General features: G+C 64.3%; 55 protein-coding genes, 1 tRNA gene and 1 pseudogene (1 of these 57 only partly in view). 25 read left to right on the top strand and 32 right to left on the bottom strand.

Annotated elements, in window-relative coordinates:
* A protein-coding gene (locus AC1VNY_RS09325) for a histidine kinase (RefSeq protein ID WP_482404929.1) crosses the window boundary here: on the bottom strand, positions 1-930 show its 5' portion. The gene continues 435 nt to the left of window position 1, outside the view; 930 of the gene's 1,365 nt are visible here — the first part of the coding sequence; it begins with the start codon at positions 928-930; the stop codon falls past the left edge of the window.
* Between the two features lie 181 nt (positions 931-1,111).
* Here AC1VNY_RS09325 and AC1VNY_RS09320 point away from each other — a divergent pair, with 181 nt between their 5' ends.
* Together AC1VNY_RS09320 and fghA are read left to right on the top strand one after the other, a co-directional pair.
* Positions 1,112-1,732: a response regulator gene (locus AC1VNY_RS09320; RefSeq protein ID WP_482404928.1), complete on the top strand. Its 621-nt coding sequence runs from the start codon at positions 1,112-1,114 to the stop codon at positions 1,730-1,732.
* 27 nt (positions 1,733-1,759) lie between these two features.
* A complete protein-coding gene (gene fghA / locus AC1VNY_RS09315; protein WP_482404927.1) occupies positions 1,760-2,599 on the top strand; it encodes an S-formylglutathione hydrolase in 840 nt (279 codons plus the stop codon).
* Between the two features lie 194 nt (positions 2,600-2,793).
* Here the strand turns inward: fghA and AC1VNY_RS09310 are convergent, their stop codons facing one another.
* Positions 2,794-3,309, bottom strand: a complete 516-nt coding sequence (locus tag AC1VNY_RS09310) for a DUF3280 domain-containing protein (RefSeq protein ID WP_482404926.1) — start codon at positions 3,307-3,309, stop codon at positions 2,794-2,796.
* A 146-nt stretch (positions 3,310-3,455) separates the two neighbouring features.
* Here AC1VNY_RS09310 and AC1VNY_RS09305 point away from each other — a divergent pair, with 146 nt between their 5' ends.
* From AC1VNY_RS09305 to AC1VNY_RS09280, 6 genes are all read left to right on the top strand, one after another.
* Complete coding sequence (locus AC1VNY_RS09305; RefSeq protein WP_482404925.1) at positions 3,456-4,637, top strand: ABC transporter substrate-binding protein; 1,182 nt, start codon at positions 3,456-3,458, stop codon at positions 4,635-4,637.
* Between the two features lie 5 nt (positions 4,638-4,642).
* On the top strand, positions 4,643-5,620 hold the full coding sequence (locus AC1VNY_RS09300) for a YVTN family beta-propeller repeat protein (protein ID WP_482404924.1): 978 nt from the start codon (positions 4,643-4,645) through the stop codon (positions 5,618-5,620).
* Entirely contained in the window at positions 5,617-6,438 is an 822-nt protein-coding gene (locus AC1VNY_RS09295) for an ABC transporter ATP-binding protein (RefSeq protein ID WP_482404923.1), read from the top strand. Before AC1VNY_RS09300 ends, AC1VNY_RS09295 begins: the two co-directional genes overlap by 4 nt.
* Positions 6,435-7,283, top strand: coding sequence for an ABC transporter permease (locus tag AC1VNY_RS09290; protein ID WP_028336929.1), 849 nt, complete (start codon positions 6,435-6,437; stop codon positions 7,281-7,283). Before AC1VNY_RS09295 ends, AC1VNY_RS09290 begins: the two co-directional genes overlap by 4 nt.
* A complete protein-coding gene (locus AC1VNY_RS09285) occupies positions 7,280-7,897 on the top strand; it encodes a hypothetical protein (protein ID WP_482404922.1) in 618 nt (205 codons plus the stop codon). The genes AC1VNY_RS09290 and AC1VNY_RS09285 overlap by 4 nt, the downstream gene beginning before the upstream one ends.
* A 142-nt stretch (positions 7,898-8,039) precedes the next feature.
* Positions 8,040-8,336 carry a copper-binding protein gene (locus AC1VNY_RS09280; protein WP_038383451.1) on the top strand — a complete coding sequence of 99 codons (297 nt, stop codon included), beginning with the start codon at positions 8,040-8,042 and terminating at the stop codon, positions 8,334-8,336.
* A 27-nt stretch (positions 8,337-8,363) separates the two neighbouring features.
* Here AC1VNY_RS09280 and AC1VNY_RS09275 read toward each other — a convergent pair whose 3' ends face one another.
* Together AC1VNY_RS09275 and AC1VNY_RS09270 are read right to left on the bottom strand one after the other, a co-directional pair.
* Entirely contained in the window at positions 8,364-8,918 is a 555-nt protein-coding gene (locus AC1VNY_RS09275; protein WP_482404921.1) for a PQQ-dependent catabolism-associated CXXCW motif protein, read from the bottom strand.
* Positions 8,915-9,796, bottom strand: coding sequence for a substrate-binding domain-containing protein (locus AC1VNY_RS09270; RefSeq protein WP_482404920.1), 882 nt, complete (start codon positions 9,794-9,796; stop codon positions 8,915-8,917). Before AC1VNY_RS09270 ends, AC1VNY_RS09275 begins: the two co-directional genes overlap by 4 nt.
* Before the next feature lie 167 nt (positions 9,797-9,963).
* Between AC1VNY_RS09270 and AC1VNY_RS09265 the strand changes: the two genes are divergently transcribed.
* Both AC1VNY_RS09265 and AC1VNY_RS09260 read left to right on the top strand, forming a co-directional pair.
* Complete coding sequence (locus AC1VNY_RS09265; protein ID WP_482404919.1) at positions 9,964-10,890, top strand: quinoprotein relay system zinc metallohydrolase 2; 927 nt, start codon at positions 9,964-9,966, stop codon at positions 10,888-10,890.
* Between the two features lie 43 nt (positions 10,891-10,933).
* Positions 10,934-11,758: a quinoprotein dehydrogenase-associated SoxYZ-like carrier gene (locus AC1VNY_RS09260; RefSeq protein WP_482404918.1), complete on the top strand. Its 825-nt coding sequence runs from the start codon at positions 10,934-10,936 to the stop codon at positions 11,756-11,758.
* Positions 11,759-11,882: 124 nt separating this feature from the next.
* On the opposite strand, the gene AC1VNY_RS09255 is transcribed toward AC1VNY_RS09260, so the two are convergent.
* A complete protein-coding gene (locus tag AC1VNY_RS09255) occupies positions 11,883-12,224 on the bottom strand; it encodes a hypothetical protein (protein ID WP_371852187.1) in 342 nt (113 codons plus the stop codon).
* A gap of 149 nt (positions 12,225-12,373) precedes the next feature.
* On the opposite strand from AC1VNY_RS09255, the gene AC1VNY_RS09250 reads away from it, so the two are divergent.
* From AC1VNY_RS09250 to AC1VNY_RS09235, 4 genes are read left to right on the top strand one after another with little or no spacing between them, the layout of a single operon-like run.
* Entirely contained in the window at positions 12,374-13,306 is a 933-nt protein-coding gene (locus tag AC1VNY_RS09250) for an ABC transporter substrate-binding protein (protein WP_482404977.1), read from the top strand.
* A gap of 2 nt (positions 13,307-13,308) precedes the next feature.
* Positions 13,309-14,046 carry an ABC transporter permease gene (locus tag AC1VNY_RS09245; RefSeq protein WP_482404917.1) on the top strand — a complete coding sequence of 246 codons (738 nt, stop codon included), beginning with the start codon at positions 13,309-13,311 and terminating at the stop codon, positions 14,044-14,046.
* A complete protein-coding gene (locus tag AC1VNY_RS09240; RefSeq protein WP_482404916.1) occupies positions 14,036-14,746 on the top strand; it encodes an ABC transporter ATP-binding protein in 711 nt (236 codons plus the stop codon). The genes AC1VNY_RS09245 and AC1VNY_RS09240 overlap by 11 nt, the downstream gene beginning before the upstream one ends.
* Before the next feature lie 40 nt (positions 14,747-14,786).
* A complete protein-coding gene (locus tag AC1VNY_RS09235; RefSeq protein ID WP_482404915.1) occupies positions 14,787-15,140 on the top strand; it encodes a hypothetical protein in 354 nt (117 codons plus the stop codon).
* 5 nt (positions 15,141-15,145) lie between these two features.
* Here AC1VNY_RS09235 and AC1VNY_RS09230 read toward each other — a convergent pair whose 3' ends face one another.
* Positions 15,146-15,382 carry a hypothetical protein gene (locus tag AC1VNY_RS09230; protein ID WP_482404914.1) on the bottom strand — a complete coding sequence of 79 codons (237 nt, stop codon included), beginning with the start codon at positions 15,380-15,382 and terminating at the stop codon, positions 15,146-15,148.
* Between the two features lie 211 nt (positions 15,383-15,593).
* On the opposite strand from AC1VNY_RS09230, the gene AC1VNY_RS09225 reads away from it, so the two are divergent.
* Positions 15,594-16,661, top strand: coding sequence for an efflux RND transporter periplasmic adaptor subunit (locus AC1VNY_RS09225; RefSeq protein ID WP_482404913.1), 1,068 nt, complete (start codon positions 15,594-15,596; stop codon positions 16,659-16,661).
* Positions 16,654-19,782 (top strand): efflux RND transporter permease subunit, encoded by a 3,129-nt coding sequence (locus AC1VNY_RS09220; protein ID WP_482404912.1) that lies wholly within the window; start codon positions 16,654-16,656, stop codon positions 19,780-19,782. Before AC1VNY_RS09225 ends, AC1VNY_RS09220 begins: the two co-directional genes overlap by 8 nt.
* A 257-nt stretch (positions 19,783-20,039) precedes the next feature.
* Here the strand turns inward: AC1VNY_RS09220 and pqqA are convergent, their stop codons facing one another.
* On the bottom strand, positions 20,040-20,120 hold the full coding sequence (gene pqqA, locus AC1VNY_RS09215) for a pyrroloquinoline quinone precursor peptide PqqA (RefSeq protein ID WP_009031067.1): 81 nt from the start codon (positions 20,118-20,120) through the stop codon (positions 20,040-20,042).
* Between the two features lie 334 nt (positions 20,121-20,454).
* Positions 20,455-20,853 carry a lanmodulin LanM gene (lanM, locus tag AC1VNY_RS09210; protein WP_304496324.1) on the bottom strand — a complete coding sequence of 133 codons (399 nt, stop codon included), beginning with the start codon at positions 20,851-20,853 and terminating at the stop codon, positions 20,455-20,457.
* A gap of 193 nt (positions 20,854-21,046) precedes the next feature.
* Between lanM and AC1VNY_RS09205 the strand changes: the two genes are divergently transcribed.
* The 4 genes from AC1VNY_RS09205 to AC1VNY_RS09190 all read left to right on the top strand — a co-directional run bounded on the left by AC1VNY_RS09205 (position 21,047) and on the right by AC1VNY_RS09190 (position 24,479).
* The gene (locus AC1VNY_RS09205; RefSeq protein WP_482404911.1) at positions 21,047-21,292 is read left to right on the top strand and encodes a hypothetical protein; all 246 of its coding nucleotides are present in this window, start codon (positions 21,047-21,049) and stop codon (positions 21,290-21,292) included.
* 223 nt (positions 21,293-21,515) lie between these two features.
* Complete coding sequence (locus tag AC1VNY_RS09200; RefSeq protein ID WP_038379118.1) at positions 21,516-23,180, top strand: methanol/ethanol family PQQ-dependent dehydrogenase; 1,665 nt, start codon at positions 21,516-21,518, stop codon at positions 23,178-23,180.
* Between the two features lie 76 nt (positions 23,181-23,256).
* On the top strand, positions 23,257-23,544 hold the full coding sequence (locus tag AC1VNY_RS09195) for a c-type cytochrome (RefSeq protein WP_050999374.1): 288 nt from the start codon (positions 23,257-23,259) through the stop codon (positions 23,542-23,544).
* A complete protein-coding gene (locus tag AC1VNY_RS09190) occupies positions 23,541-24,479 on the top strand; it encodes a substrate-binding periplasmic protein (protein ID WP_482404910.1) in 939 nt (312 codons plus the stop codon). Before AC1VNY_RS09195 ends, AC1VNY_RS09190 begins: the two co-directional genes overlap by 4 nt.
* Positions 24,480-24,491: 12 nt before the next feature.
* On the opposite strand, the gene AC1VNY_RS09185 is transcribed toward AC1VNY_RS09190, so the two are convergent.
* The 11 genes from AC1VNY_RS09185 to AC1VNY_RS09135 form a co-directional block, all read right to left on the bottom strand.
* Positions 24,492-25,400 (bottom strand): flagellin, encoded by a 909-nt coding sequence (locus AC1VNY_RS09185; protein WP_482404909.1) that lies wholly within the window; start codon positions 25,398-25,400, stop codon positions 24,492-24,494.
* 16 nt (positions 25,401-25,416) lie between these two features.
* Entirely contained in the window at positions 25,417-27,192 is a 1,776-nt protein-coding gene (gene flgK / locus AC1VNY_RS09180) for a flagellar hook-associated protein FlgK (RefSeq protein ID WP_482404908.1), read from the bottom strand.
* A 27-nt stretch (positions 27,193-27,219) separates the two neighbouring features.
* On the bottom strand, positions 27,220-27,675 hold the full coding sequence (locus AC1VNY_RS09175) for a hypothetical protein (RefSeq protein ID WP_028340079.1): 456 nt from the start codon (positions 27,673-27,675) through the stop codon (positions 27,220-27,222).
* Positions 27,676-27,694: 19 nt separating this feature from the next.
* Positions 27,695-27,949, bottom strand: coding sequence for a hypothetical protein (locus AC1VNY_RS09170; RefSeq protein ID WP_482404907.1), 255 nt, complete (start codon positions 27,947-27,949; stop codon positions 27,695-27,697).
* Positions 27,946-29,229, bottom strand: a complete 1,284-nt coding sequence (flgE, locus tag AC1VNY_RS09165) for a flagellar hook protein FlgE (RefSeq protein WP_482404906.1) — start codon at positions 29,227-29,229, stop codon at positions 27,946-27,948. The genes AC1VNY_RS09170 and flgE overlap by 4 nt, the downstream gene beginning before the upstream one ends.
* Before the next feature lie 19 nt (positions 29,230-29,248).
* Complete coding sequence (locus AC1VNY_RS09160; RefSeq protein WP_482404905.1) at positions 29,249-29,908, bottom strand: flagellar hook assembly protein FlgD; 660 nt, start codon at positions 29,906-29,908, stop codon at positions 29,249-29,251.
* A gap of 237 nt (positions 29,909-30,145) precedes the next feature.
* Positions 30,146-30,652, bottom strand: coding sequence for a hypothetical protein (locus AC1VNY_RS09155; protein WP_482404904.1), 507 nt, complete (start codon positions 30,650-30,652; stop codon positions 30,146-30,148).
* Positions 30,653-30,754: 102 nt separating this feature from the next.
* On the bottom strand, positions 30,755-31,198 hold the full coding sequence (locus AC1VNY_RS09150; protein ID WP_482404903.1) for a flagellar export chaperone FliS: 444 nt from the start codon (positions 31,196-31,198) through the stop codon (positions 30,755-30,757).
* Positions 31,198-32,895, bottom strand: coding sequence for a flagellar filament capping protein FliD (gene fliD, locus AC1VNY_RS09145; protein WP_482404902.1), 1,698 nt, complete (start codon positions 32,893-32,895; stop codon positions 31,198-31,200). Before fliD ends, AC1VNY_RS09150 begins: the two co-directional genes overlap by 1 nt.
* A gap of 63 nt (positions 32,896-32,958) precedes the next feature.
* Positions 32,959-33,783 carry a flagellin gene (locus AC1VNY_RS09140; protein ID WP_028336954.1) on the bottom strand — a complete coding sequence of 275 codons (825 nt, stop codon included), beginning with the start codon at positions 33,781-33,783 and terminating at the stop codon, positions 32,959-32,961.
* Between the two features lie 140 nt (positions 33,784-33,923).
* Positions 33,924-34,625, bottom strand: a complete 702-nt coding sequence (locus AC1VNY_RS09135) for an RNA polymerase sigma factor (protein WP_482404901.1) — start codon at positions 34,623-34,625, stop codon at positions 33,924-33,926.
* Between the two features lie 508 nt (positions 34,626-35,133).
* On the opposite strand from AC1VNY_RS09135, the gene AC1VNY_RS09130 reads away from it, so the two are divergent.
* The 3 genes from AC1VNY_RS09130 to AC1VNY_RS09120 are packed head-to-tail and all read left to right on the top strand — an operon-like array spanning position 35,134 to position 39,822.
* Entirely contained in the window at positions 35,134-37,641 is a 2,508-nt protein-coding gene (locus tag AC1VNY_RS09130; RefSeq protein WP_482404900.1) for an HAD family hydrolase, read from the top strand.
* 58 nt (positions 37,642-37,699) lie between these two features.
* Positions 37,700-39,058 carry a hypothetical protein gene (locus tag AC1VNY_RS09125; RefSeq protein WP_482404899.1) on the top strand — a complete coding sequence of 453 codons (1,359 nt, stop codon included), beginning with the start codon at positions 37,700-37,702 and terminating at the stop codon, positions 39,056-39,058.
* Between the two features lie 38 nt (positions 39,059-39,096).
* On the top strand, positions 39,097-39,822 hold the full coding sequence (locus AC1VNY_RS09120) for a formyltransferase family protein (protein ID WP_482404976.1): 726 nt from the start codon (positions 39,097-39,099) through the stop codon (positions 39,820-39,822).
* 9 nt (positions 39,823-39,831) lie between these two features.
* On the opposite strand, the gene AC1VNY_RS09115 is transcribed toward AC1VNY_RS09120, so the two are convergent.
* Positions 39,832-40,053: a hypothetical protein gene (locus AC1VNY_RS09115; protein ID WP_482404898.1), complete on the bottom strand. Its 222-nt coding sequence runs from the start codon at positions 40,051-40,053 to the stop codon at positions 39,832-39,834.
* Positions 40,054-40,070: 17 nt separating this feature from the next.
* Between AC1VNY_RS09115 and AC1VNY_RS09110 the strand changes: the two genes are divergently transcribed.
* The gene (locus AC1VNY_RS09110; protein WP_482404897.1) at positions 40,071-40,280 is read left to right on the top strand and encodes a hypothetical protein; all 210 of its coding nucleotides are present in this window, start codon (positions 40,071-40,073) and stop codon (positions 40,278-40,280) included.
* A gap of 128 nt (positions 40,281-40,408) precedes the next feature.
* On the opposite strand, the gene AC1VNY_RS09105 is transcribed toward AC1VNY_RS09110, so the two are convergent.
* Both AC1VNY_RS09105 and AC1VNY_RS09100 read right to left on the bottom strand, forming a co-directional pair.
* Positions 40,409-41,863: a short-chain fatty acid transporter gene (locus AC1VNY_RS09105; protein WP_482404896.1), complete on the bottom strand. Its 1,455-nt coding sequence runs from the start codon at positions 41,861-41,863 to the stop codon at positions 40,409-40,411.
* 53 nt (positions 41,864-41,916) lie between these two features.
* Positions 41,917-45,318, bottom strand: a complete 3,402-nt coding sequence (locus AC1VNY_RS09100) for a molybdopterin-dependent oxidoreductase (RefSeq protein ID WP_482404895.1) — start codon at positions 45,316-45,318, stop codon at positions 41,917-41,919.
* A gap of 142 nt (positions 45,319-45,460) precedes the next feature.
* Between AC1VNY_RS09100 and AC1VNY_RS09095 the strand changes: the two genes are divergently transcribed.
* On the top strand, positions 45,461-46,138 hold the full coding sequence (locus AC1VNY_RS09095) for a GntR family transcriptional regulator (RefSeq protein ID WP_482404894.1): 678 nt from the start codon (positions 45,461-45,463) through the stop codon (positions 46,136-46,138).
* 35 nt (positions 46,139-46,173) lie between these two features.
* On the opposite strand, the gene AC1VNY_RS09090 is transcribed toward AC1VNY_RS09095, so the two are convergent.
* The 10 genes and pseudogenes from AC1VNY_RS09090 to AC1VNY_RS09045 form a co-directional block, all read right to left on the bottom strand.
* Complete coding sequence (locus AC1VNY_RS09090) at positions 46,174-47,334, bottom strand: acyl-CoA dehydrogenase family protein (RefSeq protein ID WP_038379081.1); 1,161 nt, start codon at positions 47,332-47,334, stop codon at positions 46,174-46,176.
* 122 nt (positions 47,335-47,456) lie between these two features.
* Positions 47,457-48,224 carry a crotonase/enoyl-CoA hydratase family protein gene (locus AC1VNY_RS09085; protein WP_482404893.1) on the bottom strand — a complete coding sequence of 256 codons (768 nt, stop codon included), beginning with the start codon at positions 48,222-48,224 and terminating at the stop codon, positions 47,457-47,459.
* Between the two features lie 20 nt (positions 48,225-48,244).
* A complete protein-coding gene (locus AC1VNY_RS09080; RefSeq protein ID WP_482404892.1) occupies positions 48,245-49,027 on the bottom strand; it encodes an SDR family NAD(P)-dependent oxidoreductase in 783 nt (260 codons plus the stop codon).
* Between the two features lie 18 nt (positions 49,028-49,045).
* Entirely contained in the window at positions 49,046-50,296 is a 1,251-nt protein-coding gene (locus AC1VNY_RS09075) for an acetyl-CoA C-acetyltransferase (RefSeq protein ID WP_018272923.1), read from the bottom strand.
* A gap of 264 nt (positions 50,297-50,560) precedes the next feature.
* Positions 50,561-50,818 (bottom strand): annotated as a pseudogene (locus tag AC1VNY_RS09070) (helix-turn-helix domain-containing protein); the annotation flags it as partial.
* Positions 50,819-50,821: 3 nt separating this feature from the next.
* Entirely contained in the window at positions 50,822-51,235 is a 414-nt protein-coding gene (locus AC1VNY_RS09065; RefSeq protein ID WP_482404891.1) for a hypothetical protein, read from the bottom strand.
* Between the two features lie 400 nt (positions 51,236-51,635).
* A tRNA-Lys gene (locus tag AC1VNY_RS09060) sits at positions 51,636-51,711 on the bottom strand.
* 164 nt (positions 51,712-51,875) lie between these two features.
* Positions 51,876-52,466 (bottom strand): Spy/CpxP family protein refolding chaperone, encoded by a 591-nt coding sequence (locus AC1VNY_RS09055; RefSeq protein WP_482404890.1) that lies wholly within the window; start codon positions 52,464-52,466, stop codon positions 51,876-51,878.
* Between the two features lie 162 nt (positions 52,467-52,628).
* A complete protein-coding gene (locus AC1VNY_RS09050; protein ID WP_028342403.1) occupies positions 52,629-53,912 on the bottom strand; it encodes a TRAP transporter large permease in 1,284 nt (427 codons plus the stop codon).
* On the bottom strand, positions 53,912-54,484 hold the full coding sequence (locus tag AC1VNY_RS09045; protein ID WP_482404889.1) for a TRAP transporter small permease: 573 nt from the start codon (positions 54,482-54,484) through the stop codon (positions 53,912-53,914). Before AC1VNY_RS09045 ends, AC1VNY_RS09050 begins: the two co-directional genes overlap by 1 nt.
* Between the last annotated feature and the right edge of the window lie 293 nt (positions 54,485-54,777).

Here is a 54,777-nt window from a genome sequence, read left to right as displayed (position 1 = left end):
CCGCAAGCGCTCCAGAATCCGGCGCGTGAACTGCTGGAGCGCGTTGACCTGCTCGAGGATGGCGTTGCCGTGCTTGCGCAATGCCGCAGGGTCCGGCCGTTCGACTTCCGACAGCCGGGTCAGCGCGCCGGCATGCGCGCGCAGCGCAAACAGATAGGGCCCGAACTCATCGTGCAATTCGCGCGCGATCTCCTTGCGCTCGGAATCCTGCACCGAGACCGCACGCTCGGCGAGCTGCCGCTTGCCCTCCACGGCGTCGCCAAGGGTCGCCGCCAAATGGTTCAGTTTGGCACAGATCGCGGCCAATTCCGGCGATCCGCCAGGCTCGACGCGTGCATCGTAGTCCCCGGCCTCGATGCCGGTCATGGCCTGCGACAGTGCCTCCAGCGGCGCCAGCGCGCGGCCGACCACCAGCATGGTGACCAGAAGCAGCGCGACCGCGATCGCGGAGCCGACCTCCAGCTGGGTGACGATGCCGTCCCAGATCTCGGCGATTTCGTCGTCGGGATGCGAGGTGATGACCAACGATTGCGGCTTGCCATGCACCGAGATCGGCACCCGCACCGAGGTCTGCTCGGGATGGACCAGCGCGACGAACCACTGCGGCGGAGCGCGCGGATCGCCGGCGCCCTCGGGGCGGTCAGGAGATTTTGCGGCCGCGCCATCCTGCCGCGTGATGCTGACATGACGCAGCCGGCTCAGGTCCTGGACGATCTGGTCGAGCCGCGCATCGGGGTCCGGCGCTTCGTCGAGACCCGCCACGATCGTCGCAACGAATTCGCGCGCCAGGCGGATCACGCTCTGGTCCTCGGCCTGGACACGCGGTCCCGCTTCCAGCACGAGCCGCGCAATATTGATGCCGAGGCCAAGCGCCAGGATCAGCGCCAGCAGCAGGTTGATCCGCGCGCGCAAGGATAGCTTTTGCCACATGACGTTGCCCCCGACCGCGATCCCTCCTCCGAGAGGATCGTTGACAGCCAAATTTGCCCGGCTATCTAATCGCACCCTATCGCAATCCCGCACGAGGTGCACAACCGGTCGGAACCGACCTGTCCTTCGCGCAAAACGATGTGATGACGAGTGAATCGAAGCAGGTCGCCGGAACAACGCCATGCGCATTCTGATCGTTGACGATCATCCCATCGTTGCCTCCGGCTGCCGCACGGTGTTTGCCGACGATCCCGAGATCACGTTGCTGGAAGCGGCCGATGCCGAAAGCGGCGAACGGGCGTTCGTCGCGGAGAAGCCCGATCTCTGCGTGATCGACATCAACCTGCCGACGGTCTCCGGCTTCGAGCTGGCGCGCCGCATCCTGACGCATGATGCAGCTGCGCGCCTCATCATGTTCAGCATGAACGACGACCCGGTGTTCGCCGCCCGCGCCATCGACATCGGCGCCAAGGGTTACGTTTCGAAGACCGGCGATCCCAACGATCTGGTGGAAGCGGTGCGCGAGGTCGGCAATGGCGGCGTCTATCTGCCGCCGGCGATCGCGCGCAACGTGGCGTTCGCGCGGCCGGGCTTTGCGCAAAATCCACTCTCCAAGCTCACTTCGCGCGAGATGGAGATCCTGCGCCTGCTCAGTTCAGGCAAGAGCCTGTCGGAGATCGCCTGGCTGGTGCATTCGTCATACAAGACGGTCGCAAACACGTCATCGATCATGCGCCAGAAGCTTGGCGTGCGCACTTCGGCAGAGCTGGTGCGGCTGGCGATCGAGAGCGGCGTCGCCTGACGCGCTCCAACCAAGAGGAATACGACAATGCAGACGGTTTCCCAGAACAAGTCGCATGGCGGCACGCAAGGCGTCTATCGGCATCCAAGCCGCGAGACCAAGACCGACATGACCTTCTCGGTGTTCGTCCCTGAGCATGCGGCCGGCACCAAGCTGCCCGTCGTCACCTACCTGTCGGGCCTGACCTGCACCCACGCCAACGTCACCGAGAAGGGCGAATTCCGCCAGGCATGCGCCGAGCTCGGCCTGATCTTCGTCGCACCCGACACCAGTCCGCGCGGCGAAGGCGTCCCCGGCGATCCCGCCAATTCATACGATTTCGGACTAGGCGCGGGCTTCTATGTCGATGCGACGGAGCCGCCGTTCGCGACCAATTACCGGATGTGGAGCTACGTCACCGAGGAATTGCCCAAGCTGATCGCCGAGCAGTTCCCGGTCGACACGACGCGGCAGTCAATCCTCGGTCATTCCATGGGCGGCCATGGTGCGCTGACGGTGGCGCTGCGCCATCCCGATCGTTATCGCGCGGCAAGCGCGTTTGCGCCGATCGTGGCGCCGTCGCAGGTGCCATGGGGCAACAAGGCGCTCGGCGGCTATCTCGGCAGCAACAAGCAGGCGTGGCGCAAGCACGACGCGGTGGCGCTGATCGAGGACGGCGCCCGCGTCTCCGATCTGCTGGTCGATTACGGCGATGCCGACGGATTTCTCACCGAGCAGCTGCGGCCCGAACTCCTGAAAGCGGCATGCGAGAAGGCCAACATCCCCCTCACCTTGCGGCGACAGCCGGGCTATGACCACAGCTACTACTTCATCTCGACCTTCATGGCCGATCATCTGCGCTGGCACGCCGCACGGCTGAAGGCTTGATCCTCGCTTCGCCCCGAGAAGGCCGGCCTGCGAATGTATCCCCGTCATCCTGAGGAGCCGCGCAGCGGCGTCTCGAAGGATGAACGGCCTGGCTGGTGGCCGTCGACCCTTCGAGACGCGCGCAAGAGCGCGCTCCTCAGGGATGGGCTGGCATCGTCGCATCAGCGCTAATGCGAACAAAACGAAGGACCGAACTACCGCGCCTGCGGCACGCCGTAGTTCGGCGCGAGCAGGCGGTTGCGCACGAGGTAGTCGGTGGCGCGCGACCAGGATTCGTCGGTATTGCCGCGCATGTCTGCGCTCGCCGCTGCCAGCAATTGCCCGCTATGCACGTCGCGCAGATAGAGATTGATGTTGAGGATGAGGTTGGAGACCTTCTGCACCACGCCCGTCATCACGAGATCAGCGCCCAGTTCGCCGGCCAGCTTCACATCGCAGCCGCCGCAGGCTTGAAGATTGCTGCCATGCGCGGCAGCATTGACGGGGGCGATGTCGAGCACGCGGAACTTGCCGGAGTCCGCGAGCTCCTTGCGCACCTGGTCGCCGGCCCGGAGCAGCCGCGCCTGCTCATCAGCGCGCGGCCCGCTCACTTCGCCCTGCAGGCTGGTGTCGATCATCTCGAGGTCGAACACCGCGAGCTTGGGCGGTTCGGCACGTGCCGCCGCAGACATCACCAGCAAAGATATGACGAAGCCAAGCGCCGATCTCATGATTGTGAACCGATCGTAATTTGTAACGTCGCAACGACAAAAAGCGGGGTTGCAAGCTAGGCCAATTCCGGCATCTTGCAAGTCAACAGCATGGAAGCCGGATTTCCGAAGGCCATGCCGAGTGAAAAAAGACTGCGGGAGGAGTTATGTTGCGATGGCTGATTGGCACGATCGCGCTCAGCATGGTGGCGACCGGCGCGCTGGCGGCTGATCCCGTCGAGGTTCATATCGGCTATCTCGGCCATGCCGGCGTCAAATCGACGCTCTCGCTGATCGAACAACCTGCCGACAATGACGGCATCGCCGGCGCGCGCCTTGCGATCGAGGACAACAATACAACCGGGAAATTCCTCAATCAGCGCTTCGTGCTCGACGAGGTCAAGGTCAAGGACAGCGACGATGTCACCAAGATCGCGACCGATCTTGCCGGTCGCAACGACTATATCATCACCGACCTGCCGGCCGATGCCCTGCTCAAGGTTGCCGACGCGCTGCGCGACCGCGGCACCGTGCTGCTGAACGCCGGCGCGATCGACGATCGGCTGCGCGAGCAGGACTGCCGCGCCAACGTCATCCATATCGCGCCGACCCGCTCGATGCTGGCGGACGCGCTTGGCCAATATCTGGTGTGGAAGCAGTGGAAGCGCTGGCTGCTGGTGGTCGGCTCGCATGATCAGGACAAGCTTTACGCCGACGCGCTGCGCCGCGCCGCCGCCCGCTTCGGCGCCAAGATCGTTCAGGAACGGACCTTCGAGGACACCGGCGGCGCGCGCCGCACCGACAGCGGCGTGACCTTGATCCAGCGCCAGATGCCGGTGTTCACGCAGCAGGCGCCAGCTTACGACGTGCTGGTCGCAGCCGACGAGAGCGAGGTGTTCGCGAACTATCTGCCGTACCGCACCTGGGACCCGCGCCCGGTGGCCGGCTCCGCGGGCCTCGTGCCGACCAGCTGGGACGCGGCGCATGACCAGTGGGGCGCCGTCCAGATCCAGAACCGCTTCGTCAAGCTGAACATGCGCCGCATGACGGCGCTCGACATGCAGGCCTGGACCGCCGCGCGCATGATCGGCGAAGCCACATCGCGCACCAATTCGGGGGACCCCAAGAAGGTCATCGCCTTCCTCAAGGGCAAGGATTTCTCGATTGCCGCTTTCAAGGGCACGCGATTGACCCTGCGAGACTGGAATCTGCAGCTCCGCCAACCGATCCTGCTGGCCGATGGTCGTATGGTCGTTTCGGTCTCGCCGCAGGAAGGTTTCCTGCATCAGGTCTCCGAACTCGACACGCTCGGAGTTGACCGGCCTGAAACGAAGTGCAAGCTGCAGTGAGGGAGATGAAACGCATGTGGCGCCGCTGTCTGTTGACCGGGATGCTCGTTTGGCTTGCCGCGACACCGGCGTCCGCCTTCGTTGCCTACGTCTCCAACGAGAAAGGCAACACCGTCACGGTGATCGACACCACCAGCTGGACCGTGACCAAAACCATCAAGGTCGGCCAGCGGCCGCGCGGCATCGAGTTCTCGCGCGACGGCAAATTCGTGATGGTCGCGGTCGGCGACGACGACACGATCCAGGTGATCGATACCAAGACGCAGGAGATCGTCGACACCCTGCCCTCCGGTCCCGACCCTGAATTGTTCACCCAGGATGCCGCAGGCAAGACCATGTATGTCGCCAACGAGAACGACAACACGGTGACCGTGATCGATCTCGAAAAGCGCGCCCGGATCGGCGACATCCAGGTCGGCGTCGAGCCCGAGGGGATGACGATCAGCCCGGACGGCAAGATCCTGATCAACACGTCCGAGACCACCAACATGGCGCATTTCATCGACACGTCGACGCGCCAGATCGTCGCCAATGTGCTGGTCGATTCGCGGCCGCGCTTTGCCCAGTTCAAGCGCGACGGCTCCGAATTGTGGGTCTCCTCCGAGATCGGCGGCACGGTGTCGATCATCGATCCGGCCAAGCGCGAGGTGACCGGCAAGATCACCTTCGAAATTCCGGGCCTGCGCAACGAAGCGATCCAGCCGGTCGGCATCGGCATGACCAAGGACGGCAAGACCGCATTCGTTGCACTCGGCCCCGCCAACCGCGTTGCGGTGGTCGACGGGGTGACCCACAAGGTCCTCAAATATCTGCTGGTCGGCCAGCGGGTCTGGCACATGGATTTCACCCCGGACGAAAAATATCTGCTGGTCACCAACGGCGTCTCGAACGACGTCTCGGTGATCGACGTTGCATCCCAGAAGGTGATCAAGACCATTCAGGTCGGCGAACTGCCCTGGGGGATCACGATCGCGCAGCCATGACCGCAACCGACGCCCATATCGCGAGCCAGCCCTCGCCGGATGCAGGCCCTGCAAGGGCCGCGGCCGTGCAGCCGGCCCTGTCGATCGGCAATGTCAGCCACAGCTACGGTCCGCGCCGCGCCCTGATCGATGTCAGTTTCACGGTTCAGCCTGCGAGCTTCACCGCGCTGCTGGGCCTCAATGGCGCCGGCAAGAGCACGCTGTTTTCGCTGGTGACGCGGCTGTTCGGCATCCAGAACGGCCAGATCAAGATCTTCGGCCACGACATCAGCTGGACGCCGGGTGAAGCGCTGCGGCTGATGGGCGTCGTGTTCCAGCCGCGAACGCTCGATCTCGATCTCTCGCTGACGCAGAACCTGCTGTATCACGCGGCGCTGCACGGCATCTCGCGGCGCGAGGCGCGGCTGCGCAGCGCCGAGGTGCTCGGCCGGATCGGGCTTGCCGACCGCGCCGCCAGCAAGGTGCGCGATCTCTCGGGCGGCCAGATGCGAAGGCTTGAGATCGCGCGTGCGCTGCTGCACCGGCCCCGGCTGCTGCTGCTCGACGAGGCCACGGTCGGGCTCGACGTCAAGGCGCGCGCCGACATTCTCGACCATGTCCGGCAGCTCGTCACCGAACAGGGCATCGGCGTGCTCTGGGCGACGCATCTGTTCGACGAGATCATGCCAAACGACGACCTCGTCGTGCTGCATCAGGGCCGAATGCTGGCGCACGGCCCGGTGTCGCGCGTGATCGCGGACGCAGGCGCCCAGGACGTCAACAGCGCGTTCATGCGACTGACCGGAACGGCAACACTCGCGGGGAGACCGCCGTCATGACCAGCACGACGGTTACGCCTGAGCGAAGCGGCTTCTCGCTGTCGGAATACATCGTCTGCCTGAACGGCATCGTGTGGCGCGAAGCGCTGCGTTTCCTGCATCAGCGCGAGCGCTTCGTGTCGGCGCTGGTCAGGCCGCTGGTCTGGCTGTTCATCTTCGCGGCCGGCTTCCGGCAGGTGCTCGGCATCTCGATCATCCCGCCCTACGAGACCTACATCCTCTACGAGGTCTATATCGCGCCCGGGCTGATGGCGATGATCCAGCTGTTCAACGGCATGCAATCCTCGCTGTCGATGGTCTACGACCGCGAGATGGGCAACATGCGCACGCTGCTGGTCAGCCCGCTGCCGCGCGGCTATCTCCTGTTCTGCAAGCTGCTGGCCGGCACGGCGGTGTCGCTGCTGCAGGTCTATGCCTTCCTTGTCATCGCGTGGTTCTGGGACATCGCGCCGCCGACGATCGGATACCTCACCGTGCTTCCGGCGCTGGTGTTGTCAGGCCTGATGCTCGGCGCACTGGGCATGCTGATCTCGGCCAGCATCAAGCAGCTGGAAAATTTCGCCGGCGTGATGAACTTTGTGATCTTCCCGATGTTCTTCGCATCGTCGGCCCTCTACCCGCTGTGGCGCGTTCAGGAAGGCAGCCCGATGCTGTATTATATCTGCCAGTGCAATCCGTTCACGCATGCGGTGGAGCTGATTCGGTTTGCGCTGTACGGCAAGATGAACTGGGTTTCGCTCGCGGTGGTCGGCGGCTGCACGGTCGTCTTCATGATCGGCGCGATCCTGGCTTACGATCCATCGCGCGGCCTGGTGCGCCGCGGACCCGGCGGAGGCGAGGCATGACAGGCTGGCGAACAGGACTGGGCGCGCTGCTTGCGATGGTTCTGTCGAACCAGGCCGCATCGGCTGCCGATCCGCGCTATCCGGACTGGCCCTGCCAACAGGCCAAGGTGCCCGAGATCTCGCTCGCCGCGGTCTGGGCCGGGCCGCCGCTCGGCGATGCCGAGACCAAGTGGAAAGACGACCCGAAAGTCAGCGCGCTCGCGATCAAGCTCGCGGCGCGCCGCGTTCCGCTCGAAGAGGCGCAGAAAGAAATCACCGAATTCCTGTCAGCTGCCGCGGCCGACAAGGCCAATGCGGGAAAGCTGCTGTTCGCGGGCCTGTTCGATACGCTCAACGGACAGCGCGCCTCGGTCATGAACGGGCTCGAGCGCGTGATGCGCAAGCAGCGCGAGGCTGCGGAGAAGATCCGCGACGACACGCTCAAGCTGCAGGCGCTGCAGGACGCGACACCGCCGGACCAGGCCAAGGTCGACGATCTCGGCAATCAGCTGGTCTGGGAGACCCGCATCTTCGAGGACCGCGGGCGGGTGGTGAAATTCGTTTGCGAGGTGCCGACCGCCATCGATCAGCGCCTGTTCGCGCTCGGCCGCACCATCCAGCAGGAGCTCGATTGAGGCCTGCGACCGATCGCCCCGGGATCGTTAACGTGCCGCTTTGACGATCTCTTGGGTAACAATCTTTTGGGCCACGCCGATCCGGAACAAACTGCGCAGCCCGCTCGTTGTCTCCAACTATATCTGAAGTTGGGAGACCTCCATGAAAGCAGCCAAGATCGTCATGACCAGCCTTGCCGCCGCGAGCCTGGTCACCTCAGCGGCTTTGGCCCAGCAATCCATGTCGGGAATGGTCACCAAGATTGACCGACTGAGTGGAACCATCTCGATCCAGCAGACGCAAAGCGGCACGGTGGGCGCGTCCGGCGGCGCGATCCAGGAATACAAGGTGCCGAAGGGACAGTCGCTGGAGGCCTTCCACGCCGGTGACAAGGTCACGTTCACCACAACGGACAGCGACGGCGGCAAGACCATCAACAAGCTCGACAAGCAGAAGTAACGGCCCGCGTGGCGCGCGAGGCCGGACTTACTGCTCTACCTCGCGCGGCTCGGGCTCGGCATCCGCCAGCGGCAATTTGGCACGCTCCCAGCCGTCGGTTCCCTCCGGATACCACGCCACGTTGCGGTAGCCGTAGGACAGCACGCGCTTGGCGGCGTTCCATGACATCCAGCAATTCTCCTGGCAGTAGATCACGAGCAATTTGGTCGCCTTGCCGCCTGAGACGCGGACGAGCCCGCGTCGCAGATAATCCTCCGTGGGCGCAGCGAGCTTGCCGTAGCCGGTGTCGGGCAGCCAGATGCTGCCGGGAATGTTGAGGTGCGGCCGTTCGCGCCACACCGTGCCGGCGGGCAGATTTGGCTTCGGTGCGCGCGGCAGCACGTCGACGAAGGCAGCGGACTTGTCGCGCCAGATCACTTCCGCTTCCGCGGTGGTGAGCACCCGTGCGCCGGCAAGCGTCACCGGCACCGGCGCGCGGTAGTCCTCGGTGCGATAGCCCTCCGGCTCTGCGGGTGGGTCTTGCGCGCGGACAGGCGAAGCGGCGACGAACATCACCGCAAGCATGGCCGCGAGCCTGATCATGGTGATTTGGTCGCGGTCTCCGGCCCGATTGGACGGTCGTCCTCGTCGAGCAGCGGGACGCCGTAGTCAAGCAGGATCTTGTTGATCTCGGGCTGGTTCTCCTGGATCAGGCGATTGAGCTGGCGCTTCCAGTTCTGGTCGGATGCCCGCACGCCCATGCCGATGCGATAGATCAGCTTCGGTCCGGTGGTCTCCTTGACCAGCGGCGTGATGTGCAGCGGCGGATTGGCCTTCTTGGCGTAAAAACCCGCCATCGGTCCCCACAGGATGCCGGCGTCGATCTCACCCTTGGCGAGATCGGTCATCATCGCCTCGGCGGATGAGTCGTAGCGCGTATCGATCATCAGCGGATAAGGCTTCGCATTGGTCATCAGGCCGTTGATGGCCATGTTGGTCGCGGGCGGCGTTCCCGCCACGATGCCGATATGCTTGCCCTTCAGCCGCTCGTCCTCGAGCGTCGTTACCTCATCGAGCCCACTGCCCGGCTTGGCGACGATCGCATAGGCTGTGCGGTAATAGGGATTGGTGCCCTGCGCGAGGTCATCGCCTTGCGGAAAGCCCATGATCACGTCGCAGCGATGCGCGCCGAGCGTCATCCGCACGAACCCGGTCGCCTGCGGAAAGAACATGTAGTCGAGCTTCTTTTGCAGCTTCCCGGCCAGCAGTTCGCCGATCTTGTTCTCAAACCCCTCGCCCTTGTCGTTCGAGAACGGCAGGTTGCGGGGATCGGCACAGATGCGCAGCACGCGGGCATCGATGAGCTCGATGGAAAGTTCGCCCTGATCGTTGACCTGCGCGCGCGCAGTGTCGCGGCCGGCCAGACAGGCGATGAAGCCGACAAGCGCGAGCAGAACAGGACGGCATCCGACAATTCTCATTACGCGGTCTCCTCTTGATCGGATCGATCGCCGCCATCCAGCAATTGCCCGGCGCACCATGACGTGCAACAGGAATAATGATCGCGACCACGCCGCGTTGCTTGCTGCAACGCAAACTGGAACGCGACGACATCGATCGCGCGTCCCGGAGTAACTGAGGCGGAAACATGGCTCATGGCGGTTCGGTGCTTGCGCTGCTCCTGATGCTTTGGGCACCGACCATAGCGCGGGCGCAAGAGGTGGAATTGCCTGTAAGCGAAGTCGCTCCCGGAATATTCGTTCACACCGGGGTCACCGCATTGATGACGCGCGAGAACGAAGGCGCCATCGCCAATGTGGGCTTCGTGATCGGCGACAGCGCCGTCGCCGTCATCGACACCGGCGGCAGCGTCCGCGAAGGACGACAGCTGCTCGCCGCGGTCCGCAGCCGTACCGACAAGCCGATCCGCTACGTGATCAACACCCACGCGCATCCGGATCACAGCTTCGGCAATGCGGCTTTCGTCGGCGTCGGGACCAGCTTCGTCGGCCACAAGTCCCTGCCACGCGCGCTGGCCGCGCGCGGGCAATTCTACCTCGACGGGTTTCGCCGGAGCATTGGCGATGAGCTGATCGACGAGGTGAAGATCATCCCCCCGACCGTGCTGGTCGCGGACACGCTGAAGCTCGACCTCGGCGGACGGGCCCTCACCCTGAAAGCGTGGCCGCCCGCCCACAGCGACAACGATCTCACGGTCCTCGACGAGCAAACCAGAACCCTATTCGCCGGCGATATGGTGTTTCTCATCCATATTCCTGTGGTCGACGGCAGCCTCAAGGGCTGGCTGCGTGCGCTCGACGAGCTCGCGGCGATCTCCGCCGAGCGTGTGGTTCCGGGTCACGGACCCGTGAGCGCGTGGCCGGCAGCGCTTGCCGACGAGCGCCATTATCTTGGGGTGCTGGCCGTGGACGTGCGCGCACTGGTCGCAAGCGGCAAGCCGATTACGGCCGCAGCCGAGCACGCCGCAGCCGCCGAGCGGCCGCGCTGGCAATTGTTCGACGATTACAACGCCCGCAACGCAACTGCAGCATTCTCGGAAATTGAATGGGAATAGCTGTTCGTCCTATAGTGAGGCGGCTGCATAGGATTTCGCGACAATGACCGGACATCGCGCCCGCCTGCTTTGCATCGCAAGCCTGCTCACGATCGCGCTCGGCACGCCGGCCGCGCCCGCGGCGGAGGCCTATGATCCCTGGCCGGGTCTCGTCCAGGACATCTTCAGCAACCGTCCGATGAATGACGGCAATGATGTCATCGGCATCGAAATGCCGACGCGCGCGGAAGACGCGGCGATCGTGCCGGTGACGCTCCGCACCAAGCTGCAGCCGAGCGACAGCCGCCGCGTCGTCGCGATCACGCTTGTGATCGACGAGAATCCGGCGCCGATGGCCGCGAAGTTCACGCTGGGACCGACTGCCAACGTCACCGAGATATCGACCCGCGTCCGCGTCAACAACTACACCAATGTGCACGCCGTCGCGGAGCTCAGCGACGGCAAGCTCTATGTCAGCAAGGTCTATGTCAAAGCCTCAGGCGGCTGCTCGGCGCCGGCCGGCAAGAACGTCGAGGAAGCCAAGAACCGCATCGGCCAGATGCGCTACCGGCAATTCACCAAGTCCGAACAGGGACCTGCGACCAGCACGCGGGAAGCCCAGATCATGATCGGGCATCCCAATAATTCAGGCCTGCAGATGGACCAGGTCACGCAGCTCTATATCCCGGCCTTCTTCGTCAACGAGCTGCACATCTGGCAGGACGACAGTCCGGTGCTGGCGATGGAGGGCGGAATCTCGATTTCCGAGGATCCCAATATCCGCTTCACCTACGTCTCGAATGGCGCCAAGCGCTTCCGTGCCGAAGCCAAGGACACCGAAGGGCACATCTTCGAGCACGAATGGAAGGTCGAAAATCCCGGCACCTGACGCGCCGGCGATTCTTGCGATCAACGCAAGAGCCCCGTTCCGATTGAATCGGAGCGGGGCTCTAGATTTTTGTTTTGAAGCGTTTTCTTCACGCGAACCGGGGTCCACTTCGCTCGAAAACGCTCTAGAAGCACCTGACCTCGGCTTCGGCCTGGGCGCGCCTGAGGTCATTGAGCGCGTTCGCGGCCTGCTCGGACGAGCGGAACTGGCCGCCCAGATTGCCGCGCACCTGCGCCATGCTCAGCACAGTCTCGGCGGTGACGTAGCGATCGTAGGGGATGATCGAGGCGACGACGTCGATCGAGCAGGAACATTGCTCGATTGACTGCCGGGATTCGCCATTGGCCTTCATGCAGCCGAACACATATTCCGCCCGCGCCGAGGTCGGATAGTCGTTGATCTCCTGGGCCCGCACGCTGACGGCCGTCCCGGCGAGCACCAGGATGGCGACAATCGGTCGTAGCATGCCAGCTCCTGCCATGGTCCTGCTTCCTCTTCTCTTTCCGCAAGCTATGCTATGGATGTTGATCAGAAAAGAAAACATTCGGGGAAGTGGCTCAAGAAACGATGATCATCTCTGTACGCACGGTGTTGGCTGCGGCAGTTCTGGCGGTCATGCAGTTCGGCACCTCGTGCTACGCGCAAACCATCCGCGTTGCAGCGCAGAAGACCGGAACGCTGGCCTGGGAACTGGCCGTCATTCGCTCCCATGGTCTCGACAAGAAGGCCAATCTGTCGATCGACGTAATCGAGCTGGCCAGCCCCGAGGCCGGCAAGATCGCGCTGCGCGCCGGCACGGCCGACGTGATGGTATCGGACTGGCCCTGGGTGTCGCGCGAGCGGTCGCTTGGCGCCAAGCTGCAATTCTATCCCTATTCGAGCGCGCTGGGTGCCGTGATGGTCCCGGCCTCCTCGCCGGTCAAGACGCTCGCGGACCTCAAGGGGCGCAAGCTTGCCATCGCCGGCGGCGCGATCGACAAGAACTGGCTGTTGCTGCAGGCCGCATCGAAGAAGGACGGCGTCGACCTGAAGTCGCAGGCGACCATCGTCTATGGCGCACCGCCGCTGCTGGCCGCCAAGACGCTCGGCGGCGAGATGGACGCGACGCTTAATTACTGGAATTTCTGCGCCGCGCTCGAAGCCAAGGGCTTTCGCCGGCTCGCCGGGATGGAAGAGATCCTGCAAAAGCTCGGCAGCAAGGGCCGCATCGCCATGATCGGCTACGTGTTCGACGAAGCCTGGGCCAACGCCAACAAGGATCTGGTGGCCCGCTTCATCGCCGTGACGCGCGCCGCGAAAGAGATTCTGGCGACCTCGGATGCCGAATGGGACGCGATCGCGCCGCTCACCGGTGCGCAGGATGCCGCAACCCTGCATGCCTATCGTGAGCGCTACCGCGAAGGCATCCCGCGCCGTCCGATCGCCGAAGAGGAGGCGGATGCGCGCGTGCTCTACCGCGTGCTGGCGCAGCTCGGCGGCCGCGATCTGGTCGGCACGGCAACCGAGCTCGATCCCGGCACCTTCTACCAAGCGATCCCGGGAGACTAGCGGTGCTGCGTCTCCTCTCATTCGCGCTGTTCATCGCGACCTGGTGGATTGCCTCGCTGCTGATCGGCGATGCGAAGCTGCCGGCGCCGCCCGCAGTGCTGTCGGTGCTCGTCGCCGAAGCCCGATCGGGCGCGCTGTTCGTCAATCTCGGCGCGACGTTGGCGCGCGTCGCGCTGGCCTTCACCCTTGCGATGGCGCTCGGCTCGGCGATCGGCTACCTCATGGGCCGCGTCTCGCTTGCCAATCGCCTTGGCGATCCCTGGCTGATCCTGCTGCTCAACCTGCCCGCGCTCGTCGTCATCGTGCTCGCTTACATCTGGGCCGGCCTGACCGAGGTCGCCGCGATCGCCGCCATCGCCATCAACAAGCTGCCGACCGCCGTCGTCACCCTGCGCGAGGGCGCCCGCGCGCTCGACGCTGCGCTCGACGAAATGGCGACGGCGTTTTCTTTTCCGCGCGGCCGCGCCTTCCGTCATGTGATCCTGCCGCAGCTTGCGCCCTACATCGCGGCCGCTGCGCGCTCCGGGCTCTCGCTGGTCTGGAAGATCGTGCTGGTCGCTGAATATCTCGGACGGCCGAACGGTGTCGGCTTCGAGATCGGCGTCGCCTTCCAGCTATTCGATATCCCCTTGCTGCTCGCCTATTCGCTGAGCTTTGCGGGTGTCGTGCTCGTCATCGAAACCCTGCTGGTGCAGCCGTTTGAAACCAGGCTAACGCGGTGGCGGCTCCGTGCAGCTTGAGGTCAATATCACCGGCAAGAGCTTTGAGAGCGCGGCCGGGAAGCGGCACGACGTGCTCGACAACGTCACCTTCACGTTGAACGCTGGCGAGGTCGGCGTGCTGTTCGGCCCGTCAGGCTGCGGCAAGAGCACCCTGCTCCGGATCCTCGCCGGGCTCGACGGCAACTACCAGGGCCATGTCACGCGATCGCCGGGCATGCGCCTTGGCATGGTCTTCCAGGAGCCGCGGCTGTTGCCCTGGCGCACGGTCGAGGAGAATGTGCGGCTGGCCGCGCCGCATGTCGGCGACAGCACGCTCTCTGCGCTGTTCGAGGTGCTCGAACTCGGCGCGCACCGCAACCATTTTCCCGCGGAGCTGTCACTCGGCCTCGCCCGCCGCGTCGCGCTGGCCCGCGCCTTCGCCATCGAGCCCGATTTCCTGATCCTCGATGAGCCGCTGGCCTCGCTCGACAATGCACTCGCGGGACGGCTGCGCGACCAGGTCGCGACGCTGGTGGCCAGCCGGAAAATGATGACCTTGCTCGTCACCCACGATCTCGATGACGCCGTTCGCCTCGGCGATCGCCTGTTCTTCCTGTCGCCGCGGCCGGCCCGAATCCTTCACGTCGAGACCATTGCCGCACCACGCGCGACGCGCGGCGAGCCCGAGATCGACGAAATCAAGCGGCAGCTCTCACAGTTGGACCTTGCAAATGTGTGAGACGCCGTCATCCTTGGACGAAGCATAAGGGAGAGGCTGGATGTCGCGCGCGTTGATCGCTGTTGGTGTTGCGTTGCTTGTGCTGCCGGCGACAGTGCTCGCCCAAAGCAAGGGCAAAGGCATTCGGCTGTGGAATCTGACCAGCGCCACGATTTCGAGCTTTGAGCTGTCGCAGGCGGGCAAGAACGAGTGGGGTCCCAACCAGACGCTCAACGACAAGGACAAGGAAGTCGACCACGACGAGCGCCTGCGGATCACCGGCGTCGAGCCCGGCCGCTACGATGCCAAGGTCGGCTACAGCGGCGCCAGGCAGTGCTTCGTTCGCGACATCGAGATCAAGGCCGACGCCGTGTTTTCGGTGTCCGACAAGGACCTAAAGGACTGCAACAAATAGGAAGGCTAACCCGCCGGCGGCTCGCCGCCCGCGCCGGCCCGATCGTTGCTGTGCGGATACTCACAACGCCAGCGCACCGCGGTCCATTTCGGATGTTCGCCGACCCATCGCGCGATGTAAGGCGGCGCGGCCATGGCACATTGCTGCAGCGAGCCGTTCCAATTGAACACCAAATGCTGCTCCTCGCAGATGGCGGGCGACAGCACGGCACATACAGTAACGATCAGATCAATGGGATTCATGCATGAAACCTCGCGGGCGTCGTCAAAAGGTAACATAAGCGCTACGTCCACAGCAGCCGGAAGTTTCAATTCCGTGCGAGACCGAGCGGAACATGGCGGGCACAACCCGGGTCCCAAGCACGGCGACACCCGAGCCGGCAACGATGAAACCGGCGCCTTGCCGCCAGTTCATTTCGTCAATAAGCTGGTTCCCACAACTGCTAACAGGCTGATGGCTCTTACGGAAACCTCCTGGCGCGGCGTCGCGGTCGCTGTATGCTTGCTCGCGCTCGCCGCCGGCACTTGGGCTCTCACGGGTCAAGTCCGGCGCGCAGCTGCGGAGCCGCAGCCGGCCAGCTCGGGTTCGGGTCGCACCGAGCCTTCCCGCACCGCAAACAGCGACCAGGCAGCGGTCAAGCTTACGCCCAGCCAGCAGGGACGGATCGGACTCGAAACCGCGGTTGTGGAGGCCGCTCCGCACCCTGAGCAATTCCGCGCCTACGGCGCAGTGCTGGACATCTCCCGCATTACGGAGCTCGCCAACAGCTACGCGAATGCGCAGGCTCAACTCCAGACAGCGCAGGCCAAGCTCGAGGTCGCGAAGAGCGCATTCGACCGGACCAAGAATCTCGTCGACTCGGCCGCGCTCCCGAGAAAGGAAGCCGAAGCCGCGGAAGGCACGTTGCGAACCGACAAGGCCGCGCTCGCTGCGGCAGAATCGCAGCTCAGGACACTCGCGGCAACAGCACAGCAGGAGTGGGGGCCGGTGATCGGCCGAGGAATCGTCGAGCGCTCGCCCGCCGTTGTCAGGCTGATCGAGCGGGATCAGTTTCTGATCCAGGTGACGCTGCCGCCCGGCGTGAGTGTCACCGGGACTCCGGGAACGGCTCTGGCGCAGGCGCCGACGCGAAATGCGAACATCGATCTCCAGTACATCTCCCCGGCAACACGCACCGACCCCCGTATTCAGGGATTGAGCTATTTCTTCTCCGCGCCTGGCGATAGCGGCCTGCTGCCCGGCATGAACACCACTGCTTATGTGCCGTCGGGCACCACTTACGAGGGCGTGTTCATCGAAGATACCGCGATTGTGCGGTGGCAGGGCAGATCGTGGGTTTACCTGCGCGTGAGCACCGACAGCTTCCGACGGCATCCGATCAGCACGGATCAGCCGGTCTCGGATGACGACTACGTCGTCCGAGACATCCCATCGGGATCCGAAATCGTAATCCGGGGCGCACAGGTCCTGCTGTCCGAGGAGGCCAAGAGCGAGCTTCGGAGTGGCGATGACAATGACTGATGGAATCGGCTCCATCAGGTCAGGGCCGCAAGCCGCTCTCGTCGCATTCGCCATCCGCTACCGTGGCATCGTGCTCGCGCTTTCGTTCGTGCTGCTGGGCTATGGCCTGTTTACGCTCGGCGAGGCCAAATACGGAGTCTTCCCCGAATTCGCACCGCCGCAGGTCACGATCCAGACTGAAGCTCCGGGCCTCAGCCCGGAGCATGTCGAGATCCTGGTCACGCAACCGATCGAAACGTCGATCAACGGCTTGGCTGGCGTCGAAAGTCTGCGCTCGTCGTCGATCCAGGGACTCTCCGTGGTGACAGTCGTCTTCCGGCCGGGCAGCGATATCTACCGGGCGCGCCAATTGGTGACGGAGCGTCTCGCGGTGGTGGCCGCGAGGCTGCCACAAGGCGTGCAGCCGCCGTCGATGACACCATTGACTCCGCTGGCCGGCACGGTGCTGGTCATTGGCCTGACGTCAAACCAGCGCTCGCTGATGGATTTGCGCACCATTGCGGACTGGACCGTGGCAAGACGGCTTCTGGCCGTGCCGGGCGTGGCACAAGTGTCCACATACGGCAAAGATGTCAGGTCCCTGCAAGTGCAAGTCCGCCCGGACGACCTGATCCGGTTCCGGATCGGCCTGAATGATGTACTGACCGCCGCGCGCAAGGCCACCGGCGTACGGGGCGCCGGGTTCATCGATACCGCCAATCAGCGCATCACGCTTCAAACCCAGGGACAGTCTTTGACGCCTGACCAGCTTGCCCGCACGGTTCTTCGGCACGAAGGCGGCGCAAGCGTGGTTCTCGGCGACGTCGCCACCGTCGTCACCGCTCCCGAACCGCCGATCGGGGCCGCCCTCATCGACGGCCAGCCTGGCATCATGATGATGGTCAGCCAGCAATACGGCGCCAATACGAGAGAGATCACCACGCGGGCCGAAGCTGTCCTGCAAGAACTGCGACCTGGACTTGAGGCCGACGGAGTCCGGCTCCATGCCGACATATTCCGTCCTGCCAATTTCATCGACGCGGCGACCGAGAACGTGCTCAACGCCTTGTTGATCGGTGGCGCGCTCGTGGTCGTTGTTCTGTTTCTCTTTCTGTTCGACTGGCGCACCTCGATCATCAGTTGCACCGCCATCCCCCTGTCATTGATAGCGGCCGTGCTCGCACTGCAGTGGATGGGTGAAACGCTCAACACGATGACGCTGGGCGGCCTTGCAATCGCGATCGGCGAGGTCGTCGATGACGCCGTGATCGGCGTCGAGAATGTCGTACGTCGACTGCGCGAAAACCGCCGGGCGACGGCGCCAAGACCCGAGGCTCGCGTCGTGCTCGACGCCTTCCTTGAAGTGCGCACCGCCGTTGCCTATGCGACGTTTGCGGTGTTGCTGGTCTTCTTTCCGATCCTGGCGCTTTCCGGCATTGCCGGCCGTCTCTTCGGCCCCCTGGGCATCGCCTATATCTTCGCCGTGCTCGCCTCGCTCGCGGTCGCCCTTACGGTGACGCCGGCGCTCTCGATGCTGCTCCTCGTCGGAAGGACCGGCGGACAGCGCCTGCATGAACCGCCAGCGGTGCGGTGGTCCCGTCGCCACTACCAGGCCTTGCTGCGTCGCATCGGCCGTTATCCCAAGCTGGTGATGACGGCGGGCGCGCTCTTGACGATCGCCGGCGCGGCGATGCTGCCCTTCTTCGGCGGGACGTTCCTGCCGGATCTGCGGGAAGGCCATCTGATCCTGCACGTTTCAGCGATCCCCGGCACCTCGCTCGACGAATCGCTTCGTATCGGGAAACTGATGACGGATACGCTTCGACAAGTCCCCGGTGTACGCAGGGTGGCGCAGCATGCAGGCCGGGCCGAGGCCGGCATCGACACGGTTGGTCCGCATTCCAGCGAGTTCGAGGTCGACCTGGAGCTGGGCCTCTCGGGTCGGGCACAATCCGCAGCAGAAGCGCGCATCCGGGCCGCTTTGGCCGACTTCCCCGGGGTTTCCTTCTCGAGCAAGACCTACCTGACGGAACGCGTCGAGGAGACCGTCTCCGGCTTCACCGCGGCGGTGGTCGTCAACATCTACGGGCCCGATCTCGATTTACTGGAACGCGCCGCGCGCGACGTCGCTAGAGAACTGGATGAAGTCGGAGGTGCCGTCGACGTGCAGCAACGATCCCCGCCAGGAATGCCGCAGGTCAATGTGACGCTACGCCCGACCGATTTGCAGCGCTGGGGGCTCGATGCGGTCGAAGTGCTCGAACTGATTCGTACCGCCTATCAGGGCGACGTCGTCGGTCAGGCATTTGAAGGCAATGCCGTCTTCAATGTCATTGTGATCCTCGACGCGCATGCCCGCGCCCGACTCACTCAGATCGGCGACCTACCGGTGCGTACGCCTAGCGGCGCTTACATTCTGCTGACGCAGATCGCCGACGTCTACGAAACCTCCGGCCGTTACCAGATCCAGCACCTGAATGCGCAGCGCGTTCAGACCGTAACGGCGAATGTCAGCGGACGCGATCTCGAATCCTTCGTGGTCTCGGCCAAACGCAAGCTGGCCCGCGAGGTCACGCTGCCACCCGGCGCTCATTTGGAATTTGCCGGGGCGGCCGAGGCCCAAGCCCGGTCGCGGCACGACCTCATCGTCAACTCTTTGCTTGCCGGGACCGGTATCGTCGTTCTGCTTTCGATGGTTACCGGCCATTGGCGAAATCTGTTGCTGGTCATGATCAACTTGCCGTTTGCCTTCGTCGGTGGCGTGTTCGCGTTGGCGTTGACTGGTGGCCTGCTCTCGCTCGGATCGATGGTCGGCTTCGTCACGCTGTTCGGAATCACGCTGCGCAACTCGATCCTCATGATCTCGCACTACGAGCACCTCGTCCTGGTCGACGGCCGCGTGTGGGGACTGGATACCGCGATCGAGGGCGCGGCCGACCGTCTCGTCCCGATCCTGATGACGTCTCTCGTGACCGGCCTCGGATTGCTGCCGCTTGCGATCGGCGCAGGAGAACCGGGACGTGAAATCGAGGGCCCGATGGCGATCGTCATCCTTGGGGGTCTGATGACTTCGATGGCGCTGAGTCTGCTGGTGCTGCCTACGCTCGCGCTTCGATATGCGCGTTTCAGGAGCCGTCCCTGAGCACGCGGAAGGCGCGGGACGATCCGAACCAGGTTCGCTTCACGAGCGGCAGCAGCGCTGAGCAGGCATCCGCGCGGCACAGTCTGGCAATGGACAGTTGAGATTCCGGCGGGGTTGTCGACGCCGGTTCAGATGAGGCTTCGCGAGACGCGCCGGAGCGATCGATCGGCAGGCGCCCAAGGATCGACAGACCCGTTGACACTGTCACGGCTTCGACGGCGTTTGCCATCGAAGCCGCGCCAGGTCGACAGATGGTCTTACTTGCGCGCTGCGCAGGCGTACATGTTGATTTCCATGCCCACCGGCACTTCGACGATCTTCGGTGTTTTCCAGGCCATTTCCTTCTCCCAAGTCATAAGTTGGCGCAAGCCTCGCGCCGCGCGGCAAGCTAGGGCTGCCTTTTCCAGGGCGCAAGCCGGCCGGGTAAGGACCCGACTTCGCTGCTGGACATGCCGAAGCGGACGACGGCTCGCTGACATCTGCCCGGCATTGGGAACTCCGACACTGATCTGTCGGGCATTTTCCGGCTGCCGGGCGGCGACGCGCGGGTAAGGAGACCCGATTCATCCCGCCGCGTCTTGCCCAAGAGCGAAATCGCAACTTTTTTTGTTATGCGCGGAATCCTGCGTCAATATCCGGCAATCCGCCCGGCAAAGTTCGCCGGCTGGCAACCTATTTGAGCAAGCGCAGCAGGGCTCGGCCGGCACGCGACTTCAACTCTTTCGCGTCCAGCGTTCCGTCATTGTCGGGATCGGCGGCCTTGAAGCGCTGCTCGACGACCGCAAGGTATTCGTCGAGCGTCAAGGTGCCATCGTGATCCGGATCGGCGGCTGCGAGTTCTTTCGCGGTCAGCCGTCCGCGCAATTCGCGCGCGTCGAGCGTGCCGTCATGGTCGGGATCAAGCTTCGCGAACAGGTTGGCGGCAGCCTTCTTGGCTTCGGCAAGGTCGACCGTGCCGTCATTATCGGGGTCGAGCATCCTGAGCGCGCTGCGACCGCGCGATGCGGCCAACGCGGGACCTGACAGGACAACCATAGCCAAACTCAGCGCAAGCGATCGGCGCGAAATCATCGTTCGTCTCCCGTTAGTGCCGCTCCGGCGAAGGCACGGAGCGCCCAGCGATCGGACCCTACCATAGCAGCTTCAGCGGAGCTTCCCACGGTTCGTGTACGCGGCGAAATCCTGTCGGGTTTCGGGTGGAAAGCGATTGGCGCACGGGTCATCTGTGGCGCTCTCGATGGCACCACAACGAGCGAGGTGACCCATGACCAGCATTTGCAAGAACGCATTGGGCTGCCTCGTTGCATTCGGTCTGATCGCGCCCGTGTCCGCGCAGACGCGGCACCCTGCCCTCTCGGCGGAAGCGGTCCAGCAGCGCGTGCTCACCGGCAAGGAGCGGCTCGGCCGCAAATGGACCGACGAGCAGCGTATCGATAATTGCAATGTGCCACCGGACAAGCGGGGCGCGAAACCGCGGTCGAGTGTCTGTCCCCCCGCACCGTCAAGCTGACCGTTCGCGCTGCGGCATAACGGCGGGCTGCACTGGTGTAGCGTATTCCACGCGACGGTAAGCCACGGGCGCGTTTGCCAAAACCTGACGCCTTCGACCGGCCTCGCGCGGTTAGCGGGCGCTCGTTCACGTTTTCGTATTGACCCGTTTTGGTTTCAGGCGGATGGTTCCGTCCGCAACGTCAGGAATAGGCGTGCAGAAAAAGGTTCATTGGGAGGATATGATGAGACGTATTGCGCTGGCCGCGAGCCTCGTAATTCTTGCATCCTATGGGGCAAGCGCCCAGACCAGCGAGCAGTTGGTCAAGGGTGCGACCGATACATCGAACGTTCTCAATTATGGAATGGGCTACAATCTTCAGCGCTTCTCGACGCTGAACCAGATCAACAAGGACACCGTCAAAAATCTGGTGCCGGTCTGGAATTACAGTTTGAACGACGACCGCAGCGAGGAATCGCAGCCGCTCGTCTACCAGGGCGTCATTTACGTCACCACGCACAACGCCACGATCGCGATCGACGCCAAATCCGGCAAGCAGATCTGGAAGACCAAGGTCGAGTATCCCGCCGAGACGCCGCGTATCGTCTGCTGCGGCATCATCAATCGCGGTGCTGCTCTCTATGACGGCAAGGTGTTCCGCACCACGCTCGACGCCAATGTGATCGCGCTCGATGCCAAGACCGGCAAGGAGCTGTGGCGCCAGAAGGCTGCGGATATCAAGGAAGGCTACTCGATGACGGTGGCCCCGCTGGTCGCCGACGGCGTCGTGATCACCGGCATCTCGGGCGCCGAATTCGGCACCCGCGGCTTCATCGACGGCTGGGATCCGGCCACCGGCAAGAAGCTCTGGCGGACGTACTCGATCCCGACCCCGGACGAGCCCGGTGGCGACACCTGGAAGGGCGACACTTGGAAGCTCGGCGGTGGCTCGACCTGGATCACCGGCTCCTACGATCCCGAACTGAACACGGTGTATTGGGGCATCGGCAATCCCGGACCGTTCAATTCGGCGGTGCGTCCCGGCGACAACCTCTACACCTGCTCGGTGCTGGCGCTCGATCCGAAGACCGGCAAGATCAAGTGGCACTACCAGTTCTCGCCGAACAATCCGTTCGACTACGACTCGGTGGCCGAGATGGTGCTCGCCGACATGAATGTCGAGGGCAAGCCGACCAAGGTGCTGATGGACGCCAACCGTAACGGCTTCTTCTACGTGCTCGATCGCACCAACGGAAAGCTGCTCGCGGCCAATCCCTATGTGAACGTCAACTGGGCCACCGGCATCGACATGAAGACCGGACGGCCGATCGAGACCGACATCACCAAGGATGCGCGTGAAGGCAAGAAGGTCACGGTCTACCCGTCGATCCTCGGCGGCAAGAACTGGGAGCCGATGTCGTTCAATCCGCAAACCGGCCTCGCCTACGCCAACACGCTCGCCTTCGGCGGCAAGTACAAGGCCGAGCCGGTGACGTTCAAGCAGGGCGAATGGTATCTCGGCATGGATCTCACCGATCCCTGGGAATGGGGCACCGGACCGCGCGGCCACCTGAAGGCGATCGATCCGATGACCGGCAAGGCGAAGTGGGAAGCGCCGAGCGACATTCCGCGCTTCTCCGGCGTGCTCTCCACCGGCGGCGGCGTGGTGTTCTCCGGTCAGCTGACCGGCGAATTCGAGGCGTTCGATGCCGACACCGGCAAGAAGCTCTGGCAGTTCCAGACCGGCTCGGGCATCGAAGGACAACCCGTCACCTGGCAGCAGGACGGCGTGCAGTATGTCGCCGTTACCTCCGGCTATGGCGGCGTCTATTCGCTGTTCTCGGGCGACGAGCGGCTTGCCAAGGTCCCACCCGGCGGCTCGCTGTGGGTTTTCGCGGTCAAGAACTGAGCGCGGAGCACACGTGACTGAACGAGTAACCCTGTTGACGGCGGCGATCTTCGCCGCCGTCGCGACAGCCTTGATCATGTTGATCCCGGCCGCCGCACAGCAAACCACCGCAATCGACCTTCAGGGTCAGGCCGACCAGGGCAAGGTCACCTACGCCAAGAACTGCTCGCATTGCCATGGGCCCAACATGGTCAACTCCGGCACCATCACGCCGGACTTGCGCGCGTTTCCCGACGACAAGACGCGCTTCGTGACCACCGTGAAGCAAGGCAAGAACGGCAAGATGCCGCCCTGGGTCGACATCCTGAACGAGCAGGAGATCGCCGACGTCTGGGCCTTCGTGTCGAGCCGGAGGACCCCATGAGGGCCCTGCTTGCGGGCGCCGCGACGGCTCTGCTTCTTGCCATGTCGGCGGCAGCACACGCTGCCGACGACCCGCTCAAGGTATGTCTCGACGAGGATCTGCCGCCGCTGTCGGCGCATCATCGCGGCAAACCGGATGCCGGCTTCGACGTCGCGCTCGCGCAGGCCATTGCCGAGCGGCTTGGACGGCCGCTCAAGATCCAGTGGTTCGAGAGCAAGCTCGACGAGGATTCGAGCCCTGCGCTCGAAGCCAATGCGCTGCTGTCGGACGGGCGCTGCTCGCTGGTCGGCGGCTACGCCCTCACCACGGACTCGCTGAAGGCGCCCGGCGTCACGACGGCCAAGCTGCCCGACTTCGACGGCGCCACCCGCGAGGATCGCCGCCGGCGGATCCCGATCGGGGTGCTGGCGCCGAGCCGGCCCTACATCTATTCGCCGATGACCGTCGTTCTCGGTCCCAAGGCCAGGGACAAGGTCAAGGAGCGCAAGATCACCGATATCGGCGATCTCGCCGGCCTTCGCCTGACGATCGAAAGCGGCACGCTGGGCGATGCCATTCTGATGACCTTCGACAAGGGAAGGCTGATCGACGACATCACGCACCTCGTTCCGGGGCGCAGCGACCTGCTCGGAGAGTTGGAACGCGGCGAATTCGACGCCACACTGCTCGACCTGCGCCGCTTCGATGCCTACCGCGCTGAACATCCGGACACCAGGATCACGGCCTCGGGCTACTATTATCCGATCGGCGCCAACCGCGGCTACGTTGCGCTCGAGACCGACAAGGCGCTGCTGGAATCCGTCAACAAGGTCCTCGCCGATCTGCAGGCCAAGGGCACCATCGCCGAGCTCGGCAAGGCCGCCGGCCTCACCTGGCTTCCGCCGCGCGAGCCGATCATCCTCGGCGATGTCTGGCTGAAGATCCTGAACCGCTGATGCCGGCGATAGCTATCGCAAATAGCTCGCCAGATTCATGCTCGGGATCTTGGAGATCGCCGAATAGGACGCCGTCAGCTGCGCCTGATAGGTCGAAAGCTGCGCCGTCACGGCCGCAACGTCGACGCTGGTGAGGTCCGTCGACAAGGTCTTCGCAAAATTTTGGTAGTCGCTCTGATTCGTGCTGGCGGTCTCGATCTGCGACGCCGCGGTCGACAGCTTTGCCTGCACGGTGGACGTCGCATCCAGCGCATTGCTCGCGAGGTCGAGTGCCTGCGAGACATCGCTCGACGACAAATTCGAGCTGTTGCCGACGAATTTCAAGAGCCGCATCACCTGCTCGAACGCCGGATTGTCGGCGGTGATGCCGTAGGAGATCGACTGGCTGTCCGACACGCGCACGGACGCGATCTCGCTGTCGCCCTTGTAGTAGCTGGTGTCTGATGTCGTCAGCGATCCGGTGCCGGTCCCAAAGCTCGACAGGTCCGCCGGCGCAGTGTCGGTGCGGGCGCCGCTGAAGACATATTCGCCGTCATACTGGGTGTTGAGCAGCCCCTGCATCTGCGCCATGGCCTGCTGGGCATAGTTGATCACCGATGCCGTCGCCGTGCTGCTGCCGGTGGTGGCCGCGCTGAGCTGGGTCCGCAGCTGCGTGATGATGTCGGTCACCGATCCGACCGCCGAATACATCACCTGCACCTTGTTGTCGGCGAGTTGGCTGGCATCGATATAGGACTGCGCACGCGTCACCGAGACCTGCAAATTGATGACGCGCCCGGCGCCGGCACCGTAGCCGCCGAAATCCTCGGACTGCAGCCCCGACGACTCCTGCACCTGCTCGTTGGCCATCACCGCCTGCACCCGCAGCGCGTTTGAGATCATCTGGTCCGACTGTGCAAAGGTGGCAACACGCATCATCATGACGATAGCCTCTGGCTCAGCTGGCGCTCATCGCGGTCATCAGCGCCGAAAACATAGCGTTGATGGCGGTAATGATCTGGGACGCGGCAGCGTATTTGTTCTGCAACGCACTCAGATTTGCGCTCTCCTGGTCAATGTTGACGCCGGACTGCGACGATAGCGAATTCGCATAGGTCGACTGCGCCGTCTGCTTTGCGGTATAGGCCGCCGACGCCTGGGTCGCCTTGCCGGCGACGTTAGCAACGATGGCGGCCGCGTAGTCCGCAAAAGAGCCGGTGGTCGCGCCGAGGCCGCCGGCCATGCCGAAATTGGTCGACCCCGTCAGCGCGCTCGAGAGCGCGTTCACCACCGTCGCCGAACCCGGCGACAGCACCGAGTTTCCGGCCGTCAGCGTGGACGACGCATCGAGCGTCGCCGTCGGCAGCGCCGCCGTGCCGTTCAGAATGTCGCTGCGAACGGCGATGTCGGACGCGCCGGTCCCTGTGATCAGGTCGTTGAACCCGAAGTAATCCGAAAAGCCCTCACCCGAACTTCCGACCGAACTCGTCATCTCGTTGATCGCGACGCCGTTGCCGGATGTGGTCGCCGAGATCGACAAATGTCCGTTGGCATCGACCGAAGCTGACAGCCCCGAGATACCGTTGATCGCAGTGGCTAGATCACCGACCGTGGCGTAGGATGACAGATCGAGGTCCTGGTAGGACACCAGCTTGCCGCTCTTGTCCGCAACCGCGATGCGCACCGTGCCGGTTGCCGAGAACGGTGTCGTGCTGCTCACGGTGGCAGTTCCGGTCAGGCTGGCCGGCGGCGGTATCGACGTGCCCTGGTTGGACACAGCGTTGACGGTCGCGGTCAGCTGCCGGGCAAGTTCGTCGAGCTGCGACTGCGCGGCCGGCAGCGTCTGGTCGCGCAGCGCGATCAGCGCGCTGACCTTGCCCGAGGAGATCTGCGAGGTGATGTCGACGCCGTTGACTGTGATACCGCTGAAACCGCTCGACGATCCCGCGCTATACGTCGTGGACGCCGTGACGCTGGGCAGCGCCGTATAGCTCAGCGGATGCGCCGTGCTATCGACCAGCGCCTGCCCCGAGCCGGTATAGACCTGCAGATCGCCGCTCGACGTGGTGAAATAGCTCACATTCATCATCGACGCGAGATCCTGCAGCGCACTGTTGCGCTGGTCCTCCAGATCGGCCGTCGACTGCCCGGCTGCCGCCTGCTGCTTGATCTGCTTGTTGAGGTCGGAGATCTGCTGCAGGTCGGAATTGATGTCGGTAACCGACGACGCGATGTCCTGGTCCGCATTGGAGCGCAACGTCTGGATGCCGCTCGAGGTCTGTTGCAGCTGCGTCGCGACCGCCGCAAGCGCGCTGACGGCGTTCGATTGCAGCGACGCACTGCTCGGCGTGCTCGCCAGCGACGACAACGCCGACTCGAATGCCGCGATCGTGTTGGCCAGCGAGGTGCCCGTCGTGGAGCTGTCCGAGCTCGAGGTGCTGCCATAGAGCTGCTGGAGCTCGGTTAGAAAGCTGTTGGTGGTGTCGGCGGCGCCGAGATCGGAATCGGCTCCGACCAGCGACTTCAGGAGCAGCTTGTCGACCGCGCTGCTGATCCCCGTGATCGTGACGCCGGTACCGACACCGGAAGTGACGCTGCTGCTCTGGTTGGCGGTCTTCTCGGTATAGCCCTTGGTGTCGGCATTGGAAATATTGGCCGAGGCTACGCTGATCTGCACCTGCGTGGCTGACAGCCCGCTGAATGCGATGCTTCGTGCAATATCGAGCGACGACACGACCCACTCCCTCCGGCGCCGGCCCGATCAGGCCCGCACATTGGTGCCGTAGGACATCGCCGGCGTGACGCGACGACCGCCGGCGCCATAAGGCGATACATTGGCGATCTGCTCGCGGATCGCCTGCATGATGGCCTCGATCCTGCGATTGCTGGCATCGATCGCCGCGCGCAACCGCATCACGTTCTCGTCCATCGCCATGCGCAGCTTCAGGATCCGGTCCATCAGCTGCTCGCGCAGCACGCGATCCTGGACGTGGAGATTTGCCGTCTTTCCGACCGCCTCCGCCACACACTGCTCGAACAGGGTGGCAAGGCGGTGCTTCTCGTCGACCTCCTTCAAGCGCGAGGCCGGCAAGCCCTTGGCGAGCTCGACATTCTCCTCGTTCACGATCGCGATCAGATTGTCGATCAGCGCGATCAACGACCTTGCGCGCTCGTCATTGCCCGCGGGATTGATCTTGATGTTGCGTTCCGGTGTCATGTCATCGCTCCCGTTCAAGCTAGTGTCCGCGACGCAGGGCGCGAACCGATTGTGCGCTGCGCCCATACGCGGTGATTGCCGTTACCCGGACCGCGGCCCGGTTGAGTTCCTGGTCGAGCCGCGCGCATTCGCGCATCAACTGGTCCCGCAACGTTCCGACATCGTCGAGCAACGCACGGAGCTGCGCCCGATCGTCCGGCCGGACCGAAGCGGCCCTTGCCTTCAGCCGCTGAAGCCTGACCAGCAAGCGGTCATTTTGCTTTTCGGTCATCATCGCGACACCGCCGAAATCAACGTATCGAACATCTTGTCGACGGTGGTGATCACCTGCGACGCCGCCGAATAGGCCTGCTGCGCCGAGATCATGTTGGAGAACTGGCCGCTGGTGTCGGTGGTGCTCGACTCCAGTTCGCTGCCGTAGATCGTGCCGGCGCCGTTGGTGCCCGAGGTCTGCAGCGTGGCGTTGCCGGAAGCTGCCGTCGCGGAGTACATGCCGTCGCTGGCCGCGCTCAATCCGTTGGGATCGCTGAAGGTCGCGACCGCAATCTTGTAGATCGCGATGGTCTGCCCGTTGGAATAGGTCGCGTCGACCACGCCGCCCTTGCCGATCGAAATGCTGCTCAGATTGCCATAGGGCAGACCGTCCGACGTGATGCTCGTAAGGTCGACGGCCGGTGTGGTCTCGCCCGACGAATACTGCGTCAGGCCGTCGGTCTTGCCGGCCGTGCCGAGATTGAGCGTGATGGCGTTGGTGCCAGAGCTGTCGGCCGCGCCATCCTTCCAACCGGTCACCGAGATTGTTGGCGGACTCGGGGTGGTCGAGGCGAGCGAGCCGTCGCTGTTGAAGGTGATATCCACCGTATCGGTGATCGCGTTGGCGCTGTCCGTCGTGGAGTCCGACGCCAGCTTCGGCGTCTCGAAACTGGCCTGCCAGCTGTTGTCGGCGGTCTTTTTCCAGTCGATCTGGATCGTGCTTGCCGTGCCAAGCGAGTCGTAGACCGTCATCGAGCTATTGAAGGTCGCACCGACGGCGGCATCGGCCGGCAGGTTCGCCGCGACCGTGGTCTTGGTGGTGGCGCTGCCGCTGGTGGAGGCAACCTGCGTGTTGATTGGCCCGAGGCTTGCGGCGGAGGCATTGCCGATGATGTTGCCGTCAGCGTCGGTGCGCCAGCCCTCGAGGTAGTTGCCGTTGTTGACGAGATAGCCCAGATTGTCGGTGGTGAACGCACCGTTGCGCGTATAGGAGGTGGTGCCGCCGGACGTCGCGTTGGTGGTGACGAAGAAGCCGCTGCCCTGGATCGCGACGTCGGTGGCGTTGGTGGTCGCCGACAGCAAGCCCTGCTGGGTGATGTTGGCGCGGCCCGACACCGTGACGCCGCCGGACGTGTATGAGGTGGCGCTGTTCGACGCGGTCACCAGATCCTGGAACATCGCCGACGTGGTCTTGTAGCCCGTGGTATCGGCATTGGAAATGTTGTCGGAAATCATTGCCAGCGACTGGCTCTGCGCATTGAGCGCCGAGATCGCCGAGGAAAGAGCACCAGTGAGACTCATGATATTACTCCGGTAGCAATCAGGACGTAACGCCGATGATGTTGGCAGCGCTGACGGGCACGCCGTTCACGAGCAGCGAGGGCGTCGAGCCGGAGGCATCGATGCCGGTCACCGTTCCCGTCATCGTGGTGTAACTAAGCAGCGAGTTTCCGGCGGAGTCGGTCGCAGTGACCTGAATCGTGTACTGGCCGCCGTCCTTGAGCTGGGTGCCGTCGGAGGTCTGGCCGTTCCAGGTGAAGCTGTTGGAGCCGACGTTTCCGGTCCCCTTGCCGCTCCACACCGTATTGCCCGAAGAGTCCTGGATCGTGATCGCGACGTTGGACGCGGCCGAGGTGAGCGTGTAGCCGAAGGTCGCCGAGCCGTTGGTCAGCTCCGCCGTGTTCGTCTTCGCCTCGACGGTGTGGCCGATATAGTTGACCGAGTTGAGCGTCACGAGACTCGAGAACGAGCTCGCCAGCGACGTCATGCTGGCGTTGGTCGACTGCTGCTCGGTGAAGTTGGCGTAGGAGGTGAGCTGGTTGATGAAGTCGGTCGTGCTGGTGGCGTTCAGCGGATCCTGGTTTTGCAACTCGCTGACGAGAAGGTTGAGGAAATCGGTCGAGCTCATCCCCATCGACGCGCTCGACGACGAGCTCGACGTGGTGGAGGTTGCAGCAGAGGTTGCCGAGGAGACGGTCATGACAAGGCTCTCTTCGCCGCGGGATGCGCGACGGAACGCGGTGGAACATTGTGGTCGTGATGTCGTTCGCAGATAAAACGGATGACGCGCCGATTTCAGGCGCGGATTCATCCGCCCGGAATCACTCGATGAAGCGGCAGAATTTGCCGTGTCCGTTGCGGGTTCGAGGCTCGCAGGCGTGCGCAAGCATCTTGCCGCGAAAGCACGCGGAGAGCCGCAACGGCAATGCGGAGCGTTTTAGAGCGAGAGGCTGATCGGCAGATCCTGCTCGCCGAGCATCAACGCCGGCGGCGTCAATGCGGGCAACAGGCAGAGGGCCAGCAGCAGCGCCGGCAACACCTTGCCTTGCTGCGCCGATCGGCCCGCTGGTTGTGCATCGTGCGGCTGATCGTCAGCCGGGGCCGGCCCCGAAGCGGGCTGCTGGGGCAATTTCGCCGCCGCGGTCACGATGCGGTCGGCAAGGCCCTTGGGTGCGCGAACCGGCGGCGCCGCGAGCGCGCGGCGTACCGCTCCCGCCTCCTCGTAGAGCGTCCGCGCCTCAGCCGAGGATGCAAGGAGCTGGACGGCGGCAAGACGTTGATCGTCGGGCCAGCGGGACAGATCCTCCCCCAGCCGGTCGATCAGGTCTTCGAATGTCGCAACATCCATCGCGCGCGCAGATCCAGCCTCGTCGCCAAGGCTGTCATAAAGCATTCGCGGGACGGCGGAAATCAATTTCCGCCGCTGTCGCGTCAGGTCCAGCATGGTGCTCGCCGGGCGGCTATTTTCCACAACCAGGGCGCCGCCGCGGCCCCTTGCTGCGCCGGCTAAACGCCCTCGCCGGGTGATTCGCGGCTCTCTCCGGGCTCAGCGGCCGGTGGCTGATTCGAGCGTCTTGTCGAGTGACCTGGCCTTGGCGGCCTTGCCGGCGGTCGCCTCGACGAACTTCCAGGCGTCGCGCAATTCCGCCAGGCTTGCGATGATGCGCCGGAAGTTCTCCCTGGCCTGCGGCCGACCATAGGAGCGTAGGCACGCCATGATCAGGGCGTTATAGGTGCGGTAGAGACGATCGGCCATCGCGCCGCCACGGGTGAAATCGAGATTGTGGCTGAGCCCGCGCAGGATCGCGGTCGCCCGCGTCAGATAGATGTGCCCTTCCTCGAAGCGCTTCGCCTCGTGCGCGTCCAGCGCCTTCTGCAACAGCGTGATCGCGCCGTCGCACAGCATCACGACCGCCTTCAGCGGCGGCACCGCCACCGCGGCGGATCGATAGGCATTGTTGGCTTGGTAGGCGGTCGCGCTCTGGGTCATTAGTTACTCGATGATGCGTCTAGGAGTGCTTTTAGGTAGCCCAGCGTGTTGTTCGCGCTTTCGATGGCCGCCTGGTAATTGGCGTATTGAACCTGCAGCTGGGCCTTGAACGTCGCCGCATTGCTCTGAATGTCGCTGACCTGGGACTGCAGGTCGGTATCGCGCGACTGCAAGTTGGTGATCAGCGTCTGCAGCTGACCGCTGGTGCCGGAACTGGTATGCGCGAGTTGGTAGAGTTGCGTCGCGAGGCCGGACGACGATGTCACCGTGATCGACTGCGAGGTGGAGCCTGTATAGGTAAAGGCCATGCCGGCGTAGATCGTGCCCGAATTGCCGATGATCGTGTTGCCGACCACCGAAAAGCCGGAGCTGTCGCCGCCGACCGAGGCTCCGGTCAGCGTACCGGTGGAGTCCACCGTGAGGTCGAGCGTGAAGGATTGCGGCGATGTGCCGGTATTGACCACGCTGAGCTGGCTGGACGAAGTGGTGGTCTGCGCCGACAGCAGCTGGGTGACGCCGGCGAGATTCTGCGTCAGCACCGTCGACAGCGTGCCGGTATCGAGCTGGAGCTCGTTGTTCTCGTTGAAGGACAGGCCGAGATCGGCCATCGTCATGCCTCCGACCGTTCCGCTGAGCACCTGCTGCAGCTGGGTCATGATATCGCGCATCGTGCTATCGCCGAACAGCACCGCGCTTGATGCAGCCGTGCCGTCGGAATTCTGCGCCGACTGCGCGATCACCCGGTCGCGAAATGCGTTGTAGTTGGTGACGAAGGTCTGCAGCGCTGTGGTGATCTGGCTGGTATCGGTCTCGATGCTGATGTTCAGGCTGGTGCCGCTCGGCGTCGGCTGCAGCAGGTCGAAAGTGACGCCGGACAGAACGTCGGAAATGTCGTTGGTGTTCCGCGTGAGCCCGATGCCGTCGAGGGTGAATTCCGCGGACTGCGACTTCTGCAGCACGTCGGTGAACGCTCCGGACGTGTCGGTGACGCCGAGCTTGTTCAGGATGTCATCGCCCGACGTCGACGAATAGGTGATGTCGGCGGCGTCCTGTGTCCCCGTCAGCACCATCTCATAGGACCCGTTCGACACCTGGACGATCGAGGCCTGGACGTTCGTGGTCGAGCTCTGGGCATTGATGGTGTCGACGATATCCTGCATCGACATGCCGCTGGTGATCGAGATCGCCGTACTGGTGCCGCCCGACAGGCCGAGCGAGAAAGTGCCGGAGAGGCCCAGCGCCGTCGAGCTGCTCGACTGCGAGGCACCGATCACCTTCTGCGCGGTCGCGAGCTGGGTGATCTGGAGCGTATGATCGCCCGTGGCCGAGCCGCTGTTGACGCTCATGTTGAGCGCCGACGAGGCGCTGACGTCGCCGGTGGACGAGATCGTCGCCGCCCGCGTGGCGAACGCGTTGGTGGCAATCGAATTGATGATCGACGTGCTGAGCGACGACAGACCCGTGGCCAGTGTGGACAGCTCGGTCTGCAGGGATTGGTAGGCGGTGATCTTGGCCTGGTTCGCGGTGATCGTCGTGGTAATCGAGGTCGCCGCTGCGAGCTTGGCATTGACCTCAGCCTCGATCAGGGCATCCCAATCGATGCTGGTCGAATTGGTCGTGCCGGTCGTTGTCACCGTGCTGGCGGAACTGGTCGACGTCGTGCCTGATGTGCTCGAGCTGGCGCTGCTAACCGTCATGTCGACACTTCCGCCGCGATAGGAATCGGGCCGGCATCATGCCGGCCCGATCGGTCTTTCGAGTTAGCCGAGCAGCTTCAGAAGGTACTGCGGCATCTGGTTCGCCGCGGTTTCCGCCGAAACCGCGGCCTGGGTCTTCACCTCGGCCGAGGACAGCGTCGCCTGCTCGGACGCGATATCGACGTCCTTGATCGCCGAGTTGGCCGATTGCAGGTTCTGGGTCTGGGTCGAGATCGAGTCGGCGCTGAAGTTGAACCGGGATTCCTGAGCACCGATCTCGGCGCGTGCGGACGAAACCTTGTCGATCGCGGTGTCGAGAGCCGTCATCGCGCTGGTGGCGCTCGACAGGCTGGACACGTCGAGCGACGTCACGGACAGCGACGAGGCCGTGAGGCTCGTCAGCGTGATCGTGATGGTGTCGGCCGAGGTCGAACCGACCAGCACCGAGACGCCGGAGGAGAACACGCTCGAACCGTCGAGCAAGCTTTGGCTGCTGTAGCGGGTGCCGCTGGCGATCGAGTCGATTTCGCCCTTGAGCTGCGTGAATTCCGAGTTGATGTAGGCCCGGCTGGAATCCGCCACCGTGCCGGAGGCGGACTCGGAAGCCAGCGACTTCATGCGGGCCAGGATGTCCGAGATATTGGAGGCGCCGCCGTCGGCGGTCTGCAGGATCGAGGTCGCCTGCGCCGCGTTGGTGGCGGCCTGCTGCAGCGTCGTGATGTCGGAGGAGATGCGGGTCGAGATCGCAAGGCCGGCCGCGTCGTCGGAGGCCGAGGTGATGCGCGAGCCGCTCGACAGCTTCGACAGCGCGCTGGTTTCCTGCTGCGAGTTGATGTTGAGGTAACGGACCGCGGAGTTCGCGGCGGTGTTGGTGGAGATTGCCGGCATGAGTAGCTCCTGTGCTGATGGGGCATGGCATGCCGCATCGTGAAATAGAGAGGTGACGCGGATCCAGCCCCCGTCCGCCCGATCAAACGGGTCGGCCGCCGGTAGTCAGGCGCAAAATCTTCAGAAGCCGGAATTTATGGTTAGCGGTCGGTAAACGCGCCGCGCAGGTCGCGCTCGTGCCGCTTCAGCATCTCGCGCAGCTGCTGCCGTCCTCGCTTCAACAGCGACTCCACCGCGGCCACGGTCGTGTCCATGACCTCGGCGATCTCGCCGTTGCTCATGTTCTCATGATAGGACAGGATCACCGCGACCCGCTGCTGCTCGGGCAGCCGCTGCATCGCGACCTCCAGCAGATTGCCGATCTCGTTGCGCTCGATCACGGCGGAGGCATCGAGCTGGGTGTCGGCGACCTCGGGCACGACATCGACATTCTCGGTGCGCGGCTTGCGGCGCAGATCGATGCAGCGGTTGCTGACGACGCGATAGAGCCAGGTCGAGAACTTGGCGCGGCCATGCTGCCAGCGGCCGCGATGCGTCCACACCTTCAGCATCGTGTCCTGCACGACGTCTTCGGCGTCGGCGGCGTTGCCGACGATGCGCAGCGCGATCGCGTAGGCGCGATCGATATGACGTTCGACCAGAGCACGAAACGCCGTTTCGTCGCCGGCAGCAAGGCGGTCGAGTAATTCCTTGTCTTCGTCGTGGATCTCGACGGTGTCGAGCGGGCCCGCATCGGCAACGGTGGGGACGTTGCTCCACGGAGCAGCCGCTTCGGCCGACGCTACCGCGGCCGGCGTGGCCTCCGCTTCGGCCGGTGCCCTCATATCAAGCGCGTAACTCATCCGCCGCTCTCCAACCAACGCCGCTGGCACACATTCCATGCGGCTTCTGAGCGTTGAACGGAGGCGCCTCGCAAATCAGGCGAACTTTTTTCGTTATTTTTCAAATGCTTAGCTGGATATTTTTGCCGACCGCCCGGCAAAAGCTGCCGCTGCGCAGAGGCGCAGGGAAAAATTCGACGGAGTTTGGAGCAGTCGTTCAGCATCGCCTCGCATTTCCGCGAAAGAGATCGTCGCGTCGGAAAACGCTGTTGTCACACCAACTAACGCCACGCGAACACATGCATGCGCGGAGCATGCGAGTGATTCATCGCCGTTGGTCGCCATCTTGCATTCGACGATTGCGACTAGGCATTTTTTTCCGAATCACTGTTTCGACGTTATCGGATTTTTTGAATCTGTCAGTCGCGAAGCGCGCGTTTTCGAATCTCGCATCAACTTTTTTGAACTGTCGCGCCTGATTTGTCTCATGCGCGCGTTCAACGCATGAGGACTGGCGGGATTTTTGCGCATGACGATCATGACGGTCGACGCGACGCGTCGAGCGCAGAATGTTTCTGCATGTTCATTCGATGTTTTCGATACATTTCTGTTGCGCGCCTGCACGACGCCGGACGGCATATTTGAAAGGGTTTTTCAGCGTTCATGCATTGCTGAAAAATTTCCGAACATGTCCGTCAGTTTCGTTCAGCATCGAATCCAGGCGGAGGCGCGGGCGCGCAAGGTATCGCAGGAGCGGTGCGGCTCAACTGAAGTGCGCATCGCCGACATCTACAAATACTTTCCGTTCAGGCTGTTCGGCCTGAGCCGCGATGCGCTGCACGATCTCGCGCAGATCGAGTTCGAGACCGAGCTCGAGCTGTGCCGCGTCAATCCCGAAATGCTCGAGCAATATCTGGACATGAAGCGCGGCGGTTTTCGCGTCGGCTTCATTTCCGACACCTACTGGAGCACCGACCAGCTTGCGCAGTTGCTGCGTTCCTGCAGTCCCGGGCTGAGCTGGGATTTCCTCTATGCGTCCTGCGATCACGGCAGCAGCAAGAGTGAGGCGCTGTTTGAGGCCTATCTCGCCGAGCAAGGCATCGACGCGGCAAGCTCGTTCCATGTCGGTGACAACCACGCCGCCGATATCAAGGGGGCGCGCCGTCACGGCATCCGTCCGCGCTACTACCCGCAGGCCGGCGCGGCATTGGCCTCCAAGTTTCAGCGCGAGACATCGATCTTCGAATTGCTGTGCCCCGATCAGCCGTCGCGGCTCGATTGCGGTGCCCGCACGCTGCGGCGCGCGGTGACGACGAAGGGCGCGGAGCATGCTCCCGCTTTCGACCTCGGCCTGACGGTGCTCGGCCCCGTGATGGCGGCGTTCGATGCATTCATTGCCGCCCGGCGCACTGCGCTTGCTCGCGAGGGCGCGCGCGTTGCGGTCGGATTCCTCGGCCGCGACGGTCTGCTGCCGTATCGGGTCTGGCAGGCAAACCACGGCGAGACCGGCGCTTATATCGAAATCAATCGTCGCGTCAGCCTGGTCGGATCTGCCGATACGCTCGAACCGCTCTGTGAGCTGCTGAGCCGGGTCGTCAAGATCGACGCGACGACCTTTGTCGACATCGTCAAGGTGCGACCGCCCGCCGTGATGAAGTTCTTCGCGCAGTATCCCGACGGCATTGCGAGCGGCCGCGAGCTCGCCGACGCCCTGCCCGATCTGATGGACCCGCGCGAAATCACCGATATCGCCGGCGGCGTCCGGGCGCGTCTACTCACCTACCTTCGCGCGCATATCCGGGATTTCGACGACTGCACCGATCTGATCCTGGTCGACCTCGGCTATTCCGCAAGCGTGCAGAAATCGCTGCGGCGCATCTTCGATAGCGAGGGCATCCGCATCCGCCTGCACGGCGCCTATCTGCTGACGCTTGACGATGCCTTCGACGACATCGCCGATGACGACACCGCGGAGGGACTGGTCTCGGATCGCATCGTCACGCCGCACGTCAAGCGCATGCTGATCCGCAACGTCGCATTGCTGGAGCAGCTATGCTGTTCCAGTGAAGGATCGGCGCGGGATTATCGTGACGGTGACGTGTTGCGCGAGGGTGATCAGCGCCCGGCCGCCCAGCTGGCGCTGGCGAGCGAGGTGCAATCCGGGACGCTGGCCTATGTTTCGCGCGCCCGCGAGCTGGCACCACGCTACGGATTGCAGCCCGATGCCGACCCCGCGGTCGCGGCGCGCTGGGCCGCCGCCGTGCTCGGACGCCTCCTGCTGCTGCCGGACGACGATGAGCTCGCGCTGCTCGGCGGCATCAAGCATGACGTCAATCTCGGCACCCAGGCGCTGGCGCCAATGCTCGATGCCGACTTCATCAATGATCGCATCATCGCCCGCGGCCTCATGACCGCCTGCACGGCACCGGCGCCCCCGATGTGGCTGGCGGGCAGCTTTGCCGCCCTCTCGCCATCGCACGCCTATCTCTACACGCTGTTCGGCGCCAATCGCCTGCCCGCGAATGTGTTCGGCGAAGCACCGTGCGGGACGCTGCAGGTCGGTCTGTTCGATCGGAACGGCCAGGCGTCGCTGGAGGCGGTCAGCGTCTATCATACCGGGCTCGGCGACCTCCGCCTGCGGATACCGCTGTCGCGCCGGATGGCAATCGCGACCATCGCGCTGCCGCTGGCCAAGCTCACCCGCGACGGGATGCTCCACGGCATCACGGTCCAATACGGCGAGAGCACCGCGAAAGCCGCCGAGAGTCCGAACGTGACAGCGATCGCCGAGGGACGGCTCATCGATGCCGGCCTCGAACGGCGCGGCCGTCACTTCCGCGCTACCAGTGCCGACGGCATGCTGCTGATGCCGGTCGACGGCTTCGAAGACGACGTCGCCATCTACACGGTCGCGCTGACCCCCCTCGACCATGACCGCATCCTTGCGGTCGCGGACCGCGACGGCATCGGTGCCCCCTCGGCCACACTGACCTGGCGTAGCGCCGACGACACGCTCGCAACGAACAACGACAGCTGATTTGTCCGCCTGATCCGGCCGCCCCGCACGTAGAAGGTTAACGAGGGGTAGTGCGGGCATGATTTCGGCTGACACGGCGCAAGCGGACGGCTTGCAGACGAACTTCGACCAATTGCTGGCGGCGAACGGCATCGGGATGAGCGCGGCGCAGCGCCGGCGGCTCGCATGGCTGTCGGAGCGGCTCGGACCCGCGGTCGTCCATCAGGCCGGCTCGGTGCCGGCGAGGGACCGTGGCGTCATCATCCTCGTCGAGCCGCCAAGCGGCCCCGCCGCCGAAATGCTTTACCGGTCGCTTCGCGCCGACTGCGCGGTCGTCGTCCCCTTCGGCGAGAATCCCGCCTTCGACTTCCTGAAGAGCAAGCTGACCGACTTCGGAACGATCGGGCCGAGCTTCGATGGCCCGCATGAGATGTGGTGGGGCGGCCTCAGTTGGCGGCCGATCGCGCCCGAGCAAGGCTTAAGGTCCGAGGCATCGCTGCGCGTGGTCTCCTGCTACCCCCGCGCTTGCGGCGACGATCGTGCCCGCGCCCTCCGCGACAAGCTGGCCGAATTCCGGATCGCCTGCGATATCGCTCCGATCGACACCGCAGACGGCGAGCACATGCGCGCGGCCGAGAAAGCCGGCTTCATGCTGCGGATGTGGGAGCAGCACCGCGAACCGCTGCTCTTCATCGAGGCCGACGCAGTCCTCAGCGAGCCGCCATTGCTGCCGTCATCCCTTGATTGCGACATCGCGCTCCACAAATGGAACCGGTGGGAAATGTCGGCGCGCACCCTCTATCTCGGCCGTTCGCCCGCCGCCGAAGCGGTGCTGCGCAACTGGCATCACATCGCGAGCGCCTATCCCGCGGTCTGGGAAGGCTATTTGCTCGACCAGGCCTGGAGCCTGACATCCTCGCAGATGGCGCTCGACACCGTCTGGCTGCCGCGCTCATACCACGCTCCGGCCGAAGACGCCGGCACGCCCCGCCACACCACAATCGTTCACAACCTGCCCACCGACGGCAGCGATCTCGGACCGGACGCCGAATTCGGCGTCGCGATGCGGCCCGCGCGCCGCGCCAGCCGCAGCGGCGGCCGTGACGCCATGATCGTGATCCGGTCGCAGGCAGCCTCGCATGATGCGATCACCGTGATCATGCGCGATATCGCAACCAGCGACGCGCGCGAAATGGCTGCCAGCATCGAGGCGGTCACCCGCGCGTTCGCGGCCGATTGCGGCGGATTCGGCCGGCTCGAGCTCGCACTCTGCCCCTGGCAGGACGATATCCGCGCGGCGAAATCGGCCGCGAAGAGCGCGAGCAACCGCATCATCGAGATCGCGCCGTGGCAGACCCTGCCAGCCGACCTGTTCCGCACCGTGGGCCAGTCCCGCGATGCCGGCAGCGTCGTCGTGATGGCCGGGCAGCGCGGCTGATGAACGCCGGAAAGACAGAGCAAGGGAAGGACATCGAAATCATGAAGACAATCATCCTTCTCACCGGCGTCGCCGACCAGCAATTCGCGCTCACCGAACTGTTGAAGGCGCACAATCCGGCGCTGTCGTTCCGCTGCGCGGTGACCGCCGAAGACCTCGCGGCGATCGAACCGGAGGTCTTGCGCGAGGCCCGGCTGTTGGCCTTCACCACCAGCGTCATCGTGCCGGAGCACATTCTGGCGGCGCTCGGCCACGGCGCCTACAATTTCCATCCCGGCCCGCCGCAATATCCCGGCTGGGCGCCGGCGCATTTCGCGCTCTATGACGGTGCCCGCACCTTCGGCGCGACGGCCCATGTGATGGCCGCGCGCGTCGATTCCGGCCCGATCGTCGGGGTCGAGTCCTTCATCATTCCCGACAAGATCAGCGTACGCGGACTCGAACAGATCGCCTATGTGCGGCTTGCCCATCTGTTCTGGCGGATGTCGCGCGATCTCGCCTGCGATCCCATGCCGCTGGCGGAACTGGAGATCGCCTGGTGCGGAATCAAGAGCACGCGGCGGATGTACCGCGAGATGTGCGAGCTTCCCGCCGGCATCAGCGCCGGCGAGCTGGCGCGTCGGATTCGCGCCTTCCATGACGATTTCCGCGGCATCCCGCTGACCTGCTCGTTGCACGGCATCCGCTTCCAGCTGGCAACGACTGCCACGCAGGCGCCCGAGGCTCCGCAGGTGGTCTCGCCGCCGCTCGCCGCGGCCTCCTGAGAACCGGCCTCAACCGCGCGTCGCACGGCCCGGGACCTCGCGGTGCCGCTGCAAGTGGGCTCTCACCGCACGCTCCGCGGCGCGCGCGGAGCCGAAATAGCCGCCGTCGAGGCCGTCAAAGGCGCGGTCAGAGGAGAAGAAGCAGAAGCCGCGGCTATCGCTGACGACGATGCCGGCGGTGCGATCCGATACCTCGATGACATAGGCTTGGGACATTTGGGCTTGGGACATGCGTGTTCGATCGCCGGATGACGGCGCTCCTGTCTGATTGTCGGGTGCTTTGGATTCGTCGAAGCGATCAACAACAACAGACGCCGGTCGCCGCCGAGACACAGCGATGCTGCATGCGGCTTCGCATGTCGCACATCAAGCTGCAGTGGTCATGTCTCATTGCGGTGACCTTGGACAACACGGATATCGCGCATCAATATCCGGCCGAACCGCGCCGCGGTCAATGAAATGACTGTCCAAAGATGACTGCCCGGCGCGATGGCTCGTTCGCGGCGGGCGGAAAAACAGCACAATTTTGGTGATGACGGTCGTCGAGCGCTGATTGGCCGGGCACCGGGTGCCCGGCCATGATCGCTCAGGGCAGGATCGGCGGATGATAGGTGAAGGTCGCCATCAGGATCGCCGCCAGCAGCATCACGATCGGGAAGTGGATGAAGAACTGCACCGATGTGTAGCCGATCAGATCCTTCGACTTCAGGCCGAGGATGCCGAGCAGCGGCAGCATCCAGAACGGGTTGATGAAGTTCGGCAGCGTCTCGGCGATGTTGTAGACCATCACCGTCCAGCCGAGATGCGCACCGATGTCGTTGGCCGCCTTCATGATGTAGGGCGCCTCGATGATCCACTTTCCGCCGGCCGACGGCACGAAGAAGCCGAGCAGCGCCGAATAGATTCCGACCAGGAACGAGAACACGGTGGAATTGCCGGAGGCGCCGACGAACCAGTGTGCGATCGTGTCCGACAGCGTCGTGCCGCTGCTGTTCGGGACCTTGGTCAGGATCTGCGCAATGCCGGCGTAGAACGGAAACTGCAACAGCACGCCGGAGACACTCGGCATCGCCTTCGAGAACGACTCGATGAGGCTGCGCGGACGCCAGTGCAGCATGATGCCGAGGATGAGGAAGACGAAGTTATAGGTGTTGAGGCCGGACAACGTGATCAACGGATTGCCCGACTGGAATGTCTGCCACAACCAGCCGGCGGCAAGCACGGCGATCAGGATCGTCAGCAGCGGGCTGAACTCCAGCCAGTCGCCCGGACGCGCAGGCTTCCTAGCCTCGATGCGATCATCGCCGAGCGCAACGCCGAGGTCTTCCGCCGTCTTCGCCCGTTCGGGCGCAGGCGTCGTGAAATAGCAAATCGCAGCGGAGACCACGGTCACCATCACGACGGTGACCATGTTCTGCCAGGTCAGGATGGTTTCCGAGAAACCGATCACGCCGGTGATCGGCAGAAGCGATGCCGGAATGCTGCCGGCATTGGCCTGGAGCTGCGCGGCCGAAGACGTGATGCCGAGGGTGAAGCCGCAGCCGAGCCCGAGATAGCCGGCGGCACCGGCCGCCCGGTAGTCGAGCCTGATGTCGGTGCGGCGTGCGATCTCCCGCACCAGAAGACCCGAGAAGATCAGGCTCAGGCCCCAGTTCAGCAGCGACAGAAAGATGCTGAGCACGCCGACAAAGACCACGGCGCCGCGCCCGGTCTTCGGCACGCTGGCGAGCCGCGCCAGCACGGCCGCCACCGGCGGCGACATCGCCACGACATAGCCGCCGATCGCGACCAGCGCCATCTGCATCGTGAAGGGAATCAGGTTCCAGAACCCATCACCAAACGCGCGGCTAACGGCGAGCGGCGAACCGCCATGCAGGATCGCGCCGATTGCGACCGCAATCACCGCGATCAGGACGAAGACGTAGGCATCCGGAAACCAGCGCTCCGCAAACGCCACCAGGGCTTGCGAAAATCGCGCGATGATGTTGTCCGCGACAGGTTTTCGCAAGCTCACGGTTTGATCGTGCGTTGCATTCGTCATCAATCTGATCCTCTTCCGGTAATGCGGTTACAACCTTCAATCGTGTTTGGTCATCAAAGCGCGAGCGTGAGATCGGTCAGCGGCACGGCTTGGCAGGCGAGGCACCGTCCCTCGCTGCCATCGACAGGGCCGAGATGGGTGAACTCCCCATCGACGACCTGAACCGCACAGCTTTCGCATTGCCCGACACGGCAGCCGCTCGGCAGCGCAACGCCCGCCGCACTCGCCGCATCAAGCAGCGTCCCCTGCTCCGGCCCCCAGGAAAAACTCCGCTTGCTGCCCGCAAGCCGGATGGTGCGCGGCGCAAGATTGCTCGGCACCGATGGCGGCGACACGAAGCTTTCGGCGAAAATGTCGAAGCGCGGCACGCCGAGCGCCGTCACGGCCTCGATCTGTGCCGCAACGAATTCCGGCGAACCGCAGATGTAGACCAGCGGCCGGCGCGCCAACAGCGGCTTGACCTGTCCGAGATCAACCCTCCCCTTGCGCAACGAATGCGAGTCGATCGGGTCCTGCGCGAACGGCGCGGAATAGAACGTCACACGCTTCAGCCCTGGGGTGCCGGCTTCCAGCTCCGCAAGCCGCTCGGCAAACGGATGCTCCCGGCTGCTACGGCAGCCGTGCAGCAGCAGGATTTCGCCAACGCGATCCTGTGGTGCAATGCGTTGCAGTGTTTCGAGATGGCTCATGAACGGCGTGATGCCGATGCCGGCGGCGAGGAAGATCAGCGGCCGCGGCCCCTTCAATGGCGGCGTGAAGATGCCGCCCGGCGGCTCCAGCACGACCTCGTCTCCGACGGCAAGACGGTGCAGACGATCCGGCATGAAGAACGGCGAGCCGCCACCCGGCGCCTCATTGAAGAAGCGCCCCTTCACCGCTATCGAGAGCACATCCGGCAGATCGCCCGATCCGGTCAACGAGTAGGCCCGCGCCTCCGGTGCGCCGGGCAGCGAGACCATCACGTGCTGGCCCGGCAGGAAGTCGGGCAGCGGACCACCGTCAAGCGGCAGCAGGTTGAGCGCGACGACATTATCTGCCTCGGCGCGGCGCGCGCCGACCGTGAACCGCCGCTGACCGCTCCACAGGCCACGACTGGCAATTCCGTCGCGCCTGATATCGCAGACGATCGCGCGCAGCGGGACGGACCCGCTGACCGGATCGCGCGCATCGTCATGCAGCACGGCGTTGATGTTGCGGGTGTGGATGCCTGCCGTCGCGGAACGCTCGCGGCCGAGCGGCGGACAGTCTTCCCACCAGCCGAATTCGGCGACGACGACCCGATCGTCGAGCGCCGCATTGAGGCGCACCTTCAGGCGCACGGCACCGCCATGCGTCTCCACCACGGCCCAGTCGCCTTCGGCAAGGCCGCGCCGCTCGGCGAGTTGCGGACTGATCTCGACGGCCGGATCGGGCGACTTGCGCCGCAGCGAGGCGACGTGCCGATAAGAGGAGTGAACGAACCAGCCGCTCTTGGCAGTGGAAAGCACGAGGGGAAAGCGTGCGTCCGGCGCTGCCGTGAGCGGGCTGCCGACCGGCTCGACGTGGTCGGGCAAGGGATCATACCCGTGTCCCAGCATCAGCTCGGAATAAAGCTCGACGCGGCGCGTCGGCGTTGAGAATCCGGCAACCGTTCGGTCCTCGCGCGCCACGGCGTATTTTTCGTCGCGGAAGATCTGCGGGAAGCGGCGGCCTTCGGGATGCCCGCGCAAATCCTCGACACCGATGCCGAGCGGCGCCAACTGGTAGTTCCAGCCGGCCGTGATATCACCGCCGAAGAACAATTCGCCCATCCCGAGCTTGAGCGCGAGCGCGGCGGCGATCTCGTAGTCGGCCTTCACCTCACCGACCGGCTCGACCATGCGCGGGCGAAACTGCACGGTCTCGACGGCCTCCTGCGTGATCTCGAATCCGATCTTGAGTGCATCGCGCTCCCACGGCGTGCTGGCGGGCAGCACGAAATCGGCGCTCTCCGCGGTCGGGTTCATGAACATGTCGATATGAACCTGGAATTCCAGCGCGTTCAGCGCGGCGCGATTGCGCTCGGAATGGCCCTGCGAGACGACGAAGTTGGTGCCGAAGGCGACCAGCGCGCGCACCCGGTAAGGCTCGCCGTCGAGCACCGCTCTGCTGAAATCGCGCGCCGTGATCCAGCCCTTGGCCGGCGGGCCGAGTGGCAGTTCGGCAATGCCCAGCGCCTTTGCCTGCTGCTCCGGCGACAGGATATTGTAGTCGTTGAGGGCGCGCGTCGGCGGCGGCACCGGCCAGCGATTGCCGCCGGGCCGATCGCAAGCGCCGGTCAGCGCATACAACGTCGCAATCGTGCGCTCGATCGCGGTCGCGTTGGTGTGCTGCCCGACGCCGGTCCAGGAATGATAGGCGAGCCGCGGCCGGCGAGCGAGCAGCGTGTTGAACGCGTCGACGTCCTCGACACGCAGCCAGGTCAACTCCGCGACGCGCGCCGGCTTGTAAGGCGCGGCCCGCTCGACGAGCAGCTCGAACGCAGTTGCCGCCGCTATCATCCGGCCGTCGCGTGCCCGGACCTGCAGCGCGCCACGCAGCTGGCCACAGCTCTCCGGCGCGTAACGGGTGTCGCAAGGCACGGGCGCGCCCGACGCATCGAGACGAACGAAAGCCTCCGGCGCGCCATCCGGCCACAATGCGTCGGCGCGCAGGAAGCGTCCCGTCGCGCGATCGACCAGCAGCGATCCATTGGTCCATGCGTTGACGAAATCCGCATCGAAGCTGCCGGTCGCGATGAGGTGACGGATCGCCCCCATCGCGAGCGCGCCATCGGCGCCCGGGCGAATGCGCAGCCAGAGATCGGCCTGCTGCCCCGAGCCGTTCGGCTTGGGATCGATCACCACGACCTTGGCGCCGCGCCGCCGCGCATCGGCGATCCGCGTTGCCTGGGCGAGCCAGGTCCGCGCCGGATTGTGGCCCCACAGGATAATCGCATCGGCATTGTCGTAATCGGGAAAGCCGATGCCGCGGCCGAAGGTCAGCGCGTGCGCATAGTCCTTGTGCCAGCCGCAGACCTCAACCGCATAGATCAGGTTCGGGCTGCCGAAGCCGCGGATGAAGCGCTCGACCCACTCGAAACTGTCGACCATCGGCGTGCCGCTCGGCGTGGTGACGCCGAACGCCACCGCCTCGGCGCCGCTCTCCGCGCGGATCGTACCGAGCCGGGCGGCGATCTCGGTCAAGGCCTCGTCCCACGACACCTCGACCCAGCCCGGATCGGCGGCGCCGCGCGGCTGGGTTCGCTTGAGCGGGACGGTCAGCCGGCGCGGGCTGGCGACGATTTCGGGCGCCGCCCTGCCCTTGGCGCAAAGCGCACCGCCGGTCGGGTGGTTATTCAATACCTCTACGCCGACAAGGCGCCCATCCTCGACCACGGTGACGGCACCGCAGCGCGAGCGACAAAGCGTGCAATAGCCGGGCAGCCGTTGTTTCACGCCGTCTCACCATCCAGTCAGTCTGTGTGACGCATTCTTGTAATGCGTTACACATTTACGTCATACGCTACCGGCCGCGTCAAGGCTAAGTAATAATCAGCGACGAATCGGAGTTCCCAGCGAGAGGCGGCCACGACCACCGATGGACCAGAATTTGCGAGAACAGGTGCTGCAACGGGTGCGGGCCGAGATCATTTCCGGGCAGAGCCTTCCGGGCACGATGTATTCGGTGCCGAGTCTCGCGGCGAGCCTCGGCGTCTCCTCGACGCCGGTGCGCGAAGCGCTGCTCGAGCTCAGCCGCGGCGGCCTGGTCGAGCCGATGCGCAACCGCGGCTTCAAGGTGGTCGAGCCGACGCTGACCGAGCTGCGCAACCTGTTCGACATGCGCGAGGTGCTCGAGCTGCACGCCGCTGTGCTGGTCGCCGCCAATCCGCCAAAGGATCTGACGGTCGTGCGCGGCTGGGCCGACCAGATCGCCAAAGCCGTCGAGACCGACGACGTCCAGCTCTATCTGGAAGCCGACCGCAACTATCATCGCGAGTTCATCGCGGCCGCCGGCAACGACCTGCTGACCGACACGGTGATGGGCCTGCGCGACAAGATGCGGCTCTACGGCATCAGCTCCCGCGCCGGCCACGAGCGGCAGCAAGCGTCAGTGCCCGAGCACTACCGGTTGATCGAGCTCGCGCTCGCCGGCGAGACCGAGGCGCTGACAACCCTGCTGCGCACGCACATCCGCTCCTGGGAGCCGATCTTCGTCGATGCATTGCTGCGCTCGAAGGAGCATGCGCGCGAGCCGCTGCGGCAGGCCCGCGGCTGACGCGGGCGGAGGCAGATGCCGGTCGTGGTGACCGGCTAGTCCAGAATGCTCTTGTAGTGCTCCGAGAAGACATCGCGGCCGATGATCAGCCGCATCACTTCGGAGCTTCCAGCCAGGATTCGATTGACGCGTGCATCGGTGAACATGCGACTGATTGGATATTCGTCCATGTATCCCGCGCCGCCGTGCAGCTGGACGCCAAGGTCGAGCATCTTCCACTCGACTTCCGACGACATCATCTTGGCCTTGGCGCCCATGTTGCTGGTCAGGCGTCCGGCATTGTGCTCGGCCACGCAGTGATCGACATAGACCTGCACGAGATCGATTTCGGCATCCATCTCCGCCATGCGGAACTGGGTGTTCTGCTGTTCGGCGAGCGGCCGGCCGAACAATTTGCGGTCCATCACGTAAGCGCGCGTGATGTCGAACGCCTTGCGGCCGTTGGCGATCGATCCGACCGCGGAGATCAACCGCTCCTCGGCAAGGCCCTCCATCAGATAGTAGAAGCCCCTGCCGGGTTCTCCCAGCACGTTGGCCTTGGGCACCTTCACATTGTTGAAGAACAGTTCGGCAGTGTCCTGCGCCGGCATGCCCATCTTCTTGAGATTGCGGCCGCGCTCAAAACCTTCCATGCCGCGCTCGACGATCAGAAGCACCATGGCATGCTTCTTCTCGGCGCCCGCGAGCTTGGCCGCGACGATCACCACGTCGGAATTGATGCCGTTGGAAATATAGGTCTTCGAGCCATTGAGCAGGAAATGATCGCCCTTGTCTTCCGCCGTCGTCCGCATGCCAGCAAGGTCCGAGCCCGCGCCCGGCTCGGTCATCGCGATGGCCAGGATCGTCTCGCCGCTGACGCATTTCGGCAGGAAGCGGTCGCGCTGCTCCTCGGTGCCGAAGCGCTTGAAATAAGGACCGACCAAGCGGCTGTGCAGCGTGTTGTACCAGCCCTTGCAGCCAGATCGCGCAGTCTCCTCGATGATGATCTGCTCGTAGCGGAAGTCCTCGTCGCCCATTCCGCCATATTTTTCCTCGGGCCAGATCATCAGGAAGCCGAGGTCGCCGGCCTTCTTGAACGCGCTGCGGTCGACGATGCCGGCCTCCCGCCATTCCTCCATATGGGGCGCAATCTCGCTGGCGAGAAACTTGCGGTAGGAGTCGCGGAAGATGACCTGGTCTTCGGTAAAGCTGCGCATCAATCACCCAATAGCGCTGTCATGGAAACCGCCGGCGTGCGCCGAGGCACCGGTACAAAAAATTGGAGCGCCGGTTCTGCTGCAATCAAAACCGACGCTCCGTCATCGAAACAGCCGATGCCCTATTTGCCCTTCCAGTTCGGCGGGCGTTTTTCTGCAAAGGCAGCCGCGCCCTCGCGGGCATCCTCGGATACGAAGACGGGACCGACGATCTCCTGCTGCCTCTTCCACATCTCATCTTCCGGCCAGAGCCGGGATTCGACGATCACCTGCTTGGATGCCTTGACGGCGAGCGGGCCGTTGGCACCGATCGCGGCTGCAAGCTCGAGCGCCGCGTCGAGCGCCGGGCCATCGGTCAAACGGTTGATGATGCCGAGCTGGTAGGCACGCTCCGCGCCGAAGAACTCGCCCGTCAATGCGAACTCCATCGCCACACGGAACGGCATCTGGCGCGGCATACGGATCAGGCCGCCGGCCGCGGCCGCCAGCCCGCGCTTCACCTCGGGGATGCCGAACTTGGCGTTGCGGTTGGCGACGATCATGTCGCACGACAGCGCGATCTCCATCCCGCCGGCGAGCGCGTAGCCGTCGACGGCCGCGATCAGCGGCTTCTTCGGTGGCGCCTCGGTAAGGCCGGCGAAGCCGCGGCCCGGGATCGACGGCCGCTCGCCTTTCAGGAACCCCTTGAGGTCCATGCCCGAGCAGAATGTGCCGCCGGCGCCGGTGATGATGCCGACGCTCAAGGTATCGTCGGCGTCGAGCCGGTCGATCGCCGCGGCCACGCCCTTGGAGAGGGCGAGGTTGGCCGCGTTCTTCGCTTCCGGCCGGTTCAGGGTGATGATCAGGATCGGTCCACGGACTTCAGTGAGGACCGCAGTTTCTTCGGACATCGCTTTCGTCTCCTGATCGCTTAACGCGGGGCCATGCGGATGGCGCCGTCGAGACGGACGTCTTCACCGTTGAAGTAGCCGTTGGTGATCATGGTCAGCGCCAGCTGCGCATATTCCTCCGGCAGGCCGAGACGCTTCGGGAACGGCACCGATGCGCTGAGCGCGGCCTTGACGTTCTCCGGGGCGCCCTGCAGCAGCGGGGTGTTGAAGATGCCCGGCAGGATGGTGTTGACGCGGATGCCTTCGGCCATCAGGTCGCGCGCGATCGGCAGGGTCATGCCGACGACGCCGGCCTTCGAGGCCGAATAAGCCGCCTGCCCCATCTGGCCATCCTCGGCCGCGACCGAGGCTGTGTTGACGACCGCACCACGCTCGCCGTGCTCCAGCGGAGCCAGCGACAGCATGCCCTGCGCCGACTTGGCGATGCAGCGGAACGTGCCGACGAGGTTGATCTGGATGATGCGGTTGAAGGCGTCGATCGGGAAGTGGGTGGGCTCGCCGGTCTTCTTGTCGCGGCCCGCGGTCTTCACCGCGTTGCCGGTGCCGGCGCAGTTCACCAGGATGCGCTCCTGGCCATGCGCCGCGCGGGCCTTGGCGAAGCCCGCATCGACCTGCTCGTCCGAGGTGACATCGACCTTGCAGAACACGCCGCCGATTTCCTTGGCGATGGCCTCACCTTTCTCTTCGTTGAAGTCGAAGATCGCGACTTTCACGCCTTGCGCAGCGAGCGCGCGCGAGGTGGCGGCACCAAGGCCGGAAGCGCCGCCGGTGACGACCGCGGCGAGCGATGAATCGAGTTTCATGGCAATATCCTTTCGCGATCAGATGCGTTCGATGATGATGGCCGGCGCCATGCCGCCGGCGGCACACATGGTGACCAGGCCATAGCGTCCGCCGCTCCGCTCGAGTTCGTCGAGCGCCGTGCCGATCAGGATCGATCCGGTCGCGCCGATCGGGTGGCCGAGCGCGATCGAGCCGCCATTGATGTTGACCTTCTCGCGGTCCAGCTCGAGGTCCCGGATGAATTTCTCGGCGACGACCGCGAAGGCCTCGTTGATCTCCCAGACGTCGATGTCGTTCTTGGTCAGGCCGGCCTTGGCGAGAACCTTCTTGGCCGCCGGAACCGGCGCGTTGAGCATCAAGGTCGGGTCGTCACCCTGGTTGGCATAGGCCACGATGCGGCCGCGCGGCTTGAGGCCGTGCTTCTCGGCATATGCCTTCGAGGTGATCAGCACCGCGGCGGCGCCGTCCACCACGCCCGAGCTGTTGCCGGCATGGTGCACGCCCTTCCACTCCAGGTCCGGGTAGCGGCGCTGGATCTGCTTCTTGAACGTCGTGCCGTTACCGAGATCGAAATCGGCAAGCTGCTCGAAGCTCGGCTTCAGCGAAGCAAGGCCTTCAGCCGTGGTCTCCGGACGCGGGAATTCTTCACGATTGAGCGCGACGCTGCCGTCGTCGTTGAGGACGGGGATCACAGACTTGGCGAAACGCCCTTCATCGATGGCCCGCTTGGCGCGCTGCTGGCTCGTCAGCGCCAGGGCATCGCAGGCCTCGCGGCTGATCCCCTCGCGCGTCGCGATGGCGTCGCCGCACACGCCCTGGTGCGACTGCGGGTGAATCTCGTCGAGGGCCGGATTGCCCGAACCCATCATCCGCGCCGGCTGCCCGGCTTTGGAACGCTCGGCTGCGAGGGTCTGTTGATAGCTCATCATCTCGGTGCCGCCGGCGATGACGCAATCTTCCATCCCCGACATCACGGACGCTGCCGCGAGGTTCACCGACGTGATGCCGCCGCCGCAGAAACGATCCAGCGTCGTGCCGCTGGCGTTGATGTCGTAGCCCGCCGCGAGCGCCGACATGCGTCCGAGATCGCCGCCCTGCTTGCCTTCCTGAGTCGATGTCGACCAGATGATGTCATCGACGGTCGACGTGTCGAGCTTGTTGCGCTCCTTGAGCGCGCCGAGCACCGTCGCGGCCAGATGCTGCGGATGCAGGTGCGACAGCGCACCCTTGCCCGGCTTGCCGATGCCGCGCGGCGTGCGGACCGCGTCGATGATGTATGCTTCAGACATGGGTTTCCCTCTGCTTTGGATGCTTCTTGACTGTGGGCTCGTGCCGATCGGTCCCGGCCGCTCCCGCTGCGTCTTTTTACCCCGGAACAGGGCGAGGCGTCAGCGGTGTGGCGTCACCGCGAGCGGCGCGGCAATCGGGCTGCGCTGATCTTCGAAATAGCGCGAGTTGATCAGCACGGACGGTTGCGCCGTATCGCGCTCACGCTCGTCGGCGCAGACAGGCTTATCGCAACCCTGCGCAAACAACGGCGCGCCGGCCGGGGCGGCGTGGGGACCGAGGGCATATTTCTGCTCCTGCGGCAGATAGATCAGCTGGCCGATCTGGGTAAGCGTCAAGGTGAGACGCGACACCGTCGATCGGGGAAGACCGCAGCGATCGGCGATTTCGCGATTTCCCAGGCGTATGCTTCGACCTTCGAAGCAACGCACGATGTCGAATGCGCGCGACACCACCTGGATCACGCGCCGGTTGTCCGTGCCGGCGGTCTCTTGTGCCATTAGTACCTCAGATCGACGTCCCATCGTTTACGCCTCACTCCTCATTTTCCATACGGGTGAACGAAGCCCACTCTGCTTCGAGCGGCCGACGCCGATCCGCGACGTCACGGCCGGGCGCGCAACGCTCGCGCGCGCGAACTGATGTGCGGAATTTGGCGGCAGGGGCCCGCGGCGTGCACCGCGTGGGCGATTGCAGCGGTGCTGCACAGCTTGTTCCGGGATCGACGGTCTGACGCGACGGCCGGTCGCTCCGGCGTTCGGTCCGCCCGCGGCGATCACACCGACGCTGCGCGCGGCCAAGCGTGCGGGCTGCTCGACAAGGTCATTCTCAGCCTGTCCGAGACCGCTGCGCACGGAATGCACGAACATCTGGTTTTCCAGCCAAGTGAAGCCGCGACCGCGCGGGGCAAGCAGCTTCGGATGTCTCTGGCCGGCCAGCATCAGGCGGATTCTTTCCCTAGGGTTTCGGACCTTAATTAATTGATTAATTAGTCAGGTGATTAAAGTGGGCGCTCTCCGCTGTCAACCGGCCCTCGCCGCAGGGCGCCCCGCGCTCAGCCCGCACCTTCGCCTCCAACGCCTGTCAACGCAGCGATCGCGATCCGTCGTGGTGAAACTTCGTCAAATGCAGACCGCTGCCGAACGGCGATCGACATTCCGCGCGCGTTCGCGGACATGCCTCGACAATTTGCCGGCCGGTGCGAAGCGGATGCGCAAGCATAAGAGCTGAGATCGGGAAGCGGCGTGAGGAAGCAAGGAAGCAGGCAATAGCGGTTGTCGGAACAGACACGACCGCTGGCCGGGATGGCCGTTACGAGGGCGAACCTAAGCTATGAAAGCTTGGTGGGCGCACCAGGGCTCGAACCTGGGACCCGCTGATTAAGAGTCAGCTGCTCTACCAACTGAGCTATGCGCCCGGAACTTGTCCGGAAATGACCCTCGCAAGAGAGCGGTCGTTTAGCAAAGCGATTCCCCGATGTCCAGCAAGCTCAAGCAAGTTTTCCCGACTTTCTGACAACCGAAAGGCCGCCGGAATCCGGCGGTCTTTCATGGGCTTGGCGAGGGTGCCGGCGGACGGCGCTCAGAGCCGGCCGGAGCGCTCCTGATCGGGGCTATCGTCGCGGTCGAAACGGTCGTGATCGAAGCCGCGGCCGCCGCGCTCCCAGCGGTCCATGCCGCGCTCGAGGCGGTGGCGGCGCCAGCCCTCGGCGCCGAAGCCGCGCCCTTCCATATGGGTCAGCATGCTCAGCCGCCGCTTCTGGTTGTCGTCGAGCGTCTTGTAGAGCGGGTCGGCGGCGTCGGCGATCGTCTTCAGCGACGTCGCGGTCGACGCCATGTTGTCGGCGCGCTCGCGCAGGCGGGCGACCGGATCATCCGGCTTCTGCGACTTGTCCGCATCGGTCTTCTCGGCGGCCATCCGCGCATTGGCGCGATCGAGCCGCAGCTTGGCGAAGTCGCGCACCGCGGCCTCAACCGGCGGCCACAGCTTCTCCTGATCGGCGTTGAGCTTCAGCCCGGCGTGGACGGCGGCGATCCGCGCGTCGAGGAAGGCGGCCCGATCCTCGGGGCTCATCCGCATATGACCGTGGAACCAGGGACGATGCTGGGCATAGACCGCGGTCGAACCGGCAATCGTGAGCGCCGCGATACCGGCGAGCAGAACTTTCTTCATACGAACCTCCTTTGAAGGTTGCTCGAAGATGATGCCGCCCGCCCACGCCTTCAACTTACGGATTGGACAGGGAGAGCTCTGTTACCAAGATGTAATCCGCTTTCATTGCATTGCAGAAACATCCAAAGCGCGAGGTTGCGCTCTGGATTTCTGTTGTTTGCGCTAGATCATTCCGAGCAGGCGCGGCAGCCACAGCGAGATCTCCGGCACGTAGGTGATCAGGCCGAGGAACACCAGCATCGCGCACAGCCACGGCAGGACCGAGATGGTGATCTCGCTGATGCCCATCTTGGCGATACTGCTCGCAATGTAGAGGTTGAGCCCGACCGGCGGATGGCACAGCCCGACCTCGGTGTTGACGATCATCAGGATGCCGAGATGCACCGGGTGCACGCCGAGCTTGGTCGCCAGTGGAAACAGGATCGGCGCCATGATCAAGAGGATCGACGACGGGTCCATCACGTTGCCGGCGAGCAGCAGGATGACGTTGACGACGAGCAGGAACATCCAGACCGAGAAGTTCTTGTCGATGATCCAGGCCGCCATCTCCTGCGGGATCTGCTCGTGCGTCATCAGGAACGAGAACAGCACCGCGTTGGTGATGATGTAGAGCAGCATCGAGCTCATGCTCGCCGCCTGCAGCAGCACCTTCGGCACCTCGGAGAGCTTCAGCTCCTTGTAGACGAACACGGTGATGAAGAAGGCGTAGGTCGCGGCGACCGCGGCCGCTTCGGTCGGCGTGAAGATGCCGCCATAGATGCCGCCGAGCACGATCGCGATCAGCAACAGGCCCCAGATGCTTTCGCGGAACGCCGTGAACTGCTGGCCGATGGTCGCGCGCGGCATCTTCGGATAGCCGTTGCGCCGCGCGACGAAGAAGGTCACCGCGGCCAGCATCAGCGCGAGCACGACGCCCGGCACGATGCCGGCCATGAACAGCGCGCCGATCGAGGTGTTGGTGGAAACGCCGTACAGCACCAGGATGATCGAGGGTGGCACCAGGATGCCGAGCGCGCCCGAGGTCGAGATCACGCCGACGCCGAAACGCTTCGGATAGCCGTGATCGACCATCGCCGGCATCATGATCGAGCCGATCGCGACCACGGTGGCAACGCTCGAGCCCGAGATCGCCGCGAACATCGCGCAGGCCGCGACGCCCGCTAGCCCAAGGCCGCCGGGCAGATGCCCGACCAGCGAGGTCGTGAACGCGATCATGCGCCGCGCGACGCCGCCGCGGGTCAGGAAGGTGCCAGCCAGGATGAAGAAGGGGATCGCCATGATGCCAAAATTGTCGAGGCCCGAAAACAGCTTCAGGCCGACGCTCTCGATCGGGACCTCGGTCATGGTGAACAGGAAGGTGAGCACGGTCAGGCCGAGCGAAATCGAGATCGGCATGCCCGTCAGCATCAGGGCAAACAGCAGTCCGAAAATAAGTGCGGCGCTCATCACGCTTCTCCAAGCGCGACGGGCGCGGTCTTGCTGGTCTCGACGCCATCGACATGGGAGGCGTCATGGTGCGGCAGGTCGTCGGTCCACCAGTAATTCCAGCACACCTGCAGGAAACGGAAGCACATCAGGTAGGAGCCGAGCGGGATGCAGGCGTAGACGATCCAGCTCGGGATCTCGAGGTCCGGCGAGACCTGGTCGGTATGCATCAACTCGAACACGAATTTCGCGCCCATGGTGCCGACGATCCCGGTGAACAGCGCGCCGCCGAGCAGGCCGAAGATGATGGTGCGCTTGCGCCAGAAATCGTTGAGGCGGTTGATCAGGACGTCGACGCCGACATGGACGCCGGCGCGCACGCCATAGGCGGCGCCGAACTTCGCCATCCAGATGAACATGTAGATGCAGAGTTCCTGCGACCAGGCGAGATTGATGCCGAACAGGTACGGATAGAGTACGGGAACGTCGACCAGAAAACGGTGCACGACCGTGACGAAGGTCAGCAGCGTCGCGGCCCCCATCAGGCTCGCGATGATGATTTCCTCGAGCCGATCCAGAATTTTGAGCAGCATTGATCTCCCCTGTCATGGCCTGATGCGGCAACCGGCCACGGCACCCAAGCCGCGACCTCACGCGGCCGCGGCGTTCATTCAACTACTTGACGGTTCTCGATCGAGAGACCGATCCGCAAACTCGTTCACCTCTCCCGCTTGCGGGGGAGCGTAGGCCGCCTTCGGCCGTCCCTGTAGAACGCCGAAGCTAGGCTTCGGCTACGTCGCATCGAAGATGCGATACGGGTGGGGGCTCTCTTCAAGAGAATGACTCGTGGAGAGAGCCCCCACCCCAACCCCTGTCTCTTATACAC

Source organism: Bradyrhizobium ferriligni, assembly GCF_056837965.1.
The sequence above is the reverse complement of the archived record's forward strand: the minus strand, read 5'-3'. Positions and strand labels throughout refer to the sequence as shown.

What these genes read in the sequence shown, in the direction of transcription:
- AC1VNY_RS09320 (WP_482404928.1), top strand. Translation starts at nt 1,112, where the DNA reads ATGCGCATTCTGATCGTTGACGATCATCCCATCGTTGCCTCCGGCTGC.
- fghA (WP_482404927.1), top strand. Translation starts at nt 1,760, where the DNA reads ATGCAGACGGTTTCCCAGAACAAGTCGCATGGCGGCACGCAAGGCGTC.
- AC1VNY_RS09310 (WP_482404926.1), bottom strand. Translation starts at nt 3,309, where the DNA reads ATGAGATCGGCGCTTGGCTTCGTCATATCTTTGCTGGTGATGTCTGCG.
- AC1VNY_RS09305 (WP_482404925.1), top strand. Translation starts at nt 3,456, where the DNA reads ATGTTGCGATGGCTGATTGGCACGATCGCGCTCAGCATGGTGGCGACC.
- AC1VNY_RS09300 (WP_482404924.1), top strand. Translation starts at nt 4,643, where the DNA reads ATGAAACGCATGTGGCGCCGCTGTCTGTTGACCGGGATGCTCGTTTGG.
- AC1VNY_RS09295 (WP_482404923.1), top strand. Translation starts at nt 5,617, where the DNA reads ATGACCGCAACCGACGCCCATATCGCGAGCCAGCCCTCGCCGGATGCA.
- AC1VNY_RS09290 (WP_028336929.1), top strand. Translation starts at nt 6,435, where the DNA reads ATGACCAGCACGACGGTTACGCCTGAGCGAAGCGGCTTCTCGCTGTCG.
- AC1VNY_RS09285 (WP_482404922.1), top strand. Translation starts at nt 7,280, where the DNA reads ATGACAGGCTGGCGAACAGGACTGGGCGCGCTGCTTGCGATGGTTCTG.
- AC1VNY_RS09280 (WP_038383451.1), top strand. Translation starts at nt 8,040, where the DNA reads ATGAAAGCAGCCAAGATCGTCATGACCAGCCTTGCCGCCGCGAGCCTG.
- AC1VNY_RS09275 (WP_482404921.1), bottom strand. Translation starts at nt 8,918, where the DNA reads ATGATCAGGCTCGCGGCCATGCTTGCGGTGATGTTCGTCGCCGCTTCG.
- AC1VNY_RS09270 (WP_482404920.1), bottom strand. Translation starts at nt 9,796, where the DNA reads ATGAGAATTGTCGGATGCCGTCCTGTTCTGCTCGCGCTTGTCGGCTTC.
- AC1VNY_RS09265 (WP_482404919.1), top strand. Translation starts at nt 9,964, where the DNA reads ATGGCTCATGGCGGTTCGGTGCTTGCGCTGCTCCTGATGCTTTGGGCA.
- AC1VNY_RS09260 (WP_482404918.1), top strand. Translation starts at nt 10,934, where the DNA reads ATGACCGGACATCGCGCCCGCCTGCTTTGCATCGCAAGCCTGCTCACG.
- AC1VNY_RS09255 (WP_371852187.1), bottom strand. Translation starts at nt 12,224, where the DNA reads ATGCTACGACCGATTGTCGCCATCCTGGTGCTCGCCGGGACGGCCGTC.
- AC1VNY_RS09250 (WP_482404977.1), top strand. Translation starts at nt 12,374, where the DNA reads ATGCAGTTCGGCACCTCGTGCTACGCGCAAACCATCCGCGTTGCAGCG.
- AC1VNY_RS09235 (WP_482404915.1), top strand. Translation starts at nt 14,787, where the DNA reads ATGTCGCGCGCGTTGATCGCTGTTGGTGTTGCGTTGCTTGTGCTGCCG.
- AC1VNY_RS09230 (WP_482404914.1), bottom strand. Translation starts at nt 15,382, where the DNA reads ATGAATCCCATTGATCTGATCGTTACTGTATGTGCCGTGCTGTCGCCC.
- AC1VNY_RS09225 (WP_482404913.1), top strand. Translation starts at nt 15,594, where the DNA reads ATGGCTCTTACGGAAACCTCCTGGCGCGGCGTCGCGGTCGCTGTATGC.
- AC1VNY_RS09220 (WP_482404912.1), top strand. Translation starts at nt 16,654, where the DNA reads ATGACTGATGGAATCGGCTCCATCAGGTCAGGGCCGCAAGCCGCTCTC.
- pqqA (WP_009031067.1), bottom strand. Translation starts at nt 20,120, where the DNA reads ATGGCCTGGAAAACACCGAAGATCGTCGAAGTGCCGGTGGGCATGGAA.
- lanM (WP_304496324.1), bottom strand. Translation starts at nt 20,853, where the DNA reads ATGATTTCGCGCCGATCGCTTGCGCTGAGTTTGGCTATGGTTGTCCTG.
- AC1VNY_RS09205 (WP_482404911.1), top strand. Translation starts at nt 21,047, where the DNA reads ATGACCAGCATTTGCAAGAACGCATTGGGCTGCCTCGTTGCATTCGGT.
- AC1VNY_RS09200 (WP_038379118.1), top strand. Translation starts at nt 21,516, where the DNA reads ATGAGACGTATTGCGCTGGCCGCGAGCCTCGTAATTCTTGCATCCTAT.
- AC1VNY_RS09195 (WP_050999374.1), top strand. Translation starts at nt 23,257, where the DNA reads ATGTTGATCCCGGCCGCCGCACAGCAAACCACCGCAATCGACCTTCAG.
- AC1VNY_RS09190 (WP_482404910.1), top strand. Translation starts at nt 23,541, where the DNA reads ATGAGGGCCCTGCTTGCGGGCGCCGCGACGGCTCTGCTTCTTGCCATG.
- AC1VNY_RS09185 (WP_482404909.1), bottom strand. Translation starts at nt 25,400, where the DNA reads ATGATGATGCGTGTTGCCACCTTTGCACAGTCGGACCAGATGATCTCA.
- AC1VNY_RS09175 (WP_028340079.1), bottom strand. Translation starts at nt 27,675, where the DNA reads ATGACACCGGAACGCAACATCAAGATCAATCCCGCGGGCAATGACGAG.
- AC1VNY_RS09170 (WP_482404907.1), bottom strand. Translation starts at nt 27,949, where the DNA reads ATGATGACCGAAAAGCAAAATGACCGCTTGCTGGTCAGGCTTCAGCGG.
- flgE (WP_482404906.1), bottom strand. Translation starts at nt 29,229, where the DNA reads ATGAGTCTCACTGGTGCTCTTTCCTCGGCGATCTCGGCGCTCAATGCG.
- AC1VNY_RS09160 (WP_482404905.1), bottom strand. Translation starts at nt 29,908, where the DNA reads ATGACCGTCTCCTCGGCAACCTCTGCTGCAACCTCCACCACGTCGAGC.
- AC1VNY_RS09155 (WP_482404904.1), bottom strand. Translation starts at nt 30,652, where the DNA reads ATGCTGGACCTGACGCGACAGCGGCGGAAATTGATTTCCGCCGTCCCG.
- AC1VNY_RS09150 (WP_482404903.1), bottom strand. Translation starts at nt 31,198, where the DNA reads ATGACCCAGAGCGCGACCGCCTACCAAGCCAACAATGCCTATCGATCC.
- fliD (WP_482404902.1), bottom strand. Translation starts at nt 32,895, where the DNA reads ATGACGGTTAGCAGCGCCAGCTCGAGCACATCAGGCACGACGTCGACC.
- AC1VNY_RS09140 (WP_028336954.1), bottom strand. Translation starts at nt 33,783, where the DNA reads ATGCCGGCAATCTCCACCAACACCGCCGCGAACTCCGCGGTCCGTTAC.
- AC1VNY_RS09135 (WP_482404901.1), bottom strand. Translation starts at nt 34,625, where the DNA reads ATGAGTTACGCGCTTGATATGAGGGCACCGGCCGAAGCGGAGGCCACG.
- AC1VNY_RS09130 (WP_482404900.1), top strand. Translation starts at nt 35,134, where the DNA reads ATGACGATCATGACGGTCGACGCGACGCGTCGAGCGCAGAATGTTTCT.
- AC1VNY_RS09125 (WP_482404899.1), top strand. Translation starts at nt 37,700, where the DNA reads ATGATTTCGGCTGACACGGCGCAAGCGGACGGCTTGCAGACGAACTTC.
- AC1VNY_RS09115 (WP_482404898.1), bottom strand. Translation starts at nt 40,053, where the DNA reads ATGTCCCAAGCCCAAATGTCCCAAGCCTATGTCATCGAGGTATCGGAT.
- AC1VNY_RS09110 (WP_482404897.1), top strand. Translation starts at nt 40,071, where the DNA reads ATGACGGCGCTCCTGTCTGATTGTCGGGTGCTTTGGATTCGTCGAAGC.
- AC1VNY_RS09105 (WP_482404896.1), bottom strand. Translation starts at nt 41,863, where the DNA reads ATGACGAATGCAACGCACGATCAAACCGTGAGCTTGCGAAAACCTGTC.
- AC1VNY_RS09095 (WP_482404894.1), top strand. Translation starts at nt 45,461, where the DNA reads ATGGACCAGAATTTGCGAGAACAGGTGCTGCAACGGGTGCGGGCCGAG.
- AC1VNY_RS09090 (WP_038379081.1), bottom strand. Translation starts at nt 47,334, where the DNA reads ATGCGCAGCTTTACCGAAGACCAGGTCATCTTCCGCGACTCCTACCGC.
- AC1VNY_RS09085 (WP_482404893.1), bottom strand. Translation starts at nt 48,224, where the DNA reads ATGTCCGAAGAAACTGCGGTCCTCACTGAAGTCCGTGGACCGATCCTG.
- AC1VNY_RS09080 (WP_482404892.1), bottom strand. Translation starts at nt 49,027, where the DNA reads ATGAAACTCGATTCATCGCTCGCCGCGGTCGTCACCGGCGGCGCTTCC.
- AC1VNY_RS09075 (WP_018272923.1), bottom strand. Translation starts at nt 50,296, where the DNA reads ATGTCTGAAGCATACATCATCGACGCGGTCCGCACGCCGCGCGGCATC.
- AC1VNY_RS09065 (WP_482404891.1), bottom strand. Translation starts at nt 51,235, where the DNA reads ATGCTGGCCGGCCAGAGACATCCGAAGCTGCTTGCCCCGCGCGGTCGC.
- AC1VNY_RS09055 (WP_482404890.1), bottom strand. Translation starts at nt 52,466, where the DNA reads ATGAAGAAAGTTCTGCTCGCCGGTATCGCGGCGCTCACGATTGCCGGT.
- AC1VNY_RS09050 (WP_028342403.1), bottom strand. Translation starts at nt 53,912, where the DNA reads ATGAGCGCCGCACTTATTTTCGGACTGCTGTTTGCCCTGATGCTGACG.
- AC1VNY_RS09045 (WP_482404889.1), bottom strand. Translation starts at nt 54,484, where the DNA reads ATGCTGCTCAAAATTCTGGATCGGCTCGAGGAAATCATCATCGCGAGC.